Raw genomic sequence first — 47,354 nt, forward strand, 5'->3', positions numbered from 1 at the left:
TGGCGACCATCTTCACGCGCTCTTCGTCGTCGCGGATGTCGTCCAGTTCTAGCTGCTCGAGAGTCAGAGGTGCGTGGTGTTCACGAGCGACCGCTGCGGTGATGGTGGTCATGGCTTCTTCTCCTCGGTGGGTGGTCGGCGAACCGGGGTGGCGGCATACCGCGTCGAACCGACAGATCGGCGCTCCCGCACGTCCTAGCGCTGCGATCACCCGTTGACGTGGGTGACGACCCTCAGCGCCTCGGGGCCGAGCGCACCGATCATGTCCGCGATCGGTCCTGGGATTTGGCGGGGGCGGCAGCCCGCGGACCCCCACGACGGGGGGACAGGTGGGTGATCCAGAAGGACACGGGTCGGCCGTGGTAGTAGGCCGGCGCGGCGATGCGGGGGCTGGACGGCAGAGCGGTCATGGTGATCTCCAGGCGAGCGGAGGCAGCGCGTTGTTCCTGACGGTGCTGAACCGCCAGCCGACGCTGCGGCGGGAGTAGACGTCCACGACTCCAGGCTCGGCGTTCCGTTGGCGGGGGTCATCGCGGTCAACGCCACTTGAGGGCTACGGCCAGCCGGAACAGTCCGCCTGCTGCTGCCCGGAAGATGGTCACCGGCGTCCCCGAGCTGAGGGAGACGGCTCCCGCGAGCCCATCCCGTTCGTTCCCTGCACGGGGGTCCGGCCGGCCCGCGAGAGATCGGCCCAAATCCGTAACGCGCCGGGCGTCACGGGCGATCTCGACGAGCCGGCCGAACACGCCGAGCGCGATCCACTCGTCGCGGCGGGTCCGGATGGTGGTGGCCGAGCAGGTGGTGTCGGCGATGGCCTCGTACGCGCAGCCGAACCGCAACACCTGGATCAGCTTGTCGAACACGATCCGGTCGCCGACACGGCGGCGGTGGCAGCCCCACGGATGGGTGGCCACGAACTCGTCGCGGACCGGTAGCAGCGCGGCGAACTGGTCCCACAACGGCTCGAGGAGCCATGATGGCAGCGCGGGCACGAACCCTCCAGTGATCACGAAGCGTCAGCAACTTCATGATCGGAAGGTCGTGCCCGCACTCGTTGAACAACACACCCGCCGCCGCCGACATGTGATCATTCCGCGCGGCCGCTAACTCATCCGAGCCTGCGAGGCCACCAGCGCGAGCAGTTCCGATGTGCCGGACGAGAAGTCCGGCGCCCGGCCACCCGGTCGATGTCGTTCCTGGAATCCGCGCGTCGTTGCTGGTGGGCGAACCCCGATCCATTTGGCGGGGGAGCGGTCCCTACCGGGGTTGGGGGGTTGGTTCGGCTCGATCTGGGGCGCACACCATCGATCGGTCCTGATGCCGTCGCGATGCTTGTCCTACCTGTCCGACCTGGTCGCAACTGCCGGCCCAGTGAAGGGCCGGACACACGAGAAGGGCACGGCGAATGACCAGTACCGGACAGACGACACCATCGGGAGGGGAGACGCCCGCCGTGGACCGACACAACCGCGCCACGAAGCCGCGGGGCCCCTCGGTGCGAATGCTAAGGAAGCCGGTGGACAGAGACACCATGCGGGGTCGCGCGCTGCTGGCCGGCGCCGCGCTGACGCTGCTGACGCTGCTGCTGACGCTGCTCTGTAGCGCCCCCGCCGCGCTGGCCGCCGATCAGCCCGACAACCCGAACCCGCCGACCACCAGCACCCGGCAGGGTAGTGGCGGTGGTCAGTCCGATGAGGGCAACCGCCGGATCACATCGCCGCCGCCCAAGCCGCCACCCACCGATCGGCCCGAGGGCAACGTCCGGGAGACGGAGCCGGCGACGCCCACGCCGCCACCCCTGGAGGCTTCGGTATCGGTATCGCCGGAGCAGGTCAAGCGGGGTGAGCGAATCACGGCCGACGTGACGTGTCCCGAGGGCACGGGGTCGTTGTCGCTGGACTGGCCGGACGTGCGGATGCAAGGGGTCGCCATACAGGGCGCCAATCTCGGCAAGGTCAAATCCACCGCCAGCCTCGGCGATCATACGGTGACCCTGGTCTGCAACGTAGGTGATCCAGACGGCAGCCTGCCGATCACCGCGACCGGCAAGTTCCGGGTCGTGCCCACACCCCCTCCTGTGACGGCTTCGGTATCGGTATCGCCGGAGCAGGTCAAGCGGGGTGAGCGAATCACGGCCGAAGTGACGTGTTCCCCCGGGGCGGTGCCGTTGTCGCTGGACTGGCCGGACGTGATGCACGGGGCCGCCACACAGGGCGCCAATCTCGGCACGGTCAAATCCACCGCCAGCCTCGGCGATCACACGGTGACCCTGGTCTGCGGCGACTCCTCGGGGAAGGCCACCGCGACCGACAAGTTCCAAGTCGTGGGCGATGGACCTGATCGACCTGGTGGACCTGGCGGTGGGGGTCCGGGCAACGGCAACGCCGAACCGCCGGCTGGTGGGCAGTACGTGCCGGTCTATCCCAAGGGCGGGGTGGCGACCGGCGGTGGCCCGGTCGCGGGCAGCCCGGTCGGCGGGCCCCTCGACGGTCCCATCCTGTCGTCGCCGGTGGTGCGGGGCGAAGCGGTGCCAGCGGTGGCCCCGCTGGCCCCGTCCGACCCCACCGAGATCCGGATCGACAGGCTGATCAAGGCCGCGCGCGACTACGTGGACAACGTCATCGCCTACGGCACGCTCACGTCGGTCGTCTGATCGCGCGGCGAACCGCCCGGGTTGGCAAGCTGGCCGGCCCGGGCGGTTTCGCGTGTGGGTGGCGTAGCTCAGCCGGCAGCCGAAGCCCCCAGATATATTCGTGTGTGCCCTGGGTGTCCTTCGTCGAAGGCGAGCCGGAGCTGAGGCTCACCCTGGGCGGAATGCGCGAGCCGTTGACGTTCCGGCCAGGTCGTTGAGCGTCGGCGGGCGGGTACCGGAGCTGATCGCAGGCTGGCGCCCGAGGCCAGGTCCGGACCGGGCTCACTCCAGTAGCCCTCCTCGGTCACCCGTTCTGCCCCACTACCGGCGCTGGACGACCCGAGCCCGTAACTCACTCATCCGAGCCTGCGAGGCCACCAGCGCGAGCAGTTCCGATGCGCCGGACGAAAAGTCCGGCGCCCAGCCACCCGGTCGATGTCGTTCCTGGAATCCGCGCGTCGTTGCTGGTAGGCGACCCCCAATCCAATTGGCGGGGGAGCGGTCCCTACCGGGGTTGGGGGGATGATTCGGCTCGATCTGGGGCGCACACCATCGATCGGTCCTGATGCCGTCGCGATGCTTGTCCTACCTGTCCGACCTGGTCGCAACTGCCGGCCCAGAGGAACGCCGGACACACGAGAAGGGCACGGCGAATGACCAGTACCGGACAGACGACACCATCGGGAGGGGAGACGCCCGCCGTGGACCGACACAACCGCGCCACGAAGCCGCGGGGCCTCTCCGTGCGTACAAAGATCACAGTGGCGCTGGCAGCCATCGCAGTGGCCGGCGGCGTGTGGGCGGGCTCCACCGTCTTCGACCGCCCCTCGGCGGTGCAGGTGCTGGAGCCGACATCCTCAGCGGGGGCGCCAGCAGTGGACCCGCTGGCCCCCTCCGACCCCACCGAGATCCGGATCGACAAGATCAACGCGGTGTCGAGCCTCATTCCGCTCGGCCTCAATCCGGACCAGACGATCGCTACCGCCCCGGTCAGCGAGCCCCAGCAGGCTAGCTGGTACCGCCCGGGCCCGACCCCGGGCGCCCTAGGGCCGGCGGTCATCCTGGGGCACGTCAACGGGGGCGGCAAGGACGGCATCTTCGCCCGGCTGCACGAGCTCAAGCCGGGTGACCAGGTGCGGGTGAACCGCGCGGACGGCAAGACCGCGGTCTTCACCATCACGAAAATGCAACAGGTCCCCAAGGACAGGTTCCCCACCCAGGAGGTCTACGGCGACACCCCGGGCGCGGAGGTCCGGCTGATCACCTGCGGCGGGGCGTTCAATCAGGCCGCGCGCAGCTACGTGGACAACATCATCGCCTACGGCACGCTCACGTCGGTCATCTGATCGCGCGGCGAACCGCCCGGGTTGGCAAGCTGGCCGGCCGGGGCGGTTTCGCGTGGGTGCGGAGGTCACCGCGCTGCCGGCGGCACGGGTGAGACGTCCGGAAACGATCTACGCCTGACTTATACCCACCAGCTCACGCTGTTGCCGTACTCAAACGACGTTGATCCGACCTCGCCAGCCGGTCCCACAGGAGATCGGGGATCGTAGCCGCATCCGGCTCTAATTCCGTGGGTTCGGGGTTCGATCCCCCGGGGGCGGAATGTCGTCGGCGTGGACGGGCGGCATTCGTCAGAGGCTGCTGCAGGATGCTGGATGGTGACGACTCCGACGCCGGCCTGGTCGTCGCACTGGGTGGACCTGCCGGGCAGGAGCTGATCGACCTGGGCATCCCGTCGAACCAGAGCTACTGGCTTCGTGTTTGGGCGGCACGCGGCCTGTTTTGGGCTTGGGAGGATCAGGCTCTGCCCATTCTGACCGACGCTGCCGGCGACGAGCAATGGCGGGTTCGCGGGTGGGTCGCGAAGATCATCGGCAAGCATGGTCTGATCGCTGCCGCGCCCCTGTTGGACCGGCTGCAGGATGACTCGGTACCTCGTGTGCGCACGGCGGCTCAGAAGGCCAGCATCGTCCTGGCGGACCTCCGCTGAGACGAGTCAGAGGCAGCGGCCCGCCGAATACCCGCCGAAGTTTGAGCCGGCTGCGTCCCACGACCTCGCATTTGTGCAGCTCAGCGGGCATGCGCGGCGCGCGCGTCAGCTTTCCTTAAAGGGACCCTCTACCACTACTACTCTGTCACTATGTAGTTCTGGTAGGTCTGACCTGCGAAGACAGCTGTGACAGAAGCAGTGACACCCCTGTGACAGTGTCACTCGGGGGTCCTCGGCATATGCGTACGGCAGGCCTTCCCAGCTCAATGCAGTTGTGGTCACGCCCGTGGTCACGTCGGTGTCGTGGACGGGTGCGGACGGGTGAGACGCCGCGAATCGACGCGAGTCGGTCCAGCGCGGCAGTGGGGATGCTGACGTCGCAGGATCGATAGCTGGAAAGCCAGGCTGAAACAGGGGAGTGTCGGACCGATCGCCTCATAACCCAGAGGTCGTAGGTTCGAATCCTACCCCCGCTACTCGGAAGAACGGCCCTCAGGACATCGTCCTGGGGGCCGTTCTCGTGTCCGCGTAGTAGGAGGCGTAGCAGCGGACGCCGACGCGGCGTCGCTCGAAGGCCGGCCGGCCGCGGCACGTGGGCGGACGAGCTCTTGGCCGGACAGCTGTTGGACCCGACGTGGGTGACCCGCCTGACGGTGCCCTGGGTCGCCACGATGCGGTCGCGCTCACCAAGCGGCGCCAGCCGACCAGAGTCCGCAGCCGACGAGGAGGCTGTCGCGCTGCTCGACGCTGCCGATCGATCTGCCTGGCCGTCCATACATCAGCGCTCCGTCCACGGGCTGGTGGTGGCGAGGCCGATCGTCGACACGCAGATGAGCCTCGACGACAATTGACGACGAGCGTGCCCGCCTCCCCGAGTTGCTAGCGGACCGCTACCCCCTTCGCTTCCACGGGCCGGCCCCATCGAACGGCCCATACCCCCGTTACCGGCAGAGGGCGGTGGGTCCGGCCGAACTTCTGAACGGGAGTGCCACCGACGCCCGTGTGTGAGTTGGAGGGACGGAAGCCCGGTCTGAAGAGGCGACGTGGGCATCCCGCCAACGCTCGGAGCCGATTGTGACGTTGTGTATGTGGTCAGTGTTCCCTGTTCTCATCCAGCGGTACCGATTTTGAACGGGCGAGTGGAAAAACAGGAATTGCAGTGACGATCGACAACTTCGCCTCCTCGTGGCTCGTTGAAGCAAACACCTATCAAGGCATGAAGATCGATCTCGCGCGAGATCACTAATGAGCGCGCTGGCTGGTCGGACCGTTCGTTAATCGGGGGAAGAGATCGTGAGACTGGTGGCTCGTTCGACTTGCGGAAGATTTTTGCATCGCGGGTTCTGGTCGGTGGGCGCCGCCGCCGCTTTGGTGCTGCTCGCCGGCGTCGTCGCGGCTCCGGCTGCGCTGGCGGCATCGGTCCAGCCAACGGTAGGGCTGGGTACGGCCACGCCGTTCGCGGTGTTGGCCGGCCAGTCGGTCAACAACACCGGCCCCTCGGTCGTCTCCGGAGACCTCGGGGTCAGTCCGGGCACCGCAGTCACCGGCTTTCCGCCTGGGACCGTGACCAACGGAACCATCCACGCGGCTGACGCCGTAGCGGCCCAGGCCGAGGCGGATCTGACCACCGCGTACAACGATGCGGCCGGGCGGACCCCGGCGGATGCGGTGAGCACCGATCTCGGAGGACAGACGCTGGCCCCTGGGGTCTACAACGCGGCTTCGTCGATGGGTTTGACCGGCACGGTCACCCTGGACGCCGGGGGCAACCCCAACGCGGTGTTCATCTTCCAGGCGGGATCCACCCTGATCACGGCGTCGAACAGCACGGTCTCCCTGATCAATGGGGGCTCGCCCTGCAACGTTTTCTGGCAGGTGGGTAGCTCTGCGACCCTCGGCACCGACACGACCTTCGTCGGCAGCATCCTCGCGTTGACCTCCGCATCGGTGCAGACCGGTTCCACCGTGGCCGGACGGGTGCTGGCTCGCAACGGGTCGGTCACTCTCGATGACAACTCGATCACGCGCCCGAACTGCGCCACCACGCCTCCAGGGGGCACCACCCCGCCGGTCGTGGTCCCGCCGATCACCACCCCACCGATCATCATCGGCCCGATCACGATTCCCCCGATCACGATTCCCCCGATCTCGGTCCCGCCGGCCACGCCTCCTGGTGGCGGCGGCGAGAACGGTGGCGGTGGCGACAACGGCGGTGGCGACAACGGCGGCGGTGGAAACGGCGGCGGTGAGAACAGCGGAGGTGATGAGAACGGCGGCGGTAACGGCGGCGGTGGAAACGGCGGCCAGAACGGCGGCGACGAGAACGACGGTAGCGGTGGAAACGGCGGCGACGAGAACGGCGGCGGCGGACACGAAGGCCACAGGGGCCACGGGGATGCCGACGGAAACGGTGGCCACAGGGGCCACGGGGGCGGCAGCGGAAACGGCGGCCACGGCGGCACCGGCGGAGCACCGGCCGCTGCTGAGGCCGTGACCACTCCGGGCAGCCAGATCACGCAGGTCCCTGTCGGATCGGTCGAAACCGGCAACGGCAGCAGCACGGGAGACTCCGAAGCCGCCTACTACCTGCTGCTGGCAGGTGCGCTGGTGGCTGGTGGCGCCGGTGTCTTCTGGCGGGCTCGCCGGAAGGCCTGAGGTCCGGGTAACTCTTGCCTCAGCACCGAGCCAGCAACAGCCGCCCCCGTCCGACCCGTTCAGGGGCCGTGACGGGGGCGGCTGCCCTGGCAGCCGTTGTCATCCTCGGACTCGTCCTCGCCGCCGCCGGGTGCTCCAGCGACTCGCGTACCGCCCCGGCCCCGACGGCCTCGACAGCGAGCGGGGCGCCCTCGCCGGCCGCGCCGGCGCCGTTGACGACGTCCGCCCCGGTCCGGGTGCAGATTCCGGCGATCGGAGTGGACTCCTTCCTCATGGACCTCGGACTGATGCCGGACCGAACGCTGCAGGTGCCCCCCCGCGGCTTCCCGGCCGGCTGGTACACGGGTTCCCCCACCCCGGGAGCGCTGGGCCCGGCCATCATCGCCGGTCATGTCGACTGGGACGGCCAGCCTGGGGTTTTCCATCAACTACGCACGCTGAGGCCCGGCGAGGAAGTCACGGTCGCGCGGCAGGACGGCAGTACGGCGCTATTCAGGGTGACGCAGGTCAATGAGTACCCGAAGAGCGACTTCCCCACCGGCCAGGTCTACGGCGACATCGACCACGCAGGACTACGGTTGATCACCTGTGGTGGACCCTTCGACCGGGAAGCACGCAGCTACGACAACAACATCGTCGTGTTCGCCGACCTCGTAGGGTCGGGACCCTGAGATGGGGCATTGGAGGGCCTTCGTCCGGGGAGACCGCAACTGCAGTCCCGCCAGCGGCCAACGACGGGTGACCGACGTCGAGATGCTGCTCCGCATCGCTCAACAGCTCGACGTCTCACCGAGCCGACTCGGCCTGTCCGACGAGCTGCTGCGCCCGGTCAGCGAGCCCTCGGACTCGACCCTCGTCGGGGAGATCGACCCGGGCGCCGCGAGCCAGGAACGCTGGCGGCGGACCGCTGCGAGCCCGGCTGGGAGATCCGACGACCTCTTGGCGGTGGTCTAGGGGGTCGGGCCCGACCGCCGCGCCAGCGGGACGAACAGCATGAGGAACCCTGGGGCCCCCAGGAACCAGCCCCGCTTCAGGTACGCGCTGAACGCGCGAGCCGCGGCCTGCTCGTGGGCGTCGCGGGCGGCTGCCGGCAGGGGCGAGGAGTAGGGGTAGGGGGCTCCCGCCCTGACGATCTGGTCGGCACGGGCTTCTCCGAGGGAGGTGGCGCTGTCCGCGACAGGTTCGCCGGGATCGGTCGGGGTCGGTTCCATGCTGTGATCATTTGCGCGCGGGTGGATCGGTGATCGGTCACCGGGGCGCTCCCGGGCCGCGAGTCCGGGAGTAGGCATGGCGGGGCAGACGGAACCGGCGCACGGCTCCCGCCGCGTCCCCGCCACCGGGCTCTCGCGGCAGGTCGTTTGCGGCGCAAATCTGAACGTCAAGCTGCGTGACCTCGCGGCGAGGACCGTCGACGCGGGCGAGGTCCCCGTCGGCCCTACGGGCGGAAGGGCCGCTGATGCAGCAGTCTTCTGTCGTGCGGCCACGGTCAGCCGCCGTCGACACCGCCGGCGCCGGCAGGCTCAGCGGTCGTCAGTCCGCTTCGGACGCGGGAAGCGTGCGCCCACGGGCGGCCTCGACGCAGTCCCACCCACGAACGAGACCGGGATCCGCTCGGTCAGTTCGACGGCGGTTCGACGAGGAAACCGCGCCCCCACCGGGCACGCCCGAATCGAGCAGGCCTGGCGGGGGAGGACCCGGGCAGAACTCTTCCCTGCGAGGGCCCGGCGGGGAAATCGGGCCCCGACCGGATAGGCAAGGTACGCACTGCCGGTGGCGCACGTCGCGCGCACCCCCTCGACCCGGTCCGTCCGGTCGGCGCTGCTGCTGGTGCTGGTCGTGGTGGTGGTCATTCGACTGTTCCTCCTCGGTCCGGGGCGTCTCCCCGGTGCCGCAACAGTCGCGCGTCCGGCTCGTTCGCACCGTCGACCGACCAGGCCATGGACCGGTCGACGCGTGCGTGGGTCGATCGGTGGACCCCCGCATCGTCGGTTCAAGGACTCCTGTATCCCGCCCTCCATCCCGGAGCCGAGGTGGGGCTCTCCACCATCTCTCTCCCCTCTCCTTGAGCGTGACCTCCACGTATCCCGTGCCTGGGCCGCCTCATCCTGCATCAGCTCGGTGCCGACCCGGGTGAAGTCCGCGGGGGAGCGGAGGCAGGCCCGGACGAGGCCGCCGTGGTCCCCGAAGTCCCGGAAGCCGTCGAACCGGGTGCGGGGCGGCGGTGCCGGAAGGCCGTGGGCGAGCTCGCGCAGCGTCGACGGCCGGACCGTGCTCTCGGCGTGGACGTGCAGGTGCGCCTTCGGCAGCGAGCGGAGATCGGGCACGTCGGCCGACGCTAGCGAGCGGAGAGCGGGCCCGCGACCGACATCAGGGATGATGCACGGGTGGCTGGTCCCGTGCAGAACGTCCCGATCTCCGCCGAACCCATCCGGCTCGGTCAGTTCCTCAAGCTCTCCGGCCTGGCCGAGGACGGTGCGCACGCCCGCGAGCTGATCGAGGCCGGCGAGGTGACGGTCGACGGCCGGCCGGAGCTCCGTCGTGGGGCGCAGCTCCGCAGCGGCGCCGTGGTGGCGGTCGGGGGAAACAAGGCGCGCCCGGTCGTCGGCTGAGGCGCTACCAGCCCAGAGCCTGATCCAGCCGTTCTTCCACCATCGGCGCCATCGACCGCATGTAGGTCGCGGTGACGTGGTTGTCGTCCATGTAGACGAGCACGTTGCCGACGACGGCGGGACACTGCTCCGGGTCGCAGAGCGCGTCCGCCATGTCCAGGAAGGACACGTTCGGAGGCAGGTCCGGGATCTGCTCGTAGGGGGCCGTCGCGGCGTAGACGTCCGCTCGGGGGACGCCGCACTCGGGCGCGTCCGCTCCGAGCTGTTGCACGCAGTCCGGGCGCGACGAGGCGAAACGGGGGTTGTCCCGGAACGCGACGACCGGGATGCCGGCGTCGTTCATCCGCCGCCACTGCTCGACGTAGCCGGCCGGGGTGTGCTCGGTCAGTCCGGGCCGCACCTCGCTGCTAGCGGCGGCGAACACCGCGTCCGGGTGGAGCGCGAGGATCGTGTCCGCCGCGATCTGATTCCACCCCACGCAGTCTGTGTTGTTCGGGTCCGTGTCCGACCGGGTGGAGAACGGGCAGGCCCCGAGGAGGAAGGTCACGAGACGCCAGTTGCGGCTCTCGGCGATCGGCTGCAGCGCGTCGACGTACTGCTGTGAGTGCGAGTCGCCGACGACGACGAGGGTGCGTTCGGGCGTTCCGTCCGTGGCGAGAGTGCATTCCGGCACCTGTGGCTGGTCCGGCACCGGCCGGCAGGTCCAGGCGCCTCGCTGCTGTCCCCAGTCCTGGGAGATCGTCACCATGGGCGGGACCGGCTCCACGGCGGTCCGGCCGTCGTTCGGCAACCCCTCGCGCAGCGCCATCGCTCCGGGATGGTCGACGTCCCCGATAGCGCCGAGGTCGTCGGCCCGCTGGTACGCCGAGATCTGCCACCCGCCCGCCGCCACCAGCACCACCACGACCATCGCCGCGCAGATCCGCGTCCTGGAACGGTCCGTGAGCCGGGCCCGTCGGAGCGGCTCCTCGACGAGATGGTGCGTCGCGATCGCCAGTACCACCGAGATCGCGACGACGACCGCGCCGTCGGGCAGCCCGACCTCGGCGCGGTCCCGGACGACGAGGAAGAAGACCAGGACCGGCCAGTGCCAGAGGTAGAGCGCGTAGCTGAGGTCACCCAGGTACTGCATCGGCCGGCTGCCGAGCACCCGGTCCGCGCCCAGCGGGCTCCCGGTCATGCCGGCCAGCAGGATCATGACCGCGCAGAGGGTCGGCCACAGCGCCGCATAGCCGGGGAACACGCGGTCGACCTGCAGGACCAGGCCGCACGCGACGAGCCCCAGCACGCCGGCCCAGCCCATCGCGAGGCGCAGCGCCCGGGACAGCACGACGGTGTCGATCACGAGCGCGAGCAGCCCGCCGAGCGCGAACTCCCAGGCGCGGGTCAGGGAGTGGAAGTAGGCCAGCGGCTGGTTCGCCAGCGTCAGGACGATCGAGAACGTCAGGGACGCCACGAGGACACCGATCATCGTCAGCGTCAGGTGGATCCGCAGCTTGTCCCGCGCATAGCCCGCGGTGAGCGCGACGAGTGCCACCAGGAGCGGCCACACGACGTAGAACTGCACCTGGATCGAGAGCGACCAGAAGTGCTGGACCACGCTCGCGGTGTCGTGCTGGGCCGCGTAGTCCACCGCGTCGCTGCCGAGCCGCCAGTTCTCCATGAAGACAGCGCTGGCGAGGACCTCCTTGACCGTCTGCAGCCAGCGGGCCTCGGGCAGGAGGGCGACGCCGAGCGGGATGCAGACGATCAGCACGACGAACGCGGCCGGGACCAGCCGGGTGGCCTGGCGGGCCCACATCGGGCCGAGGCTCAGCGGGCCGCGGGAGGCGGAGCGGAAGAGCGCCCCGGTGATGAGGAAGCCGGAGAGGACGAAGAAGACGTCGACGCCGCCGGAGACCCGGCCGATCCACACGTGGTAGACGACGACGAGTGCGACGGCGAGGGCCCGCAGGCCCTGCAGCTCGGGCCGGAAGGTGGGTGTGGTCCGCGTCGCGGAGGCGTCGGGAGCGGGCCGGCCGGAACCGGCGTTCGACGGGCCGGGGAGATCCGAGGGAATCTGGGTCATCTCCGGGACCGGCCTCCGCCTCGGCTCGTTCGCGCCGCCGGCGGGGCGGCGCGCGGTGTCGCGCCCGAAGGATGAGCAGTCACCGAACGTTCGGAATCTTCTCGGCGGAGTGTCACCGCCGCCGCCGTCCGGCGGGTCCCGCCAGACTAGGCCATCCGGGCGAGAACCGCTGGTCGGAGGGTCAGTAGCCCACGTAGTTGCCGGAGCTGTTCGTGCGGCCACCCGCCTCGAGCGTGTCCAGGCCGTAGGTGGCGACCATGTACCGGACGCCGGCGGTGATGTTCGCGACCGGGTCGTTGATCGACTTGCCGGCGAGGCTCGGGTGCACGTAGGCCCGGAACGTCGACGGGATGACCTGCATCAGGCCCTGGGACGGGGTGCCGCGACGGGCGTTGGAGTCCCAGTTGTTGATCGCCCTCGGGTTGCCGCCCGACTCGGACATGATGACCTTCTTGACCGCCGGCGCGAGGTCCTGCGGGAGGTCGCAGATCGCGAGCGCCTGGGCGATCCAGCCGTCGACGCCGCCCTGGGACATCAGCGCGGCGAGCTTGTCCGCCTCGGCCTGCTTGCGCGCCTCCTCGGCGTGCTGGGCGGCGATCTGGTCGGCGATCTTGCCGGCCTTGTCCAGCGAGGCGATCTGCGCGTCGGCGGCCGAGGGGTCCCCGAAGGACGCCGTGTAGGCGACCGGGCTGATGTGGCCGCCGGTCGCGGCGACGTCGCCGATGCCGTCGGGGGCCGCCGAGGGCTCGAGGACGGTCGCGTTGGCGGCGAGGGCCGCGGTGGTTCCGGTGCCTTCCGCTGCTGCCGCGGTGTCGTTCGTGGCTCCGGTGGAGGTCACGGCCGCGAAGGCGCCGGTGGTGACCACGCCGATGGCCGCGCCGAAGGCGGCGGTCATCGAGAAGCTACGACGGGTGTTCACGGGACCGTTGACGGTCGCGTGACGCGCTGCGGAGCGCCGTGCAGTGTCCCGGTGGGGAGCCGGGACGTCGATCACACGGCGGCCGCCTGGGGAGCGGTGGCCAGCCAAGAACCTGCCCTTTCACGATCGGGGGCTCGATCACGAACGACGCCGGGTCGGGGGTCCCGGGAGCAGGTCGGGGAGTCCTGCTCGAAGTCCGCTCGTGATCGGACCGTGATGACTCGGCAGACCTTACGGAGAACCAATGCGTCGAGACAAGGGCGAGGACTGCATGTCGGCGCTCAGGACGAGCCGCTCGTCTCGCCGTGCGGCGCGGGGCTGCCCATTCGCCCGTCGGTGAACGGTCGGTCAACCCGACGGGCGGTTGATTGCGCCGTTCAGGCCTCCGGATTACGCCGGACGGGTGGTAGGAGGAGCGGTGGCGCCAACCTGAACTCGAATCGAGGTGTAGGAACGAGCCGTGGACCAGTCGGACCTGTTGACCATCGGCGAGGTCGTCGACCGCAGTGGCTTCCCGCATTCCGCCCTGCGCTACTACGAGAAGGAGGGCCTCGTCGCGGCGACCCGCACCAGCGGTGGCCAACGCCGCTACCGGCGCGCGACGCTGCGCCGGCTCGCCTTCATCCGGGCGGCCCGGGCGATCGGCATCGGGCTCGACGAGGTGCGCGAGGCCCTGGACTCCCTCCCCGCGGAACGGCCGACCACCGAGGACTGGACGCGGCTGTCCCAGCGCTGGCGGGGCCGGCTCGACGAGCAGATCCAGGCCCTCGAGGCGCTGCGCGACGGCCTGGACTCCTGCATCGGCTGCGGCTGCCTGTCCCTCGCGCGCTGCGGCCTGCTGAACCCGAACGACAGCGCCGCGGCGCAGGGGGAGGGCGCGCGGATGCTCCCCGCGGCGCTGCGCCGCGCGCCCGCGCACTGAGCCGACCGCCCGGGGGAGCCGCCGGCGAGCCGGTCGATCGCGCGGCCGGGGGAACGTCCTGTCCGGTCACGACGAAGATCCTGTGCCGCGCGGGGGTTTCCTGCGAGGGTGGGACTTCCCGACCTGGAGGCCAACGATGATCTACGAGATCCGCGAGTACACGACCGCACCCGGGCGTATGCCCGCGCTGGTGAAGAGGTTCAAGGAACACACCCTCGGTTTCTTCGAGGCGCACGGCATGGAGTGCGTCTTCATCTCGCTGACCGAGCTCGGCGACAACAGCAACAACGAGCTCGTCTACGTCATGAGGTTCGACTCCTACGACGACATGGCCACCAAGTGGGCCGCGTTCACGGCCGACGAGGAATGGCGCGCCGTCCGCGCCGCGAGCGAGGAGGACGGCCCCATCGTCGCGAAGCTGAGCCGGCGGGTGCTGAACCCCACCCAGTTCGGCTGACCCGCCGCAGGATTTGCATGCTGCCGCCGGTCAGGGGTGGTGCTGACCTCCCCGGCCGGCGGGCCCGCGGTGCCGAGACTCCTGTCCCGGGTTGCCTGCTCCCCGCCGCCCTTGGCGGCGGCCGGTCGCGAGCCTTCTCCGGCGACCCGATGGCCGACGCCGCCGACGGCCTGCGCCCCTTCCTGCTCACCGCGGACGAGATCGGTCCCGGCTTCACAGTCGGCGACGAGCCGAAGCCGGACTCGTCGACTCCGGCGATCTGCGGCGGCCCCGGCACGTGTCGCAGTTCGCGTACGCGGTGCGCGTCGACGTCGGCGGCGAGGAGGCGATCGGCTGGCGCGTCGGCGGCGAGGGCTTCGACGTCGTGATGATCGCCGTCCGCTCGGACACGATCGTCACGACCTTCACCTACCTGGCGGCCGAGGGGCGGACCGACCGGCTGCCCGACCCGCTGACGACGACGCGGACGGGCGTGCAGAAGCTCGTCGGCCGACGTGAGACGCCGGTCATGCTCGATCGGTCACCTGCCTGACTAGCGTGACCGGGGTGACCGACGCAGGTACCGAAGCCGACCTGTCCGACGACTCCCTGGCCGACGCCGCGCTGCACGAGGCGGCGGCGAACCGCTGGCTCACCCTCGAAGGCCTCTCCAACCTCCGCGACGTGGGCGGGCTCCCCCTGAAGGGTGGCGGCACGACCCGCACCGGAGTGCTCTTCCGCAGCGAGGCGCTCAACCACATGACGCCCGCGGACATCCGGCACATGGTCGACGTCGTCGGCCTGAAGTTGGTCCTGGACCTGCGGACGGACCGGGAGGTCGCCGAGTTCGCCTCCACGGCCGTCGCCGAGGCCGGGGTGGAGATCGCCCAGTTCAGCTTCATCCCCGAGGAGGGCCGCGAGCTCCCGGAGATCGGCGAGGACAGCGACCCGATGGTGGCCAACTACCTCGGCTACCTGCGGGACCGCGGGCCGAACGTCCTCGGCGCCGTCCGCCGGCTCGCCGCGGAGGACGCCGGGCCGGCGTTGGTGCACTGCGCCGCAGGCAAGGACCGGACCGGGACGCTGGTGGCGATGGTGCTCGACGCCGTCGGGGTCGAGCGGGAGGCCATCATCGAGGACTACGCGCTCTCGGCTACGAGGATCGAGGACATGTTCACCCGCTGGCGGGCGCGCACCGGCGAGCCCGTCCCGGACGCCGACGAGCTGGACCGGCACAGGCCGCGGGCCCGCGCCATGGAGGAGGTCCTCGCCGTGCTCGACGAGCGGGACGACGGCGCTGCCGGATGGCTGCGGGCGAACGGACTCACCGGGAACGAGCTCGCGACCCTGCGAGCCCGCTTCACGGGAGCCTGAGCTACGGCATCTCCTCGATCGGCACCCGGGAGTCCAGCTTCCGCAGGGCGCCCGGGTCCCCGGTCACGGCGGGCCAGCCGCGGCGGCGGGCCGTCGTGACCACCTGACCGGCCACGATGTCGTCCTGCCCGGACGATGCGAGCAGCAGCCCGGACTCCTGCGCCGCCGCCGGGCTCAGGTCCTGGATCACCGTGTTGGGCAGGCCCAGCAGCACCTGCAGGGCCGCGTGGTGCTCCGGTTCCAGCATCGACCACGCGCGTCCCAGTGCCGCGCTCGGCACGGCCAGCACCATGTTCTCCTCGACCGCCGCCCACACCAGGGCCCGCACGTAGACCGGCCTGCCCGTGGCGAAGGCGACCAGCGCGCTGGAGTCGAGGACCCGTCCTCCGATCACCGGGGCCTCAGCCGACGGCAACGGGAGGGGCCAGACGCAGCGATCGCCGCGCCGCATCGAGTTCGTCGGGTGGTGGTGGGCCGCCGTAGAGGTCCTCCAGCGTCGCCAGGGAACGGTCCCTGAGCTGCCGGGACGCCACCGCCTCCGCGACGTAGGCCGACAGGCTCGCCGCGTGGCCTCGTCGGACCGCCTCCCGTGCTTCGGCCACCAGTTCGGCCGGCAGGGTGACGGTCACCCGCTCACTGCGCATACTCGCAGGCTACCGGGCGCATACCGGCGCTTCGAGGGGCTCACCGGACGGTGCAGGTTACTGGCGGGTATGCCAGGGTGGGGACAGCGCAGCGGCCCGGTCCCCGGACCGCTGGACCGTCCGCGAGGAGACAGCGATGGATCTGAGCTACACCGCGGCCGAGGAGGAGTTCCGCAACGAGCTCCGGTCCTGGCTGCAGGCCAACATCCCCGCCGAGTGGAAGGCTCCCGGCTTCTGGGAGTCCCTCGACGACGACGAGAGCTTCCGGCTCCGCCGGGACTGGGAGCGGGACAAGGCGCTGGCCGGGTTCGCCGGCATCCAGTGGCCGACCGAGTTCGGCGGCCGCGGCGGCACGCCCGGCATGAAGGCCATCTACGACGTGGAGATGGTCCTGGCCGATGCCCCGCGCACCGTCAACCCGCTCGGCCTGACCTTCCTCGCGCCCACCGTGATGGCGATCGGCACGGACGCGCAGCGCAAGGAGATCATCGGCCCGATGCTCCGCAACGAGGTCATCTGGTGCCAGGGCTTCTCCGAGCCCGGCGCCGGTTCGGACCTCGCGGCGCTGACGACCAAGGGCGTGCGGGACGGCGACGACTTCGTCGTCAACGGGCAGAAGGTCTGGACCACGAACGCCGTCCACGGCGACAAGATCTTCACCCTGGTCCGCACCGAGCAGGGCTCGCAGAAGCACCGCGGCATCTCGATGTTGCTCATCGACATGAACCAGCCCGGTGTCGACGCCCGGCCGCTCAAGCAGATGAGCGGGGCCAGCGAGTTCGGCGAGGTCTTCTTCGACGACGCCCGGGTGGCGGCCACGGACGTCCTCGGCGAGATCGGCGAGGGCTGGCGGACGGCGATGCTGCTGCTCTCCTTCGAGCGCGGCGCATCCGGCATCTCCCAGTACACGGAGTTCCGCCGGCAGTACGACGAGATCGCGGCCGTCGCGAAGGCACTCGGCAAGGACGAGGACCCGGTGCTGCGCGGCAAGCTCGCCCGGGTACTGACCGAGCTGGAGTGCCTGCGCCTGCACTCGATGTACGTCCTGACCCGGACCGAGCAGGGCAAGGACCTCGGGTTCGAGGCGTCGATGACCAAGCTGCAGTGGTCCGAGGCGTTCCAGGACCTCTGGGAGGTCTACGACGACATCCTCGGCGAGGACGCCACGCTCGAGTCCCTGTCGATCGACGGCACGGACTTCGACCTCCGGCCGATGAACGCCCAGGCCATGTGGTCCCGCTCGGTCACCATCTGGGGCGGCTCGTCCCAGGTCCAGCGCAACGTCACCGCCGAGCGCGTGCTCGGCCTGCCCCGCTAGGAGGCCGGGATGTTCTTCGCACTCACTTCAGACCAGCAGGAGTTCGGCGCCGCCGTCCGCGGGTACCTGGCGGACCGGTTCGACACCGACGCCGTCCGGGCCGTCGTCGACGACCAGGACGGGGACGGCCACCCCGCCTCGCTGTGGAAGGCGGCCGCCGAGCAGGGCTGGCTCGCCGTCACCGTGCCCGAGGAGAACGACGGCCTGGGGCTCGGCCTGATCGAGGCCCAGGTCATCGCGCGGGCGCTCGGCGCCGGCGTCGCTCCCGGGCCGTGGCGCGGGACCGTCCTCGCGGCCGAGGCGATCCGGCTCGCCGGCTCCGACGAGCAGAAGGCGGCCTGGCTGCCGCGGCTGGCGGCGGGGGACGCCGTCGGGGCGTTCACCCTGCGGGGAGCGACACCCGGCACCCTGCCCAACGTCGAGTACGGCGCGGTCGCGGACGTGATCGTCGCGCGTTCCGGGGACGGGCTCGCGCTCGTCGAGAAGGGCGCGTTCACCGCGACCCCGCTGCGCTCCTACGACGGCACCGCGCGGGTCGCGTCGGTGGAGGTCGAGGGCGCGGGCGAGGCCCTGCCGGGCGCGACCGCCGAGGTCGCCGCCGAGCTGGAGGCCCGGGCCACCGTGCTCGTGGCCGCGGACCTGACGGGCGTCGCCCGCGAGGCCCTGTCCCGCACCGTCGCCTACGACCGCGAGCGGGAGCAGTTCGGCGTGCCGGTCGGCTCGTTCCAGGCGATCAAGCACGCGCTGGCGGACCTGCACGTCGGGATCACGATGGCCGAGCACGCGTCGCTGTACGCCGCGCACGCCGTCGACGAGAAGCAGGACGACGCGGCGCTGGCCGTCGCGGTCGCCAAGGCCAAGGCGAGCGACGTGGCCCTGCAGGCGACGGCCGCGATGATCCAGTACCACGGCGGCATCGGCTTCACCTGGGAGCACGAGGCGCACTTCTTCTACAAGCGCGCCAAGCGCCTCGCCGGCCAGTACGGGGACGGGGACGCCCAGCGCGAGAAGATCGCCACGCTGACGATCTGACCTGTGCGCGTGGAACCTCGTCCTAGCGAGGTTCCACGCGCACGACCCCGCCCGACCTGCACCGGCCCCCGCCCAGGCCCTCGCCGCCCCGTCGTCCGGGGCCTGGGCGGGGGCGGCGCGCAGGTGCGAGGATCCGGCCTCATGAGCGATCACTACCGGGCCGTCGCGAGCACCCGCCGGGCGGCGGTCCTCGCCGCCACCGACTCGCCGTTCGCGATCGACGTCCGCTTCACCGGCGGGCTCACAGCGCGCCAGCAGAAGGCGTTCAGCCGGGCCGCGGACCGGTGGGCGTCGGTGATCGTCGGCGACCTCCCGTCCGTGCTGGTGGACGGCGAGACGGTCGACGACGTGCTCATCCTCGCCTCGGGCAGCTACCTCGACGGCCCGGGGCAGGTCCTCGGGCAGGCCGGGCCGACCCAGCTCCGCCCGGCCTCGGCCGGGGCCGCCGCGCTGCTGCCGGCCGCCGGGCGGATGCAGTTCGACAGCGCCGACCTCGCGCAGATGGAGGCCGACGGGACCCTCGACGACGTCATCACCCACGAGATGGGCCACGTCCTGGGCATCGGGACGCTGTGGAGCCGCAAGGGCCTCCTCGCCGGCTCCGGGACGGACGACCCGACGTTCACCGGCGCGGGCGCCGTCGCCGAGTACGCGACCCTGACCGGCGCGGCGGAGACCGGCGTCCCGGTCGAGAACACCGGCGGCGCGGGCACCCGGGAGGGGCACTGGCGGGAGAGCCGCTTCGGCGACGAGTTGATGAGCGGTTTCATCGCCGCCGCGGGCAACCCGTTGAGCCGGCTCACCGTCGCAAGCCTCGGGGATCTGGGCTATGTCGTGGACCTCGACGCCGCGGAGCCCTACTCGCTTCCGGCCGCGGTGGCCGCGGGGGGAGGGGCCGTCGTCGCCGGCCCGGGGCGGCGCTGTGTGGTCGGTCGTCCGGCCACATCGGTCCTTCCGGACTCCAGCCTGCGCTGAACGGGGGAGAGGCCGTCCCGGCAATGGGTGCACAGTGGAATTCGTGGAATGCGGGAACCGGTCGGGCGTGCGACCGTTGACCGATGCCGGCCCCTCCCGCAGTGAACTCGACCGCCGCCGCGCTCCTCGGACTGCTCCACGGCGGACCGATGACGGGCGGGCAGTTGGTCGCGGCCGCGGGTGAGCGCTTCGGCTCGTTCTTCACCGTGACCCGCAGCCAGGTCTACCGCGAGCTGCCCGTCCTGGCCGAGGCCGGGCTGCTCCGGCTCGGCAAACAGGGCCCCCGCGCGTCGCAGCAGTACGTGATCACCGCGGCGGGGAAGCGGGCCTTCAAGGCGTGGCTGACCGGTGGCAGCGGGTCCGACGCGCTGCGCAGCCCGCTGGTGCTCCGGCTCCTGCATGCGGGGTCGCTGACGGTGAAGCAGCGCGTGGAGCTGGTGAGCGACGCGCGGGAGGCGTACACCTCCCGGCTGGAGGAGGCGCGCGTCGCGGCCCGGGGTGAACCGGACCCGTATCGGAAGGCGGTCGCGGACTTCGCCGTCGCGCACACGCGGGCGATGGTGAAGCTGCTGGACGCGATCCCTGTCGACTAGCGGGTACACGTACCCTTGGGTGCTGTGAATGCCGACGCCGCAGCCGACCTGAAGGAACTCTCCGCCACCCTGGAGAGCATCGAGAAGGTCACCGACCTGCCCGCGCTGCGCTCGGAGATCGCGGACCTCTCGGACCAGGCGGGCCAGCCCGATCTCTGGAACGACCCCGAGGCCGCACAGAAGGTCACCAGCCGGCTCGCCCACGCCCAGGGTGACCTGCGGCGGCTCGAGGAACTCCGGCGCCGCGTCGACGACCTCCCGGTGCTCTACGAGCTCGCGGAGGACGAGGGCGACGAGGGCGCCATCGCGGACGCGGATGCCGAGCGCGCCAAGCTGCGCGAGGACATCTCCTCGCTCGAGGTCCGCACCCTGCTCTCCGGCGAGTACGACGAGCGCGAGGCGCTGGTCACCATCCGCTCGGAGGCCGGTGGCGTCGACGCCGCGGACTTCGCCGAGATGCTCATGCGGATGTACATGCGCTGGGCGGAGCGCCACGGCTACCCCACGGACGTCTACGACACGTCCTACGCCGAGGAGGCGGGCATCAAGTCCGCGACCTTCCAGGTCCACGCGCCGTACGCCTACGGGACGCTGTCGGTCGAGCAGGGCACGCACCGCCTCGTCCGGATCTCCCCGTTCGACAACCAGGGCCGTCGCCAGACCTCGTTCGCCGGCGTCGAGGTGGCGCCCGTCGTCGAGTCCACGGACCACGTCGAGATCGACGAGAAGGAACTCCGGGTCGACGTCTACCGCTCGTCGGGCCCGGGTGGCCAGGGCGTCAACACGACCGACTCCGCCGTCCGGCTCACGCACATCCCGACCGGGATCGTGGTGTCCTGCCAGAACGAGCGCTCGCAGATCCAGAACAAGGCCACCGCCATGGTCGTCCTGCAGGCCAAGCTGCTCGCCCGGCAGCGCCAGGAGGAGCAGGCGCGGATGGACGCGCTGAAGGACACCGGCTCGTCCTGGGGCAACCAGATGCGCAACTACGTGCTGCACCCGTACCAGATGGTCAAGGACCTGCGGACGGACTACGAGGTCGGCAACCCGGGCGCCGTGCTGGACGGGGACATCGACGGCTTCGTCGAGGCGGGCATCCGCTGGCGCAAGAGCCAGCAGATGGGCGACGGGAACTGAGTCCGTCGGCCTGATCGGGCCATGATCCGCCGCTGATCGGACGAGCGGTCGTGCCGCTGCGCCGAGGGGGCGGGTCGGGGCGCGGCCCTGTGACGTCGCGCCGGTAGGTTCGGCGCGTGATCCGCCTCGAACGCGTCACGAAGATGTACAAGACGTCCACCCGCCCCGCGCTCGACCGTGTCTCGGTCGAGGTCGACAAGGGGGAGTTCGTCTTCCTCATCGGGCCGTCGGGCTCCGGGAAGTCGACGTTCCTGCGGCTGCTGCTGCGGGAGGACGTCCCCACCCGAGGGAACATCTTCGTCACGGACCTGAACGTCGCGAAGCTGCCGCGGCGGAAGGTCCCCCGCCTGCGCCAGCGGATCGGCTGCGTCTTCCAGGACTTCCGGCTGCTGCCGAACAAGACCGTCGGCGGGAACGTCGCCTTCGCGCTCGAGGTGATCGGCAAGCCCCCGTCGACGATCAGGAAGGTCGTTCCCGAGGTGCTCGAGCTCGTCGGGCTGGAGGGCAAGGCGGAGCGCATGCCGCACGAGCTCTCCGGCGGGGAGCAGCAGCGCGTGGCGATCGCCCGGGCGTTCGTGAACCGGCCGCTGGTGCTGCTCGCGGACGAGCCCACGGGCAACCTGGACCCGGACACCAGCCAGGACATCATGCTGCTGCTGGAGCGGATCAACCGCACAGGGACGACCGTCGTCATGGCGACGCACGACCACTCGATCGTCGACTCGATGCGCCGCCGTGTCGTCGAGCTGGACATGGGCCGGGTCGTCCGGGACGAGGCCCACGCGGTGTACGGGGTGGGCCGGTAGTGCGCACGGACTTCGTCTTCCGCGAGGTCGGCACGGGGCTGCGCCGCAACGTCACGATGACCGTGGCGATGGTGCTGACCACCGCGATCTCGCTGCTCCTCGTCGGCACCGGCCTGCTCGCCGTCCGCACGATCGACAGCACCGAGTCGCTCTACAGTGACCGGCTCGAGGTGCAGGTCTCGCTCACCCAGGACGTCTCGGCGTCGGACCCGGACTGCAGCCAGCCGATCTGCTCGGGGCTGCGGTCCACGCTGGAGAACTCGCCGTTGATCGCCTCGGTCCGCTACGAGAGCCAGCAGGCCGCCTACGAGCGGTTCCAGCAGCTCTTCGCCGGCCAGTCGATCGCCGAGGTCGCCCGCCCGCAGTCGCTCCCCGCGCAGCTTCGGGTGAAGCTCGCGGACACCGACGGCGCCCAGGCGGACGCGGGTGCCGCGGCCGTGCGGCAGGCGATGCAGAACCAGGTCGGCGTGCGCACCGTGATCGACCAGCGGGACGTCGTCGCGAAGCTGTTCGACATCCTCAGCGGCGTGCTGAACGTGACGTTCGCGCTGGCGCTCGTCCAGGCCGTCGCGGCGCTGCTGCTGATCTCCAACACCGTGCAGGTCTCCGCCTACACGCGGCGCACCGAGGTCGGCGTGATGCGGCTGGTCGGCGCGACGCGCTGGTACACCCAGCTGCCCTTCCTCATCGAGGCCGTGGTGACGGGCGTGGTCGGCGCGGTGCTCGCGGGCGTCGGGCTCGTCGTCGGGAAGATCGCGTTCATCGACTCGCTGCTCGCCGGGATCGCGCAGAACGGCGTCATCCCGCCGATCACGCTGGTGGACGTGGTGATGACGTCGGTCTGGCTGGTCCCGATCGGCGCGGCCATCGCGGGGATCACGGGCTACATCACCCTGCGCCTGTACGTGAAGGTCTGACGCACGCGCCCGCAACACAGGTGATCGCCGGCACCACTCCCGCGTAGGCTGGAGGGGTGAAGGAGAAAGGCCGCAAGGTGATCGCGCAGAACCGGCGCGCGCGTCACGACTACGCCGTGCTGGACACGTACGAGGCCGGTGTGGCGCTGATGGGCACCGAGGTGAAGAGCCTGCGGCTGGGCCGGGCGTCCCTGGCGGACGCGTTCGCGACGGTCGACGACGGCGAGGTCTGGCTCCGCGGCCTGCACATCCCCGAGTACACCCAGGGGAGCTGGACGAACCACGAGCCGCGGCGCACGCGCAAGCTGCTGCTGCACCGCGGCGAGATCGAGCGGCTGATCGGCAAGATCCGGGAGGGCGGCCTCACGCTCGTCCCGCTGTCGCTCTACTTCAGCGACGGCAAGGTCAAGCTCGAGCTCGCCCTGGCCAAGGGCAAGAAGACCTTCGACAAGCGGCAGGACCTGGCCACGCGGGACGCGAACCGGGACATGCAGCGGGCCATGGGCCGCGCGATCAAGGGACGGGACAGGGAACGCCGGTGATCCCGGAGCCACCCCGCAGCGATGCGGACGTACCACGGTTCACCGCCGAGCTCGGCCTTCCCGGGCTCGTCGACGTGCACGTGCACTTCCTGCCCGAGCGGATGCTGCGGAAGGTCTGGGCGTACTTCGACCAGGCGGAGACCCACTACGGCAGGCCCTGGCCGATCCAGTACCGGACACCCGAGCCGGAGCGGGTCGCCACGCTCGAGGAGCTCGGTGTCCTGCACTACGCCCCGCTGGTCTACCCGCACAAGCCGGGGATGGCGCGCTGGCTGACGGAGTGGGTGGGGCAGTTCGCGGAGGCGACGCCCGCCGCCGTGCGCACCGCGACCCTGTTCCCGGAGCCGGACGTCGCGGACTACCTGGGCGCCGCCGTCGAGGCGGGGGCACGCGCGGTGAAGGTGCACGTGCAGGTGGGGTCGTTCGACCCGCGGGACGAGCTGCTACGCCCGGCGTGGGGCCTGCTGGCCGAGGCGGGGGTCCCGGCGGTCGTGCACTGCGGGCACGGGCCGATCCGGGGGAAGCACACCGGGCTGGACATCATCGCCGAGGTGCTGAAGGAGCACCCGCAGCTGCCCATCGTCCTGGCGCACGCGGGGATGCCGGACTTCGCCGAGGCCCTGGACCTGGTGCAGCGTTTCGAGAACGTGCGCCTGGACACCACCATGGTCGGCACGGACTTCAGCCTGAAGATCGCGCCGCTGCCGCCGGACTGGCCCGAACGGCTCGTCGACGTCGCTGACCGGGTGGTGCTCGGCACGGACTTCCCGAACATCCCGTACCCGTACCACGAGCAGATCGCCGCCGTCGCCGGCTGGGCGGCCGCGGACGACCGGCTGGGCGCGGACTTCCTGCGCTCGGTCCTGTACGACGCACCGGCCCGGCTGCTCGGGGTGGGTTCAGGAGCGGGTTTCGGCCGCTGACGACACGCGTGCGTGGAATCGGAATGAACCGGGGCCCTGCAGGCGTTAGACTTCATGTAACGCCCACTGCGGGCGCCGAGGGGGTGAACGGTTTCGACTCCGGCCAGTGATCCAGGGGAAGCGTGCCGAGGAAGACGACGATGATCTCGTTAACCATGCGTCGTAAAACAACAAGTGCCGACACCAGTCGCACTGCCCAGGTTGCGTCTCGCAACGAGCTCGCGCTCGCTGCCTGACCTAACCGCATAGGGCTGTCGGACCGGGGGCGTTCCCGCTCCGGATCCCGGCATCATTTAGGGGACTCACCGTACGGCCCGGTCACGGGGGCGTACGGGACACCAAACAGTGACTGGGATCGTCACATCGGCTCGTTCGCATGACCGGTGGATCCGAGTAGAGGCGACGCGGACTGCGCACGGAGAAGTCCTGGTGAAGTGACGGAGGACCCGGGTTCGATTCCCGGCACCTCCACAGATCGAAACCCCGAAGGGGCCACAGCCGAACGGCTGTGGCCCCTTCGTTGTGTCCGGGCACGCTCCGTAGCCCCTCTGCGCTGATCACGTGAAATCACAGACTGTTGCAGCGTGAAATGATAAGCAGAGCTAACGTCTGTGGGGTCCCGGACGACGACGCGGAGGACGCAAGTGACGACGACGCAGCCCACCCCCACCCCGCCCACCTATCCGATGGCCCGCGAGTGTCCCTTCGACCCGCCCGCCGAGGTCCGAGCGCTGCGCGAGGAGAGCCCGGTGAGCCGGGTCCGGATCTGGGACGGCAGCAGCCCCTGGCTGGTCACTCGCTACGACGACGTGCGCACCGTGCTCGCGGACCAGCGCTTCAGCTCGGACGTCGACAAGCCCGGCTACCCGGCGACGTCGATCGGGGTCAAGGCCCGGCGCAAGGCGTCCCGCTCGTTCATCGCGATGGACGACCCCGACCACGCCCGCCACCGGAAGATGCTGATCGGTGAGTTCACCGTGCGCCGGACCGAGTCCCTGCGCCCGCTCGTCGAGGAGACGGTCACCGAGCTGCTCGACGCGATGGAGACGCTCCCGCAACCGGTCGATCTCGTCGAGGCCTTCGCGCTGCCGCTGCCGTCGATGGTCATCTGCAGGATGCTCGGCGTGCCGTACGCCGACCACGCGTTCTTCCAGGAACACAGCAGGGCGCTGCTCGACGTCACCGCCGGTGCGGACGCCGCGAAGCACGCCAACGACGAACTGCGCGGCTACCTCGCCGAGCTCGTCGCGGCCAAGGAACGCGAGCCGGGCGACGACCTGCTGAGCCGGCTCGTCGAGCGCCGGATCCACACCGGCGAGCTCACCGCGGACGACGCCGTCGGGATGGCGTTCCTGCTGCTCGTCGCCGGGCACGAGACCACCGCGAACATGATCGGACTGGGCACCCTCACCCTGCTGCGGCATCCGGACCAGGCCGCCGAGGTCCGCGGGGGAGACCCGGCGACGGTCGCCGCGGCCGTCGAGGAGCTGCTGCGGCTGCTGACGGTGGTGCACACCGGGCGGCGCCGCGCGGCGACCGAGGACGTCGAGATCGGCGGGGTGCTGATCCGGGCGGGCGAGGGCGTGATCGCGGCCGGCGAGTCCGCCAACCGGGATCCGGAGCAGTTCGCGAACCCGGACGAGCTGGACATCCACCGGCGGGGCAACCACCACGTCGCGTTCGGGTTCGGTGTCCACCAGTGCCTCGGCCAGCCGCTGGCCCGGCTCGAGCTGCAGATCGCCTACCCGGCGTTGCTCCGCCGGTTCCCGGGCCTGCGCGCCGCCGTGCCGGTCGACGAGATCCCGTTCCGGGACGAGATGGTGGTGTACGGCGTGCACACGCTGCCCGTCCGCTGGGACACCGCGGTATGAGGGTGAGCCTGCAGAAGGATCTCTGCATCGGTGCCGGCCAGTGCGTCCTGGCCGCTCCGGCGGTCTTCGACCAGGACGAGGACGGCACGGTCGTGCCGCTGGCGGACCCGCCGCCGGCGGAGGAGGCCGAGGCCGTCCGCTCCGCCGCGCACGCCTGTCCGGCCCGCGTCATCAGCGTGGGGTGAGGCCGCCCGGACCCTCGTGCGGAAATCGCCCATCGCGTAGCGTCGCTAACGAATTGCGACGTCAGGGGGCAGCGTGGCCGGCGCGGTACGAACGCGACTTCGGGGATCCGGCACTTGGCTCCCGCGCGAGGTCCTGGTGCTCGTCGCCTCGGCCTTCGTGGTGGCCATCGGGTTCGGCATCGTGGCGCCCGCGCTGCCCGCCTTCGCCCGCAGCTTCGACGTCGGGGTCACCGCCGCGGCCGTGGTGGTCAGCCTGTTCGCCGCGTTCCGGCTCGGCTTCGCGCCGATCGGCGGGCGGCTGGTCACCCGCTTCGGCGAGCTGCGGATCTACTGCCTGGGGCTGGCGATCGCGGCGACGTCCGTCGGGGCGACGGCGTTCGCGGCGAGCTACTGGCAGCTGCTGATCTTCCGCGGGGTCGGCGGCATCGGTTCCACGATGTTCACCGTCTCGGCGATCTCGCTGCTCGTCCGGCTCTCCCCGCCCGAGGCGCGTGGCCGGGCGTCCGGGGCCTGGGCGACGGGCTTCCTGCTCGGCAACATCGCCGGGCCGCTGCTGGGCGGCCTGCTCGTCGTCGTCAGCCTGCGGGCGCCGTTCCTCTGCTACGCCGTCGCGCTGCTGCTCGCGCTGGCCATCTCCGCGCTGATGCTCCGCGGCCGGACGGGCTACGCGTCGGGTACCGAGAACGTCCCGCCCGCGCTGTTCCGCACCGCGTTCGCGCACCCCACCTACCGGGCCGCGCTGGTGGCGAGCTTCGCCAACGGCTGGACGGTGTTCGGGGTCCGGATCGCGCTGGTGCCGCTGTTCGTCGTCGCGGTGCTGGGCCAGGAGGAGTCCTGGGCCGGGTACGCGCTGTCGGTGTTCGCCGCCGGCAACGCGGCGACGCTGCTGCTGGCCGGCCGGCTCGCGGACCGCCGCGGCCGCAAGCTCCCGGTGATCTCGGGCCTGGTCGTCTCGGCCGTCGCGACCTCCCTGCTCGGCCTGCACAGCCCGTTGCCCGTGTTCCTGGCGTTGTCACTGGTCGCGGGGGTGGGCAGCGGGCTGGTCAACCCGGCGATGACGGCGGCCGTGGCGGACGTCGTCGGGGCGAAGGCGCGGGGCGGCACTGTCCTCGCCGGCTTCCAGATGGCCGCGGACTGCGGCGCGATCATCGGCCCGCTGCTGGCGGGCGCGGTCGCCGAGGCCGCGGGCTTCGGCTGGGCGTTCCTGCTCACCGGAGCGACGTCCGTCCTGGCCCTGACCTTCTGGGTGCGGGCACCGGAGACCCTGCCCCGAACGGAGCCGTGCGATCCCGCACGGCTGCCGTCCGAGGCGGTGACGACCCGGACCCTCGGCTCGGAGTAGAGGTCAGGCCCGGGTGAGGTAGGCCGGCCAGCTGCCGTGCCCGGTCACGTCGAGGGTGCCCGGCATCCCGAGGACCGACGACGCGCAGACGATCCCGGTCACGGACGTCCCGTCGGCGAGCTCCACCTCGCCGACGCCCAGCGGCTCGGGGAGGGCGAGGCGGAGCCGGTTGATCCCGGCCGTCGACAGCCGGTGCACCTCCACCTCGACGGACGCTCCGTCCTGCGCGACCCGGACGAGCCCGCCCCGCGACAGCCCCTTCCCGGGCAGGGCGAGCAGCCGGTAGAGCGGGGCCGTGGGGCAGGTCTGCGCGAACCGCGCACCGAGCGCGACAAGCTCGTGGTGCAGGGGCTGGCCCCGCCGGTGCGCGGCCACGACCACGAACGGCACGTCCCTCACGTGACGATCTCGGACACGTGCGCGGCGACAATCCGCCAGCCTTCGGCGAACCGCACCCAGGTCTGCGTCTGCCGGCCCTCGGTGCGGCCTCGGGGATAGCCGAACAGGGTGCTGACCACGGCCGTCCGGTCGTCGACGGCGACGACCACCGTCTCCCGCAGCGTGCGCCCCACCGGGACGCCCGGGTTGGCCCGGCGCCAGGCGGCGATCTCCCCGGCCCCGTACTGGCGGTCCGCCACGCCGTAGCGGACGCAGCGCGGGTCGTCCCAGAAGAGCTCGGTCAACGTCGCCACGTCGGCCTCGCGCAGGGCACTCTCGTACCGCTCGAACACCGCCCGGACCTGCGCGACGACATGCGGGTCGTCGACTCCTGCGCCCTGTGCCCGGGGCGCAGGAGCCGACTGCCCGGTGACCGCGCTGCTCACGCGGTCGCCGGGGTACCGGGGCCCTCGACCAGCGGGGCCTTCGCGGGGGCGGCGGGGGCGGTGTCGGTCCGCGGCGCCCCCGAGCCCGGCTCGGCGGCGGCGAGGTCCGCGGCCACGGGCTGGTCGGTGCGCGGCTCCAGGTCCGTCGTGCCCTGCCGCCGCGTCACGAGCCCGAACACCACCAGGACGACCGCGGCGAACAGGTAGCCCAGCGCGATCTGCCCGCCCACGTTCCAGCCCACGGACTCGGCGTGGATCAGCCCGATGAACCCGAGCACCCCGCCGATCGCGCTGTAGGCGGCCGCGGCGAAGAAGTTCTTGTCCACGATGAACGCCACGATCGAGCCGAGCACCAGTCCGGCGAGGATCGCGCCGCCGCCCAGCAACGCCGTGCCGTGGTAGACCAGCCCCGCCCCGGCGAGCGCGTCCTCGCCGACCTGGGCGGCGCTCGTCCCCGCCGCGGACAACGCGTTGTTCATCAACCCCGTCGCCCAGGCCGCGATGTTGGGGATGATCGCGATGACGACGGCGATCGCGTGCCGCTTGGGCGTCTCCTGGAACGCCTGCGCGCCGATCAGCAGCCCGATGTAGAGCAGGATCGGCACGATCGCCGGCAGCGGCAGCAGGGCCCCGAGCAGCGAGAACAGCCCGAGGAAGCACATCAGGGCGATGACCATCCCGGACGCGAGCGAGTACGTCGTCCGGCCGCCCGCGGCCTTCCAGCCCGGGTGCCCGATGTAGACGGCGGGCGGGAAGGGGCAGCCGAGCACGGAGCCGACGACGGCGCCGATCCCGTCCGCGGCGAGGATCGCGCGCAGGTTGTACTCGTCGCCCGCGACGGCGGCGGACTCGACGTTCGTCATGCCCTCGGTGAAGTTGTAGATGCCGAGCGGGATGGCGGTGGCGAGCAGCGGCGCGACGTTCGCGAGGCCCTGGCCGAGCCGGCCGAAGTCCGCCGTCGGCAGGGAGATCGCGACGTCCTGGGCCGCGGACATGACGTCGGGCACGGACATGTACCCGCCGATCCAGCCGATCGCGGAGCCGACCAGCAGCGCGGCGAGGCCGACCGGGATGTTGCCCGGCAGCTTCAGGTCCGTGAAGAAGCCGATCAGGATGATCACCATGACCGGCAGCGCGATCCACAGTGCCTCGAACATCTGGGCCGCGGGGCGCATGGAGATGAACGCGATGGAGATGCCGGCGAGCGTGCCGAGCATCGCGGCCTGCGGCGTGTACTTGCGGATGAACGGGCCGACGAACGCCCCGACCAGCACGATCAGCCCGATGATGAACGACCACGCGAGCCCGGCCGCCCACGCGACGAGCGGGTCGTTCGTCGCCAGGTAGATGGGCAACATGATCACGAAGACGACGATGAACATGTGCGGTACGGACGGGCCGTAGGGCATCGCGCAGACGTCGGTGCGGCCGTCCTTCCGGGCCAGCCGCCGGGCCAGGTAGGTGTAGTAGACGTTCCCGATCAGCAGCTGCACGCCGAGGGCCGGGAGGATGACGCCGAAGACCTCGGCGCCGGGGATCTTCACCACCCCGAGGCAGAGCCCGGAGAGCACCAGCACGTTGACCAGGGTGTTGAAGCCCAGGCCGAAGAACGCGTTGGTGTCCCCGGAGACCCACCAGGACAGCTTCATCGGTTCGGGCTTCGTGACTGTCTCGCTCATGACGCGACCACCTCGGCGGGGGTGAGGACGGGCAGGAGGGCGGACGAGGGCGCGACCCAGCCGAAGATCCCGCCCTGGGCGGCGATCATGGCCAGGCCCGCGGCCTGGAACTCGGGGAAGTACGAGCCGGTGCAGTCCGAGAGCACGAGGCACTCGTAGCCGCGGTCGTTGGCCTCGCGGACGGTGGTGTGCACGCACACCTCGGTGGTGACGCCGGCAACGACGAGGCTCGTGATACCCCGCCCCTCGAGCTCGGCGCCGAACGTCGTGCCGTGGAACGAGCCCTTGCCGGGCTTGTCGATCACCAGCTCGCCGGGCAGCGGGGCCAGCTCGTCGATGATGTCGTGGCCGTACTCACCGCGGACCAGGATGCGGCCCTTCGGCCCGGGGTCCCCGATCCGCAACGACGGCTCGCCGCGGTTCAGTTTGGCCGGCGGGCAGTCGCTCAGGTCCGGCACGTGGCCCTCGCGGGTGTGGATCACCGTGAGCCCGGCCTCCCGGTAGGCGGTGAGCACCGCCTGCAGCGGCGGGATCACGCTGCGCAGGAGCGAGACGTCGTTGCCCAGCGTCTCGCCGAAGCCGCCGGGCTCGCAGAAGTCCCGCTGCATGTCGATGATCACCAGAGCGGTGGTCGCGGGGTCGAAGGTGAACGGGCCGGGATCGGCCTCGACCGTGAGGGTCATTCGGAGCTCCAGGTGGTCGCCTCGACGACGGCGTCGGCGGTGCCGACGGCGCCGAAGACCCCGCCCTGCATGGTCACCATGTGCAGGGCGGCGTCGTGGTTCGCCGGGTCGGTGGCGCCGGTGCAGTCGCCGAGGATCAGGCACTCGTAGCCGCGGTCGTTCGCCTCGCGCATGGTCGTGTGCACGCAGACGTCGGTGGTGATGCCCGTCAGCAGGATGTGGGTGATCCCGTTGCTGCGGAGCACCAGGTCGAGCCGGGTCGCGTAGAAGGCGCCCTTGCCCGGCTTGTCGATCAGGACCTCGCCCGGGATCGGCGCGACCTCCCCGACGATCTCCCAGCCGGGCTCGCCGCGGACGAGGATCCTCCCGGTCGGGCCCTCGCTGCCGATCTCCGCGCCGATCTCCCGTGATCTCCAGCGCTTGTTCGCGGGCAGGTCGGACAGGTCCGGCGCGTGCCCCTCCCGGGTGTGGATCACGAGCATCCCGGCCTCGCGGGCGTGCGTGAGAAGCCGGGCCGTGGGCTCCAGGCCCGCCCGGGTGAGCGAGATGTCGTAGCCCATCCGGTCCACGTAGCCGCCCGGCCCGCAGAAGTCGACCTGCCAGTCGATGCAGACCAGGGCGGTCTTCGCGGCTTCCACGGACCCGTCGAACGGCCACGCGTACGGCCGCGCGGCGACGGGCCCGATCCGGGCGGTCCGGGTGCGGGTGGAAGTGGTGGTCATGGAGCCTCCCGGGGGTCGGTGGTGGTCATGGGCGGACGAGTCGTGCGGCGGCGGCGAGCAGGCGGGCCTCGGCGAAGGCGGGGCCGACGAGGGTGACGCCGACCGGGCGGCCGTCCGCGGTCGTGCCCGCGGGGACGGCGACGGCGGCGAGGTCGAGCAGGTTCGTGAACTGCGTGTACCGACCGAGGACGAGGTTGCGGGCCACCGGCTGCGCGACGAGCTCGGCGCGGGTGAACGTCGTCGGCACGGTCGGCAGGAGCAGCACGTCGGCGCGGGCGAAGAGCGCCGCGGCCCAGACCCGCAGCTCCTGCAGGCGGTAGCGGGCGCGGAAGGCGTCGACGGCGCTGAAGTCCGCGCCGCGCTCGATCACGGTGCGGGTCACGGGGAGCACCTCGTCCGGGTGGGCGTCGAGGAAGTCCTCGAGGACGGCGAGCCGCTCGGCCACCCAGGGCCCCTCGTAGAGCAGGTCCCCGGCCTCGCGCAGCGGCCCGGCGCCGACGCGGATCGTCTCCCTCGCGTGGCTCGCGGCCCGCGCCGCGACGCGGGCGAACGCCGCAGCCATCGCCTCGTCCCCCTCGAAGTCCAGGGCTTCCGGGAAGGCGAGGACCGCGGTGGTCGGCGGCGGGGGCGTCGACCGCCTGGACCACGGGTCGTCCAGGTCAGGTCCGGCGAGGACGTCCAGCACCGTCGCGGCGTCATCGAGGTCGCGGGTGAAGACGCTGACGCAGTCCAGCGAGCGGCAGGCGGGGACGACGCCGGACGCGCCGACGAGCCCGCGGGTCGGCTTGAGCCCGACGATCCCGTTCATCGCGGCGGGCACCCGGCCGGACCCGGCGGTGTCCGTGCCCAGGGCGACGGGGACCAGTCCGGCGGCGACGGCGACCGCGCTCCCGGAGCTGGATCCGCCGGAGATCAGGTCTCCGCCGAAGACGCTCTCGCAGGCACCGTAGGGGGAGCGGCCGCCGTTGAGCCCGGTCGCGAACTGGTCCAGATTGGTCTTCCCGACGAGGATCGCGCCCGCGTCCCGCAGCCGGCGACCGGCGCCGGCATCCCGGGCCGGGGTGTACGTGAACGCCGGGCACGCGGCGGTGGTCGGCAGGCCCGCGACGTCGATGTTGTCCTTGACGGCCACCGGGACGCCCCACAGCGGGAGCGCGTCACGCCGGGCCGCGGGCATCGACTCCAGCTCCGCCGCCCGCACGTGGAGTTGCTCCGCGCTCGCGACCGTGATCCAGACGCCGTCGTCGCCGCGCTCGGCGATCCGCTCGAGCAGGGCCTCGACCATGTCGCGTGGCCGGAGCGTCCCCGCGGAGTAGGCCGTCCGGAGCCCGCGGACGCCCGGTGGGGCGACGCCTGTGACTGTCTGCATTCCGTCGATTGTCGACAGTTTGGTGTCAGTGGAGGACGCTTTCGGTTAAAGCCGTGTGACGAACGCCTCAGTGGGGCGTGTCGGCCCCGAGCTCGGGCGCGAGGAAGGTCTGGGCCCCGTGGGTGTGCAGGGCGGACATGACGGCATCCGCGTCCCCGCTCGCGACGGCGTCGTAGAGCCGCCGGTGCCGCTTCGCCCCCTCGACAGCGGAGCGCTGCTCGGCCTCCCGGCGCATGTTGGTGGCCATGTAGAGCTGCAGCTGCAGGATCACGGGCTCGTACATGCGGAGCAGGTGGTGGTGGCCGGCGAGGGCGACGAGCGCCAGGTGGTACTCGCGGTGCGCCTCGGCCCGCTTGACCGGCCTGTTCTCGGCGCTCGCGCGCTCGATCCGCTCGGTGGCGCGCTCCAGCGCGGCGAGCCGCGCCGGATCCGGCGTGCCCCCCGCCAGCGCGGTGCGCACGGCGAACTCCTCGAGCACGTCCCGCAGGCTGAAGAGCTCGCTGATGTCCTTCGCCGACAGCTCGGCCACCCGCACGCCACGCCGGGGGAGGTGCTCGACGAGCCCCTGCTGGCCCAGCAGCCGCAGTGCCTCCCGCAGCGGCGCGCGGCTGATCCCGAAGCGCCTGGTCAGCTGCTCCTCGACGAGGCGCTCCCCGGGGGCCAGCTCGCCGTCGAGGATCTCCGCACGGAGCCTGCGCAGCGCGAGCTCGACGAGACTCTGCGCGCCCAGGCCCTCGACGCCGGCGAGGGGCGCCTCTGCGGTCACGCGCGGCCTCCGGAGGGTCGTGTCGGGTCGGGTCTGCCCTTCCAGAGTGTCAGATCACGCGGCGGAGACCCCGATGAGCATGCCGACAAGATAGGTCGCGGCCGCCGCGATCGCCCCGAACATCAGCTGCCGCAGCCCGCCGCCCCACCACGTGCGGACCGTGAAGCGGGACGAGAGCGCACCCGCCACGAACAGGCCGACCGCGCCGATCCCCAGCGCGAGGACCAGCGACGACGACCCTAGGAGGAACGACAGCAGCGGGATGATGCCGCCGATCGCGAAGCACAGGAACGACGAGATCGCCGCCGTCCAGGGCGAGGGCTGGTCGTCCAGGCTCACTCCCAGCTCCTGGCGCACGTGCACCTGCAGCGCCAGGTCCGGGTTGGCGTGCACCTCCTCGGCGACGGCCTGCGCGGTCGGCTCCGTGAGACCCATCTCCCGGTACATCTCGACCAGCTCGGCCTTCTCCGCGTTCGGGTGGCGCTCGAGCTCGTCGCGTTCCTTCGACGCCTCCTGCTGCACGGCCTCGTTCTGCGTACCGACCGACGCGAACTCGCCCAACGCCATCGAGAACGCGCCCGCGACGAGCCCGGCCATGCCCGTCAGCACGATCAACTGGCGGTCGCCGCCGCCGCCGCCGACGCCCGCGACCAGCGCGATGGTCGTGACGAGGCCGTCCATGGCGCCGAACGTGGCGGCGCGCAGCCAGCCACCGGAGATGTCCTGGTGGTGATGGTCCTGCGCGTGCGCGGCCAGCTCGTCGTCCGGGACCGGAGTGCTCACCAGCCGAGCGTAGCCGCTGCCCCCACCAGGACGATCGGCTCGCGGACGCGTCGCGGCCACGACACTCGGGAGAGGGAACCGTTGTGGGCCTTCGCGGACCAGCTCGGCCCGCACGTCGAATCCACGGACGGGCACCGGGACCGGGGCGTCGTGCTCGTCGAGTCCAACCGTGCGCTGCGGCGCAAGCCGTTCCACCCGCAGAAGCCGTACCTCGTGCTCTCCGGCATGCGGCATCCCGCGGACGAGCTTGGGGATCGGGCCACCCCACCTGCGCGCCGGATGCGCGCGCTGCCGCGTCGATGAACCGGCTGTCCGATCTGGACCCGGTCCTCGAGCAGGAGTCCGCGCGCGAGCGGTTCTGGCCTGCTCCGGGCACTCAGAAACGTCTCAGGTGGCGGGACTACGGTGCGCCGCGTGACGAGGGATCGCGTACTGAACGTGGTCGGCACGCTCGCGCGGCTGGGGCTTGCGGCGGTGTGGCTGGTGTCCGGCCTGCTCAAGGTCGTCGACCCGGACCAGACCTACGTGGCCGTCCGTGCGTACGACGTGCTGCCGAAGCTCGGGGTGTCGGTCGTGGCGGGTGTGCTGCCGTGGTTCGAGCTCGCCCTGGGTCTGCTGCTGCTCCTCGGCGTCGGGACCCGGCTGGTCGCGTGGCTCTCCGTCGGGCTGCTGGTCGCGTTCATCGCGGGTGTGAGCCAGGCGTGGGCGCGCGGGCTGTCGATCGACTGCGGCTGCTTCGGCGGCGGTGGCGCGGTCGCGGCCGGGCAGACCCAGTACGTGCAGGAGCTGCTGCGGGACACCGGGTTCATGGTGCTGGCGGTGTGGCTCGCGGTCCGGCCGCGGACGCTGGGATCCCTCGACGGCCGGTTCGGCGCCGCGCCCGCAGCCGCGGGCGTCGGGGCCCGGCGAGATGCTCGGGGAACTGAAGGAGACAGGGACTGACATGGGTGGTGCGGAGCGCAGGGAACGGGAACGGCGCCAGGCGGCGACCGAGGCCCGGCTGCAGGCGGCACGCAAGGCGACCGGCAGGGCGAGCCGTGGAGGCATCCTCGGCAACACGCCCGCACTGGCGATCGTCGCGATCGTCGTGGTCGCGGCGATCATCGTGGGCGTCGTGATCGCGGTGAACCGCAACTCGGCGGCGAACGCGCCGGTGGCGGCGAACTACCCGGTCAGCCGGGCGGACACCGTGATCGTCGCCGGCCGGCCGTCGGCGCCGAAGACGATCTCGGTCTACGAGGACTACCTCTGCCCCTACTGCGAGCGGCTCGAGCAGCGCTACGGTGACCAGTTGACGACCGCGCTCAACGCCGGCCAGATCAAGGTCGAGTACCACGCGCTCGGCTTCCTCGACGCGAACTCGAGCCCCGCCGGCTACTCCACCCGCGCCGCGAACGCCGCCCTCTGCGCCGCGGACGCGAACATCTGGCCCGCCTACCACGCCGCGCTCTACGCGGCCCAGCCCGCGGAGGGCGGCCCCGGCCTCAGCGACGAGGAGCTGATCCAGAAGGGCACGGACCTCGGCGCGCCGGACACGTTCGGCCAGTGCGTCACGGGCAACGGCAACGCCGCCGCCATCGCCTCGGCCACCGACACCACGGTCGCGGACCCCGCCCTGCAGAGCAACGGCCGGTTCGGGACACCGACCGTGATGGTCGACGGCAGCAAGGTCGACCTGAACGACACGAACTGGCTCACCGAGGCAATCGCAGGCTGACGCCGTGGAGCCGGTTCCCGGGACCCCCCGGGAATCGGCTCCACAGCCGTCGTGTACGGTTCAGTCATCGCAAGGGGCTGTGGCGCAGCTGGTAGCGCACTTGACTGGCAGTCAAGGGGTCAGGGGTTCGAATCCCCTCAGCTCCACCCTGGTCAGAGGCCCAGGGGTCGATCTTCGTAAAGATCCCCCGGGCCGCTGAGCGACTAACTGAGTGTCTATCCCGCATCCTCTGCCGGGAAGATCTCGTCCATTGCGACCGCCCCTCTTCGAGCACGGGCGTAGCTGGTGCCGATACACCGTCTCCGCGACAGCGTCCCGCTGTGCCGACCAGCCTGGAGATGTTCTCCGCAGGTACCCCCGAGTCCGACAGCAGCGACACGAAGCTGTGGCGGAGCTCGCGCGGGTCCACAGGGGCGCGTCTAACCCGGCGTTCATCGCGTCCCGTCGGAATGCGCGGCGGACGTTGTGGGCATCGAGCGTGGTTCCCGTGGCCGAGGTGAACACCAGGTCGGTGCCAGTCGGAATGCGGGCGAGCCTGCGACGGTGCAGTTGTGTCGCGGTCGTAGACCCAGGTCGTCGAAAATGACGGCGGCATTGTGCTCGACCACACCGTCGACGCGGCAACCCCGCCGACGCCCTGCAACTCGCGCCCGCGGTCGGCCGGGTCATCCGCCGCCCCGGCGGCCGCGTACGGTCACCGCCGACCGCGGCTATGGCGAAGCCCCGGTGGACAACGACCTGCACGCCCTCGGCGTGCGCACCCTGGTGATCCCACAAGGGCAGACCCGGCAAGGACCGCCAGGCCCATGAGCAGCGCCGCGCGTTTCGCAGAACCGTCAAGTGGCGCACCGGCAGCGAAGCCCGCATCAGCACCCTCAAACGGCAGTACGGCTGGGACCGCACACGCCTTCCCGAACTCGACGGAGCCTGGATCTGGACCGGGCGCGGGGTCCTGGCTCACGACCTCGTCAAGATTGCAGCCCTCGCCGCATGATCGAACCACCGGCAGAGATCAACCTTCCTCGGCCGGTCACCCCCTACGGGCCGCTTCCGAACAGTCGGCCTTCTTCTTCAGTTCGAATCAACTAAGTAACGGCCGCACTGCCGATGCTGCGGAAGAAGATGACGACGGCCTGAAATGCGTTGCCGACAGCCGCACCTGCCGTCGCCGGATTGGGGATGATCCAGATAAGAAGGATCAGGATGAGGATCAGGCTCCATGCCCAGCGTGGCATGTGATTATGGTGCCTGCTCCGCTCCGCGGGCGCCAGGGCAGCCGACGGTCGAAGTGCGGAGAATTTGCGTCCGGAGGGCGAGCGCCCCAAGACCGTTGAGTCGATTGGAGGGATGCGCGGCCTGCACGCGGTCCAATGCCGTTGCTCACGCTTGGACGAGTGCGGCCAGAGGAATTCACGGCGACCTCGACGACCTCGGGGCCGGGGACGCGGGGGGTGTCCCGAATGCGGGCGGGTTGGGAACGATACGGCCTCGCGGACACGCTTGCCGGTACCTAGCGTTCGGGCATGCCGATGAACGCATTCCATCGCCGGCTGTGACGCTCCGTGGGCTGGGCTGGGCTGGGCGGAGCGGAGGCATGGCAGGTCATGCCGGGGGCGCTCGACGGGGTGAAGCCCGGCGGCGCGGTCCTGGAGATCGGGCCGGGCTACGGGTGACCACCCGGTGGCTGGCCGAGCGGGCGGGCAGTCGCACCGCCGGTGGCGCCGGTCGACGTCACCCTCGACCAGGGCGACCGTGGCCCCATGGGCGACCGTGGCCCCATGGTCGGGCGAGCGCGATGGAGCCCGAGTCGTAGAGCACCGGGACGTGCTGCGCCTCGGCGAGCGCGGCGGCCCCGCGTGTCAGCGTGCGGTGCGGCAGCCACACCGCCTCGGAGGTCGGCCCAGTTGAACATCAGCGGAATCTCGGTGCCCTTGGTGCAGGCGGCGGCGCCACCCGCGTCGATCTCGACCATCCGACAGAGGCTGATCTCCAGGTCGTCGACCATGCGGCGCACGCCGTGCAGGCGGTCAAGGGGCCAGCGCGCCACTACTGGCCGAGGTTGGCCACGAGGTTGATGACCACCGCGACGATGCCCGTGCCGAAGGCGTAGGAGAGCAGGGCGTGTCCGAGGGCGGTCTTCCGAACGTTGGTGGTGGTGGGTTCGGTGTCCGACACGGCGAAGCTCATCCCGACCGTGAACGCGGTGTAGGCGAAGTCGCTGTAGGCCGGTGGCTGGTCCTGTCTGAAGTTGAGGCCGCCGTCGGCGGCGGTCTCGTCCTTGTAGTAGAGGCGCGCGTATTTCAGTGCGAAGACCGTGTTCACCAGAGCCCAGGACAGGACCACGGCGAGCACGCTGAGGATGACCTGGGCGATCGCGACCGGGTCTTGGTTGCTGCTGGCGCGGACCAGGGCCAGGGCGATGGCGGCGAGGCTTGCGATCGCGGCGAGCAGGACCGCGGCGTCGGTGGACCGGGACCGGCTCTCCGCCTCGGCGAGCCGTTTGGTGCCTTCGTGATCTTGTGGCCAGCGGATCATCCACGCCCAGGTCAGGGCGGCTGCCGCGGTCACGGTCCACCCGGCCAGCGGAGCTAGTTCGGGCGCACCGAGGACGGCGGCGACGACGGCGACGACGGCGCCGGCGGCCAATACGAGCAGTAGCCGGCGGGTGGAGAGGATCCGCTCCGGAGGAAGGCTCCGCTCTCGAGGGAGAATTCCCTCTCGGGGATGGCGTTCCGACTGACCCATTGACGCGGGATGCCCCCGATGCAGCAAGACAAACCGCCCAGAGAGCGCACCCAGCGGCCGATGTGCTGCGATGTGCTCGCCTCGCGCCGGAGGGCGCCCCCGCTGATGAGTACCTCGAAGGGCGACCTGGCGCTGCGCGTAGCCGGCGCGCCTGTTTGGACGGTATGGAGGTCCGGGTTGGGGCCTCGCCACATGTGAACGTGGGTTGCCGGGCAGGAGTGGGTCCTGGCCGGTAGAGCCACTAGATGTGGGAGGCCCCAGTGGACCGGAGGTGTACGAGTGGCAGGCTGGATGTGCACGCACGATCGGTGGTGGCCTCCGGGGTCGACGCCCGGACGGCCGAGGTGTTCGAGCGGTGTTTGACACCGGATCATGCGGAGCTGCTCGGGTGGCTGCGGTCGTTGCCGGGGCCGGTGGCGGTCACCTACGAGGCCGGCCCGACCGGGTTCGGGCTGGCCCGGTTCCTGGCCGGGGAAGGCGAGCCGAACAGTCCGTCCTGCGGTAACCAACCCGCGAATATCAGACTGACAACGCGTCGAGAGCCGACACGCTCGCCACCACCGAGCTGCACCCTGCCCCTTGACAGAACGGACTACATATCAGGGCGTGTCTCCCAGATCTAAGACCTGATTCGGGTGACGCTGTTCCTGACCCTTCCAGGAGGCGCACGACAATGTCCGCCACACTTCCGACACCGCCCGGTGTGCAGGCTCTGATCCGCGCCCATCGCGACGCCCAGGCCGATCAGCGCGCCGCGATCGCCGCCGACCACGACCGTGACCTGACCGCGGCCCGAGTGCGGCTCGCGGCGGTCGAGGCCCGGATCCGCAGTCTCGGCCTCCCTGCGCTCGCCGACCTGCTCGAGACCGAGACCAACGCGGGAGCGGTCCTGATCGTCGCGCTCACCTGTCCGGACCAGGAATCCGCCACGACGGCGGGTACGACCGAGCAGGACGAGCTCGGCCGCGCCCTGGCCAGGTTCGCGCAGCAGCGAGCCGACGTCGACACCATCAGCTTCCAGCGGTAGGTCGCCGGATGAGCACCGGCATGCGTGGGCGGACCGGGACTAACGTGCCGGCGCGAGCGCTGCCGAGGAACCCGCATGAGAGCAGGCCTGGAGCCGGCGCGGTGCGGCTGCCTGCTCGACGTGGTCGCGGTCGAGGCCCCCCGGTGTGCGGCCGTCGAAACCCTAGCGGCAGCCCCCTGGACACGCTGCATGCGGACAGGGCTTCTGACGGGACGGCATGATCGCGACCTGACGCGGCAGGGAGTCGTTCGGCACGGCGCCTGGAGCACCGGGGCAGACTGGCCGGGTGCGGAGGGACCTGCGTGTGCCGAGGCTCAGCCGCCGCTGCGGGGCGCGATCGGTGCGTGGGGTCGTGCTGCTCCTGCCCGGCGGAGAGCCCGAGAGCAGGCGGCCGCACCTGTGGTTGGCCGAGGCGTTCCTGTGGCCCCTGGCCGGGCGGATCGCCGGGCGGGGGCGGCGGCAAGGCCTCGCCGTGCACCTGCTGCGCTACCGCTACCGGGGGTGGAACGGCGAGCGCGCCGACCCGGTGGCCGACGCGTGGTGGGCGCTGGCCGAGGTGCAGGGGCGGTACGGGCCCGTTCCCGTGGGGCTGGTCGGCCATTCGCTCGGCGGCCGGGTGGCGGTCCATGTCGCCGGAGATGCGCGGGTGGCCGGTGTCGTACTCCTTGCTCCCTGGCTGGAGGAGTCGGATCCCGCGGGGCAACTGAAGGGCCGGGCGGTACTCATGATCCACGCCGCTCGCGACCGGCACACCGATCCGGTGATGTCCTACCGGTTCGCGGTGGGCGCGCGCCGGATGGGTGCCCGAATCGGCCGTGTCGAGCTGCCCGGTGCCGGCCATGTATTGCTGCGGCAGTGGTGGGCGTGGACGGCGCTGACCACGGACTTCGTCGACGCGGCCCTGATCGGTGGCCGGTTCGACTCGATGACGCGCGGCGCTATGGAGGCCGCTGGCAGTGGGGGCTTGCGCGTGCACCTGCCGCGCCGCCGCGAGCGGATTCTCCGGCGCGACCGCTGAGAAGCCCGGGGTGCCGGGCTGTGCATGCCTTCTTCTCGCCGATCGGACCGGGTGTCCTACCTGGCAGGCGCTTGGTGCACCCGGCCAATCCTGCCCAGTTGCGGGCCAGGTCATCGTCACGGCGGTCGCCGTCGGACCGGCCCCCTGATGCGGCCGGCGCCGAGCGGCGGCCCGCCGCTCCGGGCCGTCCCCGGGATTCCCCGACGGCGGACCGTGTGCGCAGGTGGGCGGCCGGGGTTTGCTGCTACATCTGGTTCCTGTTCGCTTCTCTGGCCGGGGACGACTGAACCCGGCCCGGGCCCGGACCTACGACATCGGTCTGGGGCCAGCTAGCCGGCCACGCCGGAGTTCATCGATCAGCCCGCGCCACCGGCGCCACCGTTGCCCCCGGTTCCGGCGGCGCCGCCCGCGCCCGCGCCACCGGTGCCGCCGGCTCCCGCCGAGCCGCTCGCGGCGCAGGTCGGCCCGGGTGATCGTGCTGGCGTCCAGGGCGACCGCGCCGTTGCGGGCCAGCACCCACCCGGTCACGGTCGTGCCGGTGTGCACCGTGATCGCGGTCAGGGCCATCGCGGTGCCCACGAACGTGGTGCCTTCGCCCAGGGTCACCGAGCCACCGACCTGCAGAAGACGTGCACGCCTGAGCACCGCGAACGAGGCTCACGATGCCTTTCGACGCCGTCGTCAGCGTGGTCGCCCGGAGGATGAACACGGCGTTCGGGTCGTCCTGGCCGTCGAGGGTGAGCGTCCCGGTCAGGGTGAGCGAGGTCGCCGATCGGTGCACCCCCGGAGGCAGTGTCTGCCCGCCGAGGTCGGCGATCACCGTGGAGGCCGCCGTGCGCGCCGCCGCATCGTTGTAGGCGGCGGTCAGATCCGCCTGTGCCTGGACGGCGGCGGCGTCGGCGATGTGGATCGAGCCGTTCTTGACCTGGCCCGGCGGGAAGCCGGTCACTGTCGTGCCGGGCTGGTACCGATGTCGCCCGACACGGTCGAGACACCGGTGCTGTTGACCGCAGTCCCGGCCAGGATCGCGAAGGACGCGGACGTCCCCAGGCCCAGGGAGGGAGCGGCCGCATATGCGCTCGGTGCCCGAGGAGGGCGTTGCCCGACACCATGGCGGCCGCGATGAGGACGGCCAGGATCGCAACGCCTGCGCGGCGCAGCATCGGATGGTCCGAGCAGAGCGAGATCGGCAACGTCTCCTCCGGCACGGGGTGCGCGGCGGGCGGGGCCCGGAGGCCCCGTTGGTGCCGCAACGAGACCGCACCCAGCGGTGACGTGGATCTCTGCCGTGCGCCGGTCAGTCCGACCTGCAGAGGTACAGGCGGTGACCCGCGCCGCCGTGTCGGTACCGGCACCGGCCCGATTCGCGGGTCCCGTCTCCCGGGAGGGTGACGTAGCGTGCCCGGTCGCCCCGCACCCGGCGTCGCGCCCCCGGACGTGTGGTCTTTCCGGCCGGTCACGACGGGCGCCGCCGCAGGACGGGCCCGACATCACACGGGCCGGCCGGTGGGCTCCCGACGGCGGCATGGTCACGCGGTCGCTTCACTGCAGCGGCCCGCACATGCCCGAGACCGGGGAGCCGGCGCCCACCCGCGTGGAGCGGGCGCCGGCCCCGGAAGCCGCATCGGCCTCAGCCCAGCACGAACCCCTCGTAGCCGCGCTCGGCCGCCTCCGCGCACTTCTGCAGGTAGGTCGGCAACCCGCCGGGGTAGGCCAGCAGCTCCCGCTTCTTACCCGGCACGTTGTCGCCCATGTACCAGGACTTCGCGAACGGGAACAGCGTGTCCGCGGTCAGCTCGGCGACGTGCTCACCCCATGCCTCCTCCGCTTCCGGAGTCGCCTCGATCCGGGTCAGCCCGTTCTTCCGCATGTGCTCCAGGCACTGGACGACCCAGTCGCCCTGCAGCTCCGCGCAGGTGGGACCGTTGCAGAAGGCCGAGGGGCTCTGCGGCCCGTACACATAGAGCAGGTTCGGGAAGCCCGCCGTCGCCGTCCCGAGATGGGTGCGTGTCCCGGCCGCGAAGACGTCGGCGAACGAATCGCCCTTCGTGCTGCAGATGTCGATGGCCGTGATCCCGCCCGTGACCGCGTCGAAGCCGGTGGCCAGGACGAGAACGTCGAGTGCATGCTCGCGGCCGTCCGCGGTCACCACCCCGGTCGCCGTCACTCGCTCGATCGGCGTGTCCTGGAGGTCGACCAGGTCGACGTTGTCCTGGTTGTAGACCTCGTAGTAGCGCTGCTCGAGAGAGGGACGCTTGACCCCGAAGGGGTGCTGCGCCACCGTCGGAGCCAGCTTCTCGGCCGTGGCCGGGTCGGTGATGCGGGCCCGCACCTTGTCCCGCCAGAACGCGTAGGCGGTGGCATTGGCCTCGGCGTTGAAGAAGATGTCGTTGAACGTGCCGAGCCAGGACACGAAGCCGCCGGTCTCCCACAGCTTCTCGTAGACCGCGGTGCGCTCCTCGTCCGAGACCTCCAGCGCGCCCTTGTCCTGGAAGTCGTAGTCGAACCCGGCGAAGGTCGTCGCGCGCATCGCGAACCGCTCCGGATAGGACTCCTTCATAGCCCGGTTGGCCGCCTCGTCGAGCTGCTGCTGGCGCATCGGCAGGGCCAGGTTCGGGGTGCGCTGGAACACCGTCAGGTGGGCGGCGTCCGGCGCGGACTCCTGGATCACCTGCACCCCGCTCGCGCCGGTGCCGATCACCCCGACGCGCTTTCCGGTGACGTCGAGGCCGCCCTGCGGCCACCGGGCGGTGTGGTGGCACTCGCCGGCGAAGGTGTCGAGGCCGCGGATCTCGGGCACGTAGGGCTTCGACCCGAACCCGGTGCAGAGCACGAGGTAGCGGGCCCGCACCGACGAGGTCTCGCCGGTGCGCTCGTCGCGGGCACGCACCTCCCACTGCCGGCGTTCCTCGTCGAACTCGGCACCGATGACGCGGGTGCTGAACCGGATGTCCTTGCTGAGCTCGAGCTTCCGGTCGACGTGCCGGAAGTACCGGCGAACCTCGTCCCAGCCGGGGTAGAGCTCGGTGAAGTCGAAGTCGCGCCAGAGGTCCTCGCGGGAGAACTGGTAGAGCGGGGCCCAGGTGTCGACGCGGGCGCCCGGGTAGCAGTTCCAGTACCAGACCCCGCCGAGGTCCGAGCCGGCCTCGAAGACGGTGACGGAGTAGCCGAGGTTGCGCAGCCGGTCGAGCTGATAGAGGCCGGCGAACCCGGCCCCGACGACGAGGACGTCGAGCTCGTCGCTGGTGGGTGTGCTCATGGGTATCCCTTTCAGGCGTCGATGTGAGCGGGCGAGAACTCGATGGCCACGAGCTTCTCGTCGCTGTCGAGGTGCTGGATCCCCGTCTCGTCGCGCCCGGGGAACAGGAGGGCGTCGTGGTCCTTCGCGATGTTCTTCAGGCGGTGCACGTCCCACAGGTCCAGGGCCATGTAACTCGGATTCGCCCCACGCAGTGTGATGCTCATGACACGGACGGTCGCACCGCGACGGGCCTCATCCGCGTCCCGATTGTGGACACGGGCCCGTGGCCCGCTGTTCGGGTCCTGGTCACCGTCGACCCGGGCCCGGGGAACGCGCGGTGCCACGCTCCCGCGCACCCTCGCTCGCCGCAGCCGCCTCGTGCAGGTCACGCTGGTGAGCGGGGGAGCCGTCCTCGTCGCGCGGCGTGCGTGTGTTCCAGATGTGAACACGGGACCACCTCGGGCCGGGAGCATGCTGGACGGAGCCGAAGAACGACGGGGTTCGCATGGCAGAGATGCTCGAGCGACAGCTCGCTCATGAACGGGAGCGCTTTCTCAGTTCCGGCGGGGGGCCCGCGCGGGTCCGTGCCGAGGTCGTCTCGTCGTGGCGTCGGTGCCTCAGCTGGTCGGTGCCCGTGGACGGCCTGATTCCTCCGTACCGCCCCGAGGTCGACCGCGAGTCGCCGCTGCTGCGCGCGGCGAGGCCCGTCCTCGACTCCGTTGTCGAGCGCCTCGGCGACCTGCAGATCAGCTTCCTGCTCAGCGACGCCGAGGGCCGCATCCTCGACCGCCTGGCCAAGGAGACGGCGCTGGTGCGCCTGCTCGACGCCCGCAACGTCGGGCCCGGGTTCGTGTTCGGCGAGGACGTGACCGGCACGAACGGGGTCGGCACCGCCATCGAGCTGGGCCGCACCACGCGGATCGACGGCTACGAGCACTACTCGTCCGACCTGGTCGCGTTCACCTGCGTGGGAGTGCCGATCATCGATCCGCTGCGTCAGCGCTGCGTCGGCGTGCTCGACGTCACCTGCGCGGCGGATCGGGACAACCGGTTGGTCACCCTCGTCGCCGAGCAGACGGCACGCGCCATCGAGAGCAGGCTGCTCGAGCAGCAGTCCCGCCGGGAACGCGCGCTCCTGGCGCAGTTCCTCCAGGCGAGCAGACCGGGCCACGGAGGCGTCGTGGTGATCAACGAGCGAGTCGTCCTCGCCAACCCGCGCGCCGCCCGCCTCCTCGAAGGCGTGGACCAGGCGGTCCTCTGGGACGACGCGGCCCGGGTGGGCGACGGACCCGTGTGGGGCGAGCTCGCACTCGCCGACGGCAGGGTGGCGTGCACGCGCACCACCCCCCTGCACGACGGCGGTGAGCTGGTCGGCGCGATGATCGAGCTCCGGCCCTCGGCCTACGACCGCGACCCGCTGCCGGGTAGGCCCTCCGCCGACGACGACACCCTGCACCGGCTGCGGCGCACCCTCCTCGGTCGCGATCCGGTGTTCGTCGAGGCGCTGCGGAGAGCGGGCGCCGTCGCGCCGGGCAGCGTCCTCGTGCTCTGCGGTGAGCCCGGCACGGGCAAGCGGACCCTTGCCGTGGCGGCCGGCTGCGCCCGGCACGGTGCGGAGCCGCACGAGGCCGACGCGGCCGCGGCGGTACAGGACGGGGAGGCGTCGTGGCTGGCGGGACTGAGCTCCGTGCTCGGCGGTCGGCCCGGGGCGATCGTCGTCAGGCACGTCGAGTTGCTGTCGGCGTCCGCGATGCGCACCCTCGCCGCCCTGCTGGCCACTGCCGGCGGCCGGGGATGGTGGTGCGCGGTTACGGCGACCGGGCCGGACGCACCGCTGCTCCCCGGCGTCGAGCAGGAGACGGCGTGGATGCCCCCGCTGCGGGATCGGCGCGGGGACCTTGCCGCCCTCGTCGCCGCGATCGCCGCACCGGCCACCGTGGCGCCCGAGGTCGTGCAACTGCTGGCCCGGCTGTCCTGGCCGGGCAACGTCCGCGACCTCCGGGCAGCGGTGTCCCGGATCGTGGCCGCCGCCCCCGACGGCCCGCGCATCGGCCTTGCGTCCGTACCCAACGACCTGCGCCGCGCCGCGACCCGAGCCACCCTGACCCGGTTCGAGCGCGCCGAGGTGCACGCGATCCTGGAGGCCCTGGCGGAGACCCGGGGCAACAAGAAAGAGGCCGCGATACTGCTCGGCATCTCCAGAACGACGCTCTACCGCAAGCTGCAGAGCGCGGGCGTCGACCTGGAGAACACGGTCTACTGACCCCTGTGGGACTTCCGGTGCTGGAACAGGGAGAGCTCCTGCTCGGCGCAGTCTGCCGTCCACACGGCAAGGACCCGCCGGTCGTCCTCGTCGAGGGTGAGCGCGCCGATCATCGAAGACGTGGTGGCGGCGTTGCGCACCAGCGGCGACACGAACCGCGCACTCGCTGCCCTACGGCGTCGCGACGACGATCTGCACCGGCTGAGCCTGAAGCGCCTGCACGGCTCTGCCAGGCTGCACTCCTACCTGCAGACCCACAGCCCGGGCGCGTTCGCCCCCCCCGCGGCCTGTGGAGGAGTGACATCGCGCTGCCGGACCCCGCCCGCACGCCGCCGCCGTTGAGCTGAGTTCGCGACGGGAGTGTGAGCACCGTGTGCAGCGGTCTCCCGGTGGCTCCGTGGGCCTTGGTTCGCACATTCGTCACACGCCACCGCTTGACGTCCGGAGCGCACTGCGCGATCGTCAGTGTTCGGACTATCTGGAGTCGAGGCCGGAGGAGCCATGGACCAGAACCTGTTCAACGACATCTGCCTGCAGCAGCTGACCCTCTCCGGGGTGCACGAGGGCGAGACGGTGGCGGTGCTGACCCGTGGCGCGGAGCGCGGCGAGTACGCCGATGCGTTC

Annotated in this window: 49 protein-coding genes, 1 tRNA gene, 1 other RNA gene and 4 pseudogenes; 34 read left to right on the top strand and 21 right to left on the bottom strand. The window is 71.3% G+C overall.

The features are described 5' to 3' along the window. Positions 1-722: 722 nt before the first annotated feature. A pseudogene (locus tag JWP64_RS21865) lies at positions 723-992 on the bottom strand (transposase); the annotation flags it as partial. A gap of 524 nt (positions 993-1,516) precedes the next feature. Between JWP64_RS21865 and JWP64_RS21870 the strand changes: the two are divergent. From JWP64_RS21870 to JWP64_RS21900, 7 genes are all read left to right on the top strand, one after another. After that, positions 1,517-2,653 carry a hypothetical protein gene (locus JWP64_RS21870; RefSeq protein WP_297500136.1) on the top strand — a complete coding sequence of 379 codons (1,137 nt, stop codon included), beginning with the start codon at positions 1,517-1,519 and terminating at the stop codon, positions 2,651-2,653. A gap of 740 nt (positions 2,654-3,393) precedes the next feature. Beyond that, complete coding sequence (locus tag JWP64_RS21875; RefSeq protein ID WP_297500139.1) at positions 3,394-3,978, top strand: class F sortase; 585 nt, start codon at positions 3,394-3,396, stop codon at positions 3,976-3,978. A gap of 305 nt (positions 3,979-4,283) precedes the next feature. Next, positions 4,284-4,625 carry a HEAT repeat domain-containing protein gene (locus tag JWP64_RS21880; RefSeq protein WP_297500142.1) on the top strand — a complete coding sequence of 114 codons (342 nt, stop codon included), beginning with the start codon at positions 4,284-4,286 and terminating at the stop codon, positions 4,623-4,625. A gap of 638 nt (positions 4,626-5,263) precedes the next feature. Further along, positions 5,264-5,476, top strand: a complete 213-nt coding sequence (locus JWP64_RS21885; RefSeq protein ID WP_297500145.1) for a hypothetical protein — start codon at positions 5,264-5,266, stop codon at positions 5,474-5,476. Positions 5,477-5,975: 499 nt separating this feature from the next. Then, the gene (locus JWP64_RS21890; RefSeq protein ID WP_297500148.1) at positions 5,976-7,280 is read left to right on the top strand and encodes an ice-binding family protein; all 1,305 of its coding nucleotides are present in this window, start codon (positions 5,976-5,978) and stop codon (positions 7,278-7,280) included. 68 nt (positions 7,281-7,348) lie between these two features. Continuing rightward, positions 7,349-7,951 carry a class F sortase gene (locus JWP64_RS21895; RefSeq protein ID WP_297500151.1) on the top strand — a complete coding sequence of 201 codons (603 nt, stop codon included), beginning with the start codon at positions 7,349-7,351 and terminating at the stop codon, positions 7,949-7,951. A gap of 67 nt (positions 7,952-8,018) precedes the next feature. After that, positions 8,019-8,234, top strand: a complete 216-nt coding sequence (locus JWP64_RS21900; RefSeq protein ID WP_297500154.1) for a hypothetical protein — start codon at positions 8,019-8,021, stop codon at positions 8,232-8,234. On the opposite strand, the gene JWP64_RS21905 is transcribed toward JWP64_RS21900, so the two are convergent. After that, entirely contained in the window at positions 8,231-8,491 is a 261-nt protein-coding gene (locus tag JWP64_RS21905; RefSeq protein WP_297500158.1) for a hypothetical protein, read from the bottom strand. The two genes, JWP64_RS21900 and JWP64_RS21905, sit on opposite strands and share 4 nt — an antisense overlap. 1,173 nt (positions 8,492-9,664) lie before the next feature. On the opposite strand from JWP64_RS21905, the gene JWP64_RS21910 reads away from it, so the two are divergent. After that, positions 9,665-9,889 carry an RNA-binding S4 domain-containing protein gene (locus JWP64_RS21910; protein ID WP_297500161.1) on the top strand — a complete coding sequence of 75 codons (225 nt, stop codon included), beginning with the start codon at positions 9,665-9,667 and terminating at the stop codon, positions 9,887-9,889. 4 nt (positions 9,890-9,893) lie between these two features. On the opposite strand, the gene JWP64_RS21915 is transcribed toward JWP64_RS21910, so the two are convergent. Both JWP64_RS21915 and JWP64_RS21920 read right to left on the bottom strand, forming a co-directional pair. Continuing rightward, a complete protein-coding gene (locus JWP64_RS21915; protein ID WP_297500164.1) occupies positions 9,894-11,957 on the bottom strand; it encodes an acyltransferase family protein in 2,064 nt (687 codons plus the stop codon). 181 nt (positions 11,958-12,138) lie between these two features. Further along, positions 12,139-12,852 (bottom strand): transglycosylase SLT domain-containing protein, encoded by a 714-nt coding sequence (locus JWP64_RS21920; protein ID WP_297500167.1) that lies wholly within the window; start codon positions 12,850-12,852, stop codon positions 12,139-12,141. Between the two features lie 484 nt (positions 12,853-13,336). Here JWP64_RS21920 and soxR point away from each other — a divergent pair, with 484 nt between their 5' ends. The 4 genes from soxR to JWP64_RS21940 all read left to right on the top strand — a co-directional run bounded on the left by soxR (position 13,337) and on the right by JWP64_RS21940 (position 15,608). Further along, positions 13,337-13,798 (top strand): redox-sensitive transcriptional activator SoxR, encoded by a 462-nt coding sequence (soxR, locus tag JWP64_RS21925; protein ID WP_297500170.1) that lies wholly within the window; start codon positions 13,337-13,339, stop codon positions 13,796-13,798. Positions 13,799-13,934: 136 nt separating this feature from the next. Further along, positions 13,935-14,255, top strand: a complete 321-nt coding sequence (locus JWP64_RS21930) for an NIPSNAP family protein (protein WP_297500173.1) — start codon at positions 13,935-13,937, stop codon at positions 14,253-14,255. A gap of 277 nt (positions 14,256-14,532) precedes the next feature. Further along, a complete protein-coding gene (locus JWP64_RS21935; protein WP_297500176.1) occupies positions 14,533-14,787 on the top strand; it encodes a hypothetical protein in 255 nt (84 codons plus the stop codon). A 14-nt stretch (positions 14,788-14,801) separates the two neighbouring features. Continuing rightward, positions 14,802-15,608: a tyrosine-protein phosphatase gene (locus JWP64_RS21940; RefSeq protein ID WP_297500179.1), complete on the top strand. Its 807-nt coding sequence runs from the start codon at positions 14,802-14,804 to the stop codon at positions 15,606-15,608. 1 nt (position 15,609) lies between these two features. Here the strand turns inward: JWP64_RS21940 and JWP64_RS21945 are convergent, their stop codons facing one another. Together JWP64_RS21945 and JWP64_RS21950 are read right to left on the bottom strand one after the other, a co-directional pair. Beyond that, entirely contained in the window at positions 15,610-16,002 is a 393-nt protein-coding gene (locus JWP64_RS21945) for a hypothetical protein (protein WP_297500182.1), read from the bottom strand. A 7-nt stretch (positions 16,003-16,009) separates the two neighbouring features. Beyond that, complete coding sequence (locus JWP64_RS21950) at positions 16,010-16,237, bottom strand: hypothetical protein (RefSeq protein ID WP_297500185.1); 228 nt, start codon at positions 16,235-16,237, stop codon at positions 16,010-16,012. A 151-nt stretch (positions 16,238-16,388) separates the two neighbouring features. Between JWP64_RS21950 and JWP64_RS21955 the strand changes: the two genes are divergently transcribed. The 13 genes from JWP64_RS21955 (at position 16,389) to JWP64_RS22015 (ending at position 27,893) form a co-directional block, all read left to right on the top strand. Beyond that, a complete protein-coding gene (locus JWP64_RS21955) occupies positions 16,389-17,570 on the top strand; it encodes an acyl-CoA dehydrogenase family protein (RefSeq protein ID WP_297500188.1) in 1,182 nt (393 codons plus the stop codon). 9 nt (positions 17,571-17,579) lie between these two features. Continuing rightward, on the top strand, positions 17,580-18,602 hold the full coding sequence (locus tag JWP64_RS21960) for an acyl-CoA dehydrogenase family protein (protein ID WP_297500191.1): 1,023 nt from the start codon (positions 17,580-17,582) through the stop codon (positions 18,600-18,602). A 141-nt stretch (positions 18,603-18,743) separates the two neighbouring features. Continuing rightward, positions 18,744-19,577: a leishmanolysin-related zinc metalloendopeptidase gene (locus JWP64_RS21965; protein WP_297500195.1), complete on the top strand. Its 834-nt coding sequence runs from the start codon at positions 18,744-18,746 to the stop codon at positions 19,575-19,577. Positions 19,578-19,660: 83 nt separating this feature from the next. Continuing rightward, entirely contained in the window at positions 19,661-20,170 is a 510-nt protein-coding gene (locus tag JWP64_RS21970; RefSeq protein ID WP_297500198.1) for a PadR family transcriptional regulator, read from the top strand. A 24-nt stretch (positions 20,171-20,194) separates the two neighbouring features. Further along, positions 20,195-21,307, top strand: coding sequence for a peptide chain release factor 2 (gene prfB / locus JWP64_RS21975; RefSeq protein ID WP_297500201.1), 1,113 nt, complete (start codon positions 20,195-20,197; stop codon positions 21,305-21,307). A 116-nt stretch (positions 21,308-21,423) separates the two neighbouring features. Next, complete coding sequence (gene ftsE, locus JWP64_RS21980; protein WP_297500204.1) at positions 21,424-22,113, top strand: cell division ATP-binding protein FtsE; 690 nt, start codon at positions 21,424-21,426, stop codon at positions 22,111-22,113. Then, on the top strand, positions 22,113-23,030 hold the full coding sequence (gene ftsX / locus JWP64_RS21985; RefSeq protein ID WP_297500208.1) for a permease-like cell division protein FtsX: 918 nt from the start codon (positions 22,113-22,115) through the stop codon (positions 23,028-23,030). The genes ftsE and ftsX overlap by 1 nt, the downstream gene beginning before the upstream one ends. Before the next feature lie 56 nt (positions 23,031-23,086). Further along, positions 23,087-23,572: an SsrA-binding protein SmpB gene (gene smpB, locus JWP64_RS21990; protein WP_297500211.1), complete on the top strand. Its 486-nt coding sequence runs from the start codon at positions 23,087-23,089 to the stop codon at positions 23,570-23,572. Then, positions 23,572-24,495, top strand: coding sequence for an amidohydrolase family protein (locus JWP64_RS21995; protein ID WP_297500276.1), 924 nt, complete (start codon positions 23,572-23,574; stop codon positions 24,493-24,495). Before smpB ends, JWP64_RS21995 begins: the two co-directional genes overlap by 1 nt. 79 nt (positions 24,496-24,574) lie before the next feature. Further along, positions 24,575-24,969: a transfer-messenger RNA gene (gene ssrA / locus JWP64_RS22000) on the top strand. Between the two features lie 212 nt (positions 24,970-25,181). Continuing rightward, positions 25,182-26,366 (top strand): cytochrome P450, encoded by a 1,185-nt coding sequence (locus JWP64_RS22005; RefSeq protein WP_297500279.1) that lies wholly within the window; start codon positions 25,182-25,184, stop codon positions 26,364-26,366. Then, on the top strand, positions 26,363-26,551 hold the full coding sequence (locus JWP64_RS22010) for a ferredoxin (RefSeq protein ID WP_297500213.1): 189 nt from the start codon (positions 26,363-26,365) through the stop codon (positions 26,549-26,551). Before JWP64_RS22005 ends, JWP64_RS22010 begins: the two co-directional genes overlap by 4 nt. 136 nt (positions 26,552-26,687) lie before the next feature. Beyond that, on the top strand, positions 26,688-27,893 hold the full coding sequence (locus JWP64_RS22015; protein WP_297500216.1) for an MFS transporter: 1,206 nt from the start codon (positions 26,688-26,690) through the stop codon (positions 27,891-27,893). A 3-nt stretch (positions 27,894-27,896) separates the two neighbouring features. On the opposite strand, the gene JWP64_RS22020 is transcribed toward JWP64_RS22015, so the two are convergent. The 8 genes from JWP64_RS22020 to JWP64_RS22055 form a co-directional block, all read right to left on the bottom strand. After that, a complete protein-coding gene (locus tag JWP64_RS22020; protein ID WP_297500219.1) occupies positions 27,897-28,292 on the bottom strand; it encodes a hypothetical protein in 396 nt (131 codons plus the stop codon). Beyond that, a complete protein-coding gene (hpxZ, locus tag JWP64_RS22025; RefSeq protein ID WP_297500222.1) occupies positions 28,289-28,717 on the bottom strand; it encodes an oxalurate catabolism protein HpxZ in 429 nt (142 codons plus the stop codon). Before hpxZ ends, JWP64_RS22020 begins: the two co-directional genes overlap by 4 nt. Next, a complete protein-coding gene (locus JWP64_RS22030) occupies positions 28,714-30,396 on the bottom strand; it encodes a regulator (RefSeq protein ID WP_297500224.1) in 1,683 nt (560 codons plus the stop codon). Before JWP64_RS22030 ends, hpxZ begins: the two co-directional genes overlap by 4 nt. Continuing rightward, entirely contained in the window at positions 30,393-31,079 is a 687-nt protein-coding gene (locus tag JWP64_RS22035; protein ID WP_297500227.1) for an isochorismatase family cysteine hydrolase, read from the bottom strand. Before JWP64_RS22035 ends, JWP64_RS22030 begins: the two co-directional genes overlap by 4 nt. Beyond that, on the bottom strand, positions 31,076-31,801 hold the full coding sequence (locus tag JWP64_RS22040) for an isochorismatase family cysteine hydrolase (RefSeq protein ID WP_297500230.1): 726 nt from the start codon (positions 31,799-31,801) through the stop codon (positions 31,076-31,078). Before JWP64_RS22040 ends, JWP64_RS22035 begins: the two co-directional genes overlap by 4 nt. A 25-nt stretch (positions 31,802-31,826) precedes the next feature. After that, positions 31,827-33,170 carry an allophanate hydrolase gene (gene atzF / locus JWP64_RS22045; RefSeq protein WP_297500233.1) on the bottom strand — a complete coding sequence of 448 codons (1,344 nt, stop codon included), beginning with the start codon at positions 33,168-33,170 and terminating at the stop codon, positions 31,827-31,829. 67 nt (positions 33,171-33,237) lie between these two features. Then, entirely contained in the window at positions 33,238-33,936 is a 699-nt protein-coding gene (locus JWP64_RS22050; protein WP_297500236.1) for a GntR family transcriptional regulator, read from the bottom strand. 54 nt (positions 33,937-33,990) lie between these two features. Beyond that, on the bottom strand, positions 33,991-34,719 hold the full coding sequence (locus tag JWP64_RS22055) for a VIT1/CCC1 transporter family protein (protein ID WP_297500239.1): 729 nt from the start codon (positions 34,717-34,719) through the stop codon (positions 33,991-33,993). An 81-nt stretch (positions 34,720-34,800) separates the two neighbouring features. Between JWP64_RS22055 and JWP64_RS22060 the strand changes: the two genes are divergently transcribed. The 5 genes and pseudogenes from JWP64_RS22060 to JWP64_RS22080 form a co-directional block, all read left to right on the top strand. Next, positions 34,801-35,022, top strand: coding sequence for a cryptochrome/photolyase family protein (locus JWP64_RS22060; protein ID WP_297500242.1), 222 nt, complete (start codon positions 34,801-34,803; stop codon positions 35,020-35,022). Positions 35,023-35,133: 111 nt separating this feature from the next. Then, a complete protein-coding gene (locus JWP64_RS22065) occupies positions 35,134-35,661 on the top strand; it encodes a MauE/DoxX family redox-associated membrane protein (protein ID WP_297500245.1) in 528 nt (175 codons plus the stop codon). 1 nt (position 35,662) lies between these two features. Beyond that, the gene (locus tag JWP64_RS22070) at positions 35,663-36,436 is read left to right on the top strand and encodes a thioredoxin domain-containing protein (RefSeq protein WP_297500247.1); all 774 of its coding nucleotides are present in this window, start codon (positions 35,663-35,665) and stop codon (positions 36,434-36,436) included. A gap of 73 nt (positions 36,437-36,509) precedes the next feature. Beyond that, a tRNA-Ala gene (locus JWP64_RS22075) sits at positions 36,510-36,582 on the top strand. Between the two features lie 423 nt (positions 36,583-37,005). After that, positions 37,006-37,430 (top strand): annotated as a pseudogene (locus tag JWP64_RS22080) (transposase); the annotation flags it as partial. 91 nt (positions 37,431-37,521) lie between these two features. On the opposite strand, the gene JWP64_RS22085 reads toward JWP64_RS22080, so the two are convergent. Both JWP64_RS22085 and JWP64_RS22090 read right to left on the bottom strand, forming a co-directional pair. Further along, a complete protein-coding gene (locus JWP64_RS22085; RefSeq protein WP_297500250.1) occupies positions 37,522-37,671 on the bottom strand; it encodes a hypothetical protein in 150 nt (49 codons plus the stop codon). Between the two features lie 811 nt (positions 37,672-38,482). Next, complete coding sequence (locus JWP64_RS22090; RefSeq protein WP_297500253.1) at positions 38,483-39,082, bottom strand: DUF1345 domain-containing protein; 600 nt, start codon at positions 39,080-39,082, stop codon at positions 38,483-38,485. Between the two features lie 772 nt (positions 39,083-39,854). Between JWP64_RS22090 and JWP64_RS22095 the strand changes: the two genes are divergently transcribed. Continuing rightward, positions 39,855-40,208, top strand: a complete 354-nt coding sequence (locus tag JWP64_RS22095) for a hypothetical protein (RefSeq protein WP_297500255.1) — start codon at positions 39,855-39,857, stop codon at positions 40,206-40,208. A gap of 340 nt (positions 40,209-40,548) precedes the next feature. After that, on the top strand, positions 40,549-41,226 hold the full coding sequence (locus JWP64_RS22100; protein WP_297500257.1) for an alpha/beta hydrolase: 678 nt from the start codon (positions 40,549-40,551) through the stop codon (positions 41,224-41,226). 306 nt (positions 41,227-41,532) lie between these two features. Here the strand turns inward: JWP64_RS22100 and JWP64_RS22105 are convergent, their stop codons facing one another. The 4 genes and pseudogenes from JWP64_RS22105 to JWP64_RS22115 all read right to left on the bottom strand — a co-directional run bounded on the left by JWP64_RS22105 (position 41,533) and on the right by JWP64_RS22115 (position 44,691). Beyond that, positions 41,533-41,871, bottom strand: coding sequence for an ice-binding family protein (locus tag JWP64_RS22105; protein WP_297500261.1), 339 nt, complete (start codon positions 41,869-41,871; stop codon positions 41,533-41,535). After that, positions 41,870-42,490, bottom strand: a pseudogene (locus JWP64_RS31660) (ice-binding family protein); the annotation flags it as partial. The pseudogene JWP64_RS31660 and the gene JWP64_RS22105, both read right to left, overlap by 2 nt. A 366-nt stretch (positions 42,491-42,856) precedes the next feature. Then, positions 42,857-44,485 (bottom strand): NAD(P)/FAD-dependent oxidoreductase, encoded by a 1,629-nt coding sequence (locus JWP64_RS22110; protein ID WP_297500264.1) that lies wholly within the window; start codon positions 44,483-44,485, stop codon positions 42,857-42,859. 11 nt (positions 44,486-44,496) lie between these two features. Beyond that, positions 44,497-44,691 carry a hypothetical protein gene (locus tag JWP64_RS22115; protein WP_297500267.1) on the bottom strand — a complete coding sequence of 65 codons (195 nt, stop codon included), beginning with the start codon at positions 44,689-44,691 and terminating at the stop codon, positions 44,497-44,499. A gap of 410 nt (positions 44,692-45,101) precedes the next feature. Between JWP64_RS22115 and JWP64_RS22120 the strand changes: the two genes are divergently transcribed. Beyond that, positions 45,102-46,730, top strand: coding sequence for a helix-turn-helix domain-containing protein (locus JWP64_RS22120; protein WP_297500270.1), 1,629 nt, complete (start codon positions 45,102-45,104; stop codon positions 46,728-46,730). Here JWP64_RS22120 and JWP64_RS22125 read toward each other — a convergent pair. Next, entirely contained in the window at positions 46,724-46,882 is a 159-nt protein-coding gene (locus JWP64_RS22125; protein ID WP_297500273.1) for a hypothetical protein, read from the bottom strand. The genes JWP64_RS22120 and JWP64_RS22125 overlap by 7 nt on opposite strands. A gap of 349 nt (positions 46,883-47,231) precedes the next feature. On the opposite strand from JWP64_RS22125, the pseudogene JWP64_RS22130 reads away from it, so the two are divergent. After that, positions 47,232-47,354, top strand: a pseudogene (locus tag JWP64_RS22130) (leucyl aminopeptidase); the annotation flags it as partial.

This window comes from Pseudonocardia sp. (assembly GCF_025465255.1).
GTDB lineage: Bacteria > Actinomycetota > Actinomycetes > Mycobacteriales > Pseudonocardiaceae > Pseudonocardia.

Bases quoted from the DNA above. Each gene is read 5' to 3' on its own strand.
- JWP64_RS21880 (WP_297500142.1), top strand. From the start codon at position 4,284: ATGCTGGATGGTGACGACTCCGACGCCGGCCTGGTCGTCGCACTGGGT.
- JWP64_RS21905 (WP_297500158.1), bottom strand. From the start codon at position 8,491: ATGGAACCGACCCCGACCGATCCCGGCGAACCTGTCGCGGACAGCGCC.
- JWP64_RS21915 (WP_297500164.1), bottom strand. From the start codon at position 11,957: ATGACCCAGATTCCCTCGGATCTCCCCGGCCCGTCGAACGCCGGTTCC.
- JWP64_RS21920 (WP_297500167.1), bottom strand. From the start codon at position 12,852: ATGACCGCCGCCTTCGGCGCGGCCATCGGCGTGGTCACCACCGGCGCC.
- JWP64_RS21930 (WP_297500173.1), top strand. From the start codon at position 13,935: ATGATCTACGAGATCCGCGAGTACACGACCGCACCCGGGCGTATGCCC.
- JWP64_RS21955 (WP_297500188.1), top strand. From the start codon at position 16,389: ATGGATCTGAGCTACACCGCGGCCGAGGAGGAGTTCCGCAACGAGCTC.
- JWP64_RS21960 (WP_297500191.1), top strand. From the start codon at position 17,580: ATGTTCTTCGCACTCACTTCAGACCAGCAGGAGTTCGGCGCCGCCGTC.
- JWP64_RS21965 (WP_297500195.1), top strand. From the start codon at position 18,744: ATGAGCGATCACTACCGGGCCGTCGCGAGCACCCGCCGGGCGGCGGTC.
- JWP64_RS21970 (WP_297500198.1), top strand. From the start codon at position 19,661: ATGCCGGCCCCTCCCGCAGTGAACTCGACCGCCGCCGCGCTCCTCGGA.
- JWP64_RS22005 (WP_297500279.1), top strand. From the start codon at position 25,182: ATGGCCCGCGAGTGTCCCTTCGACCCGCCCGCCGAGGTCCGAGCGCTG.
- JWP64_RS22010 (WP_297500213.1), top strand. From the start codon at position 26,363: ATGAGGGTGAGCCTGCAGAAGGATCTCTGCATCGGTGCCGGCCAGTGC.
- JWP64_RS22030 (WP_297500224.1), bottom strand. From the start codon at position 30,396: ATGAGCGAGACAGTCACGAAGCCCGAACCGATGAAGCTGTCCTGGTGG.
- JWP64_RS22035 (WP_297500227.1), bottom strand. From the start codon at position 31,079: ATGACCCTCACGGTCGAGGCCGATCCCGGCCCGTTCACCTTCGACCCC.
- JWP64_RS22040 (WP_297500230.1), bottom strand. From the start codon at position 31,801: ATGACCACCACTTCCACCCGCACCCGGACCGCCCGGATCGGGCCCGTC.
- atzF (WP_297500233.1), bottom strand. From the start codon at position 33,170: ATGCAGACAGTCACAGGCGTCGCCCCACCGGGCGTCCGCGGGCTCCGG.
- JWP64_RS22070 (WP_297500247.1), top strand. From the start codon at position 35,663: ATGGGTGGTGCGGAGCGCAGGGAACGGGAACGGCGCCAGGCGGCGACC.
- JWP64_RS22085 (WP_297500250.1), bottom strand. From the start codon at position 37,671: ATGCCACGCTGGGCATGGAGCCTGATCCTCATCCTGATCCTTCTTATC.
- JWP64_RS22095 (WP_297500255.1), top strand. From the start codon at position 39,855: ATGTCCGCCACACTTCCGACACCGCCCGGTGTGCAGGCTCTGATCCGC.
- JWP64_RS22110 (WP_297500264.1), bottom strand. From the start codon at position 44,485: ATGAGCACACCCACCAGCGACGAGCTCGACGTCCTCGTCGTCGGGGCC.
- JWP64_RS22115 (WP_297500267.1), bottom strand. From the start codon at position 44,691: ATGAGCATCACACTGCGTGGGGCGAATCCGAGTTACATGGCCCTGGAC.